Origin of the sequence: Hydrogenophaga sp. (assembly GCF_030373225.1) — a bacterium.
Classification (GTDB): domain Bacteria; phylum Pseudomonadota; class Gammaproteobacteria; order Burkholderiales; family Burkholderiaceae_C; genus Hydrogenophaga.
Genome location: NZ_JAUCZG010000002.1, coordinates 111,793 through 168,817, shown reverse-complemented (window position 1 = coordinate 168,817; position 57,025 = coordinate 111,793). Strand labels below are relative to the sequence as shown.

Here is a 57,025-nt window from a genome sequence, read left to right as displayed (position 1 = left end):
AGGGGGCCATGGCCGCCGGGGAAAAACACCGCGTCGAAGCCCTCGCCGGACACCTCGGCCAGCCGGGTGGTGTGGGCCAGTGTTTCGATGGCCGCCGGGTCGTTTCTGAACCGGCGGGTGTCATCGGTCTGCGCGTCTTCGGCGTCGCTGGTGGGGTCCAGGGGTGGCTGCCCGCCCTTGGGAGAGGCGAGCACGATCTCGGCGCCAGCGTCCTTGAAAACGTACCAGGGCGCAGCGAACTCCTCCAGCCAGAAACCCGTCTTCTTGCCGGTGTTGCCGAGTTGGTCGTGCGAGGTCAGGATCATCAAGATTTTCATGGGGTTTCCCGGGTTGGATGTGCACCGTTGAACGGCCATGCGTTCGGTGTGGGGCGGTGCAGCGTCTGAGTGGAGTGCCTGGAGCTGTCCAGACAAGGCTGTGGGCTTCGGCACCAGCGACGAGTCTGCTGCAAGCCAGCCCCGCCGTCTGTTCGAAAGCGCACCCGGGTTTGAAAATCCAGGTGGCGTGTGGCGCTCTGTTTCTGTCCGGAATTGACGCGTGAGCTGCCGCGAAAAAATAGTGCTGGAACAGTAGTGAACTGAAAATACCCCGGCACTAGACTGCCCCCCGCTTTGGGCATTTCACCCAAACGAAAGGGGAAACGGGTGCATCCAGTCATTCAGAAAACATTGGGCGGTCTGACCAGAAAATACTATTTTCGGCAGCTCTTTTTTGGCGTTCTTTTCGCCGCATTCGCCTGGCTCGTCGTGGCCAGGGCAGCGCAGCGGCTTCCCCTGGATGCGCTGCCTTTTTTTGCCATCCATTCCCTGCTGTATCCCTACGCCCGTTTTGCATACGAGAGCGCGGTCCGCTTTGTCATGGGTGAGAACCTGTTGGTCGTGAATGCCATCGTCATGATGCTCATGAAATGTCTCACCATCGCCCTGTGTTGGGGTTCGGCGATGGTTCTTGCGCCCATTGGACTGGCCTGCCTCTATCTTCGCCATTCAAAGTCAGAAGCCGGTTGAAGGCGAATGGCCGGGCTCGTTGGGCTGGCCGCCCGGCCGCCATGCCCGGAAACGTTTGGCCCGGCAGGGCACGACGCCCGTCAACGGCAGCCAGGCGTTGGCACCACGGCTTCGCCGTTGTTTGAAAAACGACCGGAGGCGGTCGCGCCCGCCGTGTTCACCCGCACGACGGCCCCTTCGATTTCCGAACCGGACACCGTGATGCCGCGTGGGCCGAGCGTGTCGTCGACGTCGATGGTGAAGGCGATGCGTGCCGCCGGCGCCAGGCGGCGGATCGACAGCACGACCTGTCTGTCGCCGTCCACCACGCTGGACACCGAGGCCAGTGCGTCGGCGCCGGCGACGATCTCCAGTGGCTGAAACACCTCGACGCCGGCCCCCAGGGCGGTGACATCGAAGACAAGGCCCGCGGCCGAGGGCCTGAGGTCGATGACGACTTCGGTATCGCGCAGGGCGCACGCAGCGCGGTTGGTGATCTCGAACCGGTCCTTGGGCGCGCCCTCGACAAAGCGCACGCCGACGGCCGCTGCCGCCGGGAGCGCAGCGAGTCCCATGGCGGCGATGTAAAGGGGTGCGGATCGTTTGAACGTGTTCACGGGCTTGCCGGCCTGGGTTGAATGCTGGAAGAGCCTTGCGAAAAGACCAGCATTCCGAACCATGACGGCCGCACGGGAGGCCGGGGGCAGTGTGCATCCGGTTCCGACTGCCGGATGCTCAACGCACTGCGTCGAGCGCTCGCCGCGCGAGCAGGAAGGTGGCGGCGTTCCAGCTTTGTCCGGCCATGCCCATGGGCTTGAGCGTGCGGCCGTGAAACCATTCGGTGAAGCGCCAGCCGTCCTGCTCGTTCGCCCGGGCCAGCCGCGCCAGCGCCGACCACGCCTGCTCGCGCAGGCCGAGTTGCGCCAGCGCCATCACCCAGTAGCCGCCCACGAAGGGCCAGATGCCGCCGTTGTGGTACTGGTGCACGCTGTTCTGCTGGTGCCGCGCCATGTACGGCCGCCAGAGTTCGTGCTGGCGTGACAGCGGATGCAGCACGACCCGCACCGGCCAGGGGTCGTCCGCATGCGCCTGCTGGATGGTCTGCACGATGCGCTGGCACTTGGCGGTGTCGGCCAGTCCGTTGAGCACGGCCATGAGGTTGCCGAACACATCGCCTTCGTGCCCGGACACGGCCAGGTTGACAAAGCTCAGGTACAGGCCCGGGTCGCTCCGGCCGCGCCGCGCGTAGTGGCGCAGCAGGCGCGCCCGGTGGTATTCGGGCAGGTCGCGCTGAAAGGGGTCGAAGAGGTGGTTGAAGTGGTGGTGCGTGGCTTGGGCATCGGCCAGTCCGAAGCGCCGCTTGACGTCGTACCACAGCGCGTTGGTGTAGAGCACGTAGCCCGAGCGCGGCATGATGTCGGCCCAGTCGCTGGCCTCGTTCTGCTGCAGCAGCCGAAAGCGCTGGTGCTCCTGTGCCAGCAGCCAGGCGATGGCGCGGTCCACGCCCGCCTGCCAGCGCGTCGGGCTGACCCGCCCGGCAGCGCGCACATGGTCCACCGCGATCAGCCACCACAGGGTCGCGTCGATGCAGCCGAGGTACCAGAAGTCGGCGTCCTGGCCCTGCGGGTCCACGTATTTCGGGATCTGGCCGTTCGCTGCCTGCTGTGCGGCCAGTGCATCGAGGCTGGCCACCGCGCCCGTCTCCAGCGCGTCGATGCCGCTGCCACACATCGCCATGACGCAGATCGCCGCGTCGCGCCCGAAGGTGCGGGTGTAGCGGCGCGCCTCGGCCGCCTCGGTGCGGCTGGCCGCCAGAATGCCGTGCGGCGTCAGGTTGGCCTGCAGCAGCGCCAGGGCGGCCCCGGTGCAGGCATCGATCAGGGGGAGGGCGCTGTCGTCAGTCTCGTGGCTCATGGGTTCCTGCGTCGGTGCTGAAGAGCGCCGCCACCGGAAATTCTCGCAGCACATCGGCCAGCAGCAGCCTGGTGCCCGGTGGGCCGTGGCGCCGGCCGCTCACCCCATCGGTGAGCCCGCGCGCGGCGGCGCCCCAGGCTGCACCTGGCGGCCACACGATGGCGGTGTCGCCCCAGCAGTCGCCCACGGGCGCGGTGCCCGGGGGCAGGCCGAAGGCGGCACTCAGGCGGGTGCCGACCACCACCACGCAGGCGCCGGCGTGGCGTCTGGCAAAGGCGATCACGTTGGCGCTGCGCTCGCCCTGCACCTGGAGCGGCAGGTAGTCCCCATGGCGCAGCAGCTGGGCCCGGGCCTGCCGCAGCTGCAGTGCCTGCCAGGTCACCCAGAACTTGGCACGACCGTCGACCGCCCGGGCCAGCAGCGCGCGCAAGGCCGCACCCCGGTCGGGCAGGGCTTTGATGTTGCGTGCTTCGTCCAGCAGCTGACGGCGGTGGGCAAAGTCCACCGGGCGGCGGTTGTCCGGGTCGACCAGCGACAGCTCGATCGCTTCGTGCCCCTGGTAAAAATCGGGCACGCCGGGAGACAGGGTCTTGACCAGTGCCATCGTCAGCCCGTTGAGCGCGCCGTGCCACGCGACCACAGCGACCGTGCCCTGCAGGTCCTCGAGAAACAGGTTGCGCTCGCGGCGTCCCAGCAAGGCGCGCACGAACGCGGTCAGCGCCGCTTCGTAGGCTTCGTTGGGGTTCATCCAGCTGGTCACCGCCTTCGACTCGCGCGCCGACTTGAGCATCACCTGCTCGATCCGCAGCGCAAACCCGGCCAGTCCGGCGTCGTCGATTTCGCCCACGGGCAGGCTGCCCAGCAGCAGCTGGTAGAGCAGGTACTCGTCGTTGCGCGTGGGTGCGCGCGCGCCGTCCACGGTGCGCTTGTGGCTGCGGTTCAGGCGGCTCCAGCGGCGCACGGTGAGCCGCCAGGCCGCGGGCATTTCGCTGATCACGTCGATGCGCAAGCGAACATCTTCCGAGCGTTTGGCGTCGTGGGTGGAGGTCGCCAGCATCGTGTCCGGCCAGCGCAGCGAGCGGTCAAGACTCGCCCCGTGGAAGGCATCGACCGACATGCCGAACGCATCGGGGTCGCCTCCCACGTCGTTCACCGACACCAGCCGGTGGTGGCGGTACAGCGCCGTGTCCTCGATGCCTTTGGCCGCCACCGGCGCGGTGTACTGCTGCAGCCGGCGCGCAAATTCCCGGTAGCGCACACCCAGGCCGACCGGTGCGCCGCTCAGCGGGCGACCGATCAGCACCCGGCGCAGGAAGTCGAACACACCCGGGGCCCCCGCCAGGCTGCGCCGGCGGGCGCGGCCAATGGCCCAGTCGATGAACTTGCGGTCCTGCGCGCTCGGCTTGTGCAGCATGTAGGTGCGGTAGACCGGGAACGACGCAACCACCTCGGCGAGGGCCTGCCGCAGCGAATTCAGCGTGAAGTCGCGCGTGCGGCGGTCTTCTCGGGCCAGGCGCAGCAGCGACGCGCCGAGCACCGAGAGCTCGCCGGCCAGTGTTCCCTCCATCACCACATGCCGGCAATGCCAGGCCAGCGTGTCGAAGTCCACCGCCTCGTCGCCCACGAAGGAGCGCCACACGCGGTCGAGCCGGGTCTTGGCGGCGCCGTCGATCATCAGGCCGTTGATCACGTTGGCGAAGCGGTAGCCGGTGGTGCCGTGAACCGCCCAGTCGTCCGGCACCGCCTCGTGCGGCGCCACGATCTTCTCGACCACCACATACAGCGGCAGGTCGGGCGCTGCGTCGCCACGCCGCCCGGTGGGCACCGGCAGTCCCGCCAGCTCGGCATAGCGCCGCTGCAGGCGTTCGAAATAACCCGCCGGGTCGGCCATGCCGTCGGGATGGTCGATGCGCAGGCCGTCGATGGCACCACCGGTGGCCAGTTCGAGCAGCAGGCGGTGCGTGGCCTCGAACACCTCGGGGCGCTCCATGCGCAGCGCAGCGAGTTCGTTGATGTCGAAGAAGCGGCGGTAGTTGATCTCGTCGGAAGCGATGCGCCAGTGGGCGAGCCGGTAGGCCTGTGTGTCGATGAGCGCGTCCAGCGCGTCGAAACTGCTGCGCTCGCCCGGCCGCCCGTTCATCGCGGTGACCACCTGCCCGATCGCCGCCGCCAGCGCAGGGAAACCCTGCACCTGCCGCGCCAGCGACGTCTTCAGCCGACGCTGGTCGTGCTGGCGGCGCTCGCGCGCCGAGGCATCGGTTTCACCGCGCGCCGGCAGGCGGTCGAACAGCGTGGCCAGGCCCGAGAGCCCGTTGCCCCGCACGCTGGCCCTGTCGCCCGGCACCAGGCAGCGCTGGGCCAGTCTCAGCAAGGACCCGTAGCCGCTCGGGTCGATCGGCAATCGGTGTTCGTGGTAGGCCAGCGTGAAGCAGCCACCAGCGGCATCGAAGGCCAGGCGGATGTCACCCTTTTCGAGCTCTGCGCCGTACTGGTCGCCCAGCACCGGCAACAGCACCTTGTCACGCAGCACCGGATCGGCGTTTCGCCATTCGATGTCGAAATGCTCGGCAAAGACCGATGCCGCGCCGTTTTCCAGCACGTCGAGCCACCAGGCGTTGTCTCCGCCGAGCACCCCCATGTGGTTGGGCACGATGTCGACCAGCAGCCCCATGGCGCGCTCGTGCAGGGCGGCCACCAGCTGGTCGAAATCGGCCCGCGTGCCCAGCTCGGGGTTGAGCATGCCGTGGTCGACCACGTCGTAGCCGTGCTGGCTTCCGGTTCGCGCCCGCAGCGGCGGGGAGATGTAGAGGTGGCTGATGCCCAGGTCGGCCAGGTAGGGCACGAGTGCGCCCGCGTCGCTGAAGCGAAAGCCTGCGTTCAACTGCACGCGGTAGGTGGCGCGCGGCACGATCGCCTGCCGCGCCGGGGAGTGGTCGCTCATGGCGTCTCGATCGAAAACTGCACCGACCAGGGGGCCAGCCGCGCACCCGCGGCATGGCTGCGGTACACCACCGCACCCGGCGGCTCGCTCGCCACGCCGGCCGGGCTTTCGTGCGGGGCCAGTTGCGCCAGCAGATGCCAGCGTCGTGCGCCGCCCAGCGGCCAGCAGATGGCCAGCGTGCCGGGCGCTGCCTGCGTCATGACACCGCTGCGCACGTCCCGCAGCCAGGGCATGAGCTGCGCTTGCCGCAGGCGCAGCAGCTCGCTGGTCAGCACCAGCCATTCGGCGTGCGGCGACTGTTCGCGCTCCGACCAGTCGAGCTGGCTCATGGCGAAGGTGGTTGCGGCGTTCGGATCGGGAATGGCGTCTCGGGCGTCGGGGTCGCTGAAGCGGGCAAACCGGCCGAACTCGGCGCGCCGTCCCTGGGTCACGGCCCGGGCCAGCTCGCCCTGGTAGTCGCAGAAGTAGAGAAACGGCGTGCTCGCCGCCCATTCCTCGCCCATGAACAGCATCGGCGGTGACGGCGCCAGCAGCACACACGCCAGCAGTGCGCGCAGCGCTTCGCTGCGCTCGGCCGCCGCCGCCAGCGTGGCGATGCGCTCGCCGAATGCCCGGTTGCCGACCTGGTCGTGGGTCTGCAGCGAATTGACAAAGGCCAGCGGCGACAGGTGCGCCGAGGGCGTGCCGCGCCGTTCGCCGCCACGGTAGGGTGACGGATCGCCCTGGAATCCAAAACCCTCGGCCAGGGCGCGGCCGAACAGCCGCACCGGCTCGGCGGCGTAGTCGACGTAGTAACCGTCCGTCTCGCCGGTGGCCAGGACGTGCACGGCGTGATGCACATCGTCGTTCCACTGCGCATCGGCCAGCAGCGGTGCTCCGGTGTCGTCGCGACGCAGGCGGGCGGCGTCGTTGAGGTCGTTCTCCAGCACCAGATGCACCTGCCGGTCGCGCCCCGGCCCGGCGCGCACGGCGGCCACGAGTTCGTCGATGAAATGCGGCGAGCTGCTGTCGTGCATGGCATGCACCGCGTCGATGCGCAGGCCGTCGAGATGGAACTCCTCGATCCAGTAGAGCGCGTTGTGGATGAAGAAGTCGCGCACCCACCGGCTCCCCGGGCCGTCCAGGTTGATCGCGGCGCCCCAGGGCGTGGCCAGGTCCGGGTTGAAGAAGCCCGGCGCATAGGCGTGCAGGTAATTGCCGTCGGGGCCGAAGTGGTTGTAGACCACGTCCATGAACACCATCAGCCCGCGCTGGTGGGCCGCGCAGACCAGGCGTTTGAGGTCGTCGGGCGTGCCATAGGCGGCCTTGGGCGCGAACGGCAGCACGCCGTCATAGCCCCAGCCATGCCGGCCTTCGAATTCGGCCACCGGCATCAGCTCGATGGCCGTGACGCCCAGCGCCACCAGGGCGTCCAGCCGGGAGATCGCCGAGGCAAACGTGCCCTCGGTGGTGAGACAGCCCACGTGCAGTTCGTAGATCACCGCCTCGTGCCAGGGCCGGCCGCGCCAGGCAGCGTCGTTCCAGTCGAAGCGCCACGGGTCGATGAAACTGCTCGGGCCATGCACGCCGCTGCGCTGGCAGCGCGAGGCCGGGTCCGGCACGACCGGGCCACCGTCGATGCAGAACGCGTAGTCGGTGCGGGCATGGGCGCGCGGCAGTTCCAGCTCGTGCCAGCCGTCGTCCAGCGCCTTCATGGGGAAGCTGCCCTGGTCCGGTCCGTCGCCGCTGCGCACCAGCACCACCCCGGTGGCGGCCGGCGCCCACAGGCGAACCCTCGCGCCGCCGCTGTCGGTCGGCGCCGCCCCGAAGGGCATTTCGTGCAGGCGTTTCATGGCGCAGGGGTCCTCTTGAAGCGCACGAGTGCGAGCGAACGCGCAGCCAGCACATAGGGCTGTGTGGGGTCGAAGGGGGTGTCGGCCGGTTGTGCATCGGTCGAGGTGTCGATCAGCAGCTCGCCGGCCAGCGGGACCAGGCCCGCGGGCACGACAAACCGGACCTCGTTGGCGTCGGCGTTGAACATCACCAGGAAGCTGTCGTCGCGCACGGCGCGGCCGCGCCCGTCCACCTCGTTGAGGGCGTCGCCCGACAGAAACACCGCGAGCGCCCGCGCGTGGTCCTGCCCCCACTCCTGCTCGCCCATCTCGGTGCCGTGGGGCTGCAACCAGACGATGTCGCGCACGGTGCTGCCGTGCAGCGGGCGGCCCTGGAAAAAGTCGCGCCGGCGAAACACCGGGTGGGCGGCGCGCAGCGCCATCACGCGCTGCGTGAAGGCCAGCAGGGATCGCCGGTCGTCGCTGGCGGTCCAGTCGAGCCAGCTGATGTCGTTGTCCTGGCAGTAGGCATTGTTGTTGCCACGCTGGGTGCGACCCATCTCGTCGCCGGCGAGCAACATGGGCACCCCTTGCGAGAGCAGCAGCGTGGTGATGAAGTTGCGCTGCTGGCGTGCGCGCAGGGCGAGCACGCCGGGGTCGTCGGTCGGGCCCTCGACGCCGCAGTTCCACGACAGGTTGTGGCTGTGGCCGTCGCGGTTTTCCTCGCCGTTGGCCTCGTTGTGCTTGTCGTTGTACGACACCACGTCGGCGAGCGGGAAACCGTCGTGCGCGGCGATGAAGTTGATGCTCGCGTAGGGCTTGCGGCTGCTGCGGTTGTAAAGGTCGCTCGAGCCGGTGAGGCGCTGTGCGAATTCACCGATGACGCCGCCTTCGCCCTTCCAGTAGGCGCGCATGGTGTCGCGGTACTTGTCGTTCCACTCGGCCCAGCCGACAGGAAAGTTGCCCACCTGGTAACCGCCTGAGCCCAGGTCCCAGGGCTCGGCGATCAGCTTCACGCGGGACAGCACCGGGTCCTGGCGCAGAATGTCGAAGAATGCGCTGAGCCGGTCGACCGCGTGGAGCTCGCGGGCCAGTGCCGAGGCGAGGTCGAAACGGAAGCCGTCCACGTGCATCTCCGTGACCCAGTAGCGCAGCGAGTCCATCAGCAGTTGCAGCACACGCGGATGCTGCATGTTCAGCGTGTTGCCGCAGCCGGTGAAGTCCTGGTAGTGGCGCGGGCTGTCCTGTGCAAGGCGGTAGTAGGACGCGTTGTCGATGCCGCGAAAGGCCAGCGTCGGCCCGAGCTCGTTGCCTTCGGCCGTGTGGTTGTAGACCACGTCGAGGATGACTTCGATGCCCGCCTCGTGCAGGGTTCGCACCATGGTCTTGAACTCGCCGATCTTGCCGCTGGCGCTGTAGCGGTGCTCGGGCGCGAAGTAGCCGATGGTGTTGTAGCCCCAGTGGTTGCGCAGACCCCGTTCAACCAGGTGGCGGTCGTCGAGAAACGAGTGCACCGGCATCAGCTCCACCGTGGTCACGCCCAGGCGTTTGAAGTGGTCGATCACCGGGGCACAGGCCAGTCCGGCATAGGTGCCTCGAAGCGCGGGCGGCACGTCGGGGTGCAGCCGCGTGAAGCCGCCAACGTGCAGTTCGTAGATCACCGTCTCGTGCCAGGGCACGTTGGGCGGACGGTCGTCACCCCAGGTGAACGCCGTCTCGATGACCTTGCAGCGCGGCAGGTAGGGAGCGCTGTCGCGCCGGTCGAACGACAGGTCGGCCTGGGCGCTGCCGACCCGGTAGCCGAACAGCGCGTCGTGCCAGCGGATGGCACCGACGATGTTGCGGGCGTACGGATCGAGCAGCAGCTTGTTGCCGTTGAAGCGGTGACCGTCTTGCGGACGGTAGGGCCCGTACACCCGGTAGCCATAAAGCAGGCCCGGGCGGGCCTGGGGCAGGTAGCCGTGGAACACCTGGTCGGTCTGCTCGCGCAGGGCCAGGCGGGCGATCTCGTTGCGCCCGCTCGCGTCGAACAGGCACAGCTCGACCCGCTCGGCCGATTCCGAGAACAGCGCGAAGTTGACGCCCATGCCGTCCCAGGTGGCTCCCCTCGGATACGGTTTGCCGGGCCACAGCGCATCGATGACGGTGGCGGCCATCAGGTCCGGTCCGCCGGGTCGCGTGGAAACCACCGTTCGATCAGCTGGGCAGCGCGCTCACGCGCGCCCAGCCCGAACGCCAGCGCCAGCGCGAACACCACACCCGCCAGCAGGATCAGGAAGGTGTGCTGGATCAGGCCGCCACCGATGTCCAGGTGGTCGATGGCCAGCAGGAGCACGAAGGCCATGACCGCGTAGCGCACCCCGCTGGCCAGCAGCTCGGCATCGCTGATGCCCGCTGCCCGGAAGTAGCGCTGCACCGCGTTCGCCACGAAGCGCGAGAAATAGCTGCCGAACACGACCACCAGCAGCGCGACCAGCAGCCGGGGCACGAACAGCAGCACCTTGCCCAGCAGATCGGTCACCTGGGTCAGGCCCAGCGTGTTGAAGGCCACGATCAATGAGGCGATCAGCACCAGCGCGTAGGCAATGATGCCGAACCACTCGGCGGTGTCCTTCTCGCTGCCGCCCTGCTTCAGGAAGCCGTCGATGCCGGCCCGCTCGGTCAGGATGTGGAAGTTGAGCGCCCGCAGGGCCTTCACCACGCCCATGCGCAAACCCTTGGCCAGCAGCCAGCCCACCACGATCACCGCCAGCGCCACCCCCAGGCGCGGCAGGAAGTTGCCGATCTCCAGCAGCAGCCCGCGCAGCGGGACCAGCATCACATCGATGTTTTCCATGTCGACTCCAGGTGTCTAGTTGTCAATGCCGGCCAGCGCGGCGATGCCGGCCAGCGGCACGCCGACCCATTCGGGACGGTTGTCCAGTTCGTAGCGCAGCTCGTACAGCGCCTTCTCGAGCTCGAACAGGTCGAGCCACGCACCGGCCTGTTCGAACGCGGCGGCATCTGCATACAGCCCGCCGGCCACCGCGACCTCGCGGTAGGCACCGAGGAACGCCTGCCGGATGTGCCTCTCCCAGAGCCGGGCGCCCGGCGCCAGCCGCTCCAGCTCGACGCTGCCTTGTGCGGTCTGGTGCAGCGCCGTGTGTCGTGCGTAGTCGAACGAGCGCAACATGCCGGCCACGTCGCGCAGTGCGCTGTGCCTGGCACGCCGCTGCTCGAGCGGGCGCTGCGGCTCGCCCTCGAAATCGATGATCAGGAAGTCGTCCTGCGCGATCAGCACCTGTTGCAGGTGCAGGTCGCCGTGCAGGCGGGTCTTCACGCCGCTCGGGGCGGTGGCCGCGGCCAGGGCGATGCGGGCGTCGAGCGCGGCGCGCGCGGCGACCACGCGCGATGCCAGCGCCGCCAGCGGTTCGCTCAGGCTGGCGCGGCGCTGCATCAGCAGCTCGAGCGTCTGCTCGAGTTCGGCACGCACGGCCGACGACCAGTGCACCAGGTCGGCGACACGGATCGGCTCCGGGTCGAAGGCCGGCAAACCATGGGGTTGGGCGAGTGCGACGTGCAGCGCTGCCACCCGCCGTGCCAGCACCTCCGCCCGCTGTGCCATGGCGTCCATGCCGTCCTGCAGATCGGTGTCGACGTTGCGCACCGATTCGAGCAGCCGGGCCAGCTGGTCGACCGTGAAGGTCCATGCATCGCCCTGGTTTTTCACCTGCGCCTGCAACAGCGCCAGCACCCAGACCGTGCCGTCCCGGGCGTGGTACTCGACGCTGCCGGCCACGGCAACGCAGTGCGGGTAGCGCGCCACATCGGTGAGAAAGCAGCCCATTTCCAGCTCGGGGCTGATCCCCGCATGCAGGCGCCGGTAGGCCTTGAGGAAGATCTGCTCGCCGAGCAGGCTGATCGAGTTGCTGCTCGTGGTCAGCCGCTGCAAGGGCGTGGCCGACTGCAGCGCGTCGCCAATGACAGCCCGGTAGGCGTCGGTGGGCACGAAGCGCACCACGCCGCCGTCGGCCACCGTCTCGCGCCGTGCGCCGATGGCGCTCACCATGGCGCGGCAGAAAGCCTCGTCGCCCATCGCGTCGGCCAGCACGCCCATGGTGGCCTGCTGGCGCACCTTGGTCACGGCCACCGGCATCAGTGCGCGGGTGCGCTCTTCGTCGTCGTCTTCAAAGGCGATCACCAGGGGCGCGAAATAGCGGGCGGGCTCTGCCGGTCCCTGGGTGTCGATCAGCGCCAGCAGCCACTGCGAGTTCCCTTCTTCCAGCATGCTGTGCACCGCCAGGGTGGCGCGTTCCAGGGGCTCGCCCTTGGCGGCGTACCAGCGCTGGCGTTGCATGAAGCGGGGCATCAGCTCGCGCTCGAACTGGGTGCGCGTCTTCTCGGCCATGCCGATGCGCCAGGGCACGACGTTGCCACGGAAGAAGCTGTTCCAGTTGTCGAACAGCACGAGAACCGGCAGGTCCTCCAGCGCCAGACGTTCCGCATGCCAGGGCGGGGGCGCGGCGTCCAGCGAGAGGCGAAACCAGAAGAAGCCGTAGGCCGGCAGGGTCAGCAGGTAGGGCAGGTCGCCGATCGGCGGGAACGGGCTGCGCCCCATCATTTCCACCGGCACGCGGCCCTTGTGGGCCTCCAGTGCCAGCTCGACCGGTTGCGCCACGCGGCTGACGTTGAAGACGCACAGGATCACGTCTTCGCCATGCTCGCGCACGTAGGCCAGCACCTTGCGGTTGCCCGGATGCAGCATCGTGAAGCGCCCGCGCCCGAATGCCTGGGTGGCGTTGCGCATGGCCAGCATGCGCTTGGTCCAGTTCATCAACGACGACGGTTCGCGTGCCTGTGCCTCGACGTTCAGCGCCTCGAAGCCGTAGATCGGGTCCTGGATCGGCGGCAGGTACAGGCGCTGCGGATCGGCGCGCGAGAAGCCGCCATTGCGGTCGCTGGTCCACTGCATCGGGGTGCGCACGCCATCGCGGTCGCCGAGAAAGATGTTGTCTCCCATGCCGATCTCGTCACCGTAGTACAGGACCGGCGTGCCCGGCATCGACAGCAGCAGGCCATTCATCAGCTCGATGCGCGCACGGTCGTTCTCCAGCAGCGGCGCGAGCCGGCGGCGGATGCCCAGGTTGATCCGCGCCCGCGCGTCCGACGCGTACATGCGGTACATGTAGTCGCGCTCCTTGCTGGTGACCATCTCCAGCGTGAGCTCGTCGTGGTTGCGCAGGAACACCGCCCACTGGCAACCGTCGGGGATCTCGGGCGTCTGCGCCAGGATCTCCACGATCGGGTGCCGGTCTTCCTGGGCGATGGCCATGTACATGCGCGGCATCAGCGGGAAGTGGTAGGCCATCTGGCATTCGTCGGCATCACCGAAATACTCACGCACGTCCTCGGGCCACATGTTGGCCTCGGCCAGCAGCAGGCGGCCGGGGAAGCGCGCCTCGATGCGCGCGCGGATCGCCTTGATCACCGTGTGGGTCTCGCGCAGGTTCTCGTTGCTCGTGCCGTCGCGCTCGATCAGGTAGGGAATCGCGTCGAGCCGGAAGCCGTCCACGCCCATCTCGAGCCAGAACTCCATGGTCTTGAGCACGGCCTCAAGCACCAGCGGGTTGTCGAAGTTCAGGTCGGGCTGGTGGCTGAAGAAGCGGTGCCAGAAGTACTGCTGGGCGACCTCGTCCCAGGTCCAGTTCGACTTCTCGGTGTCGGTGAAGATGATGCGCGTGCCCGAGTACAGCGTGTTGTCGTCGCTCCAGACATAGAAGTTGCGCTCGGGCGAGCCCTTGGGCGCGCGCCGCGCCGCCTGAAACCAGGGATGCTGGTCGGAGGTGTGGTTGACGACCAGTTCGGTGATCACGCGCAGGCCGCGCCGATGCGCCTCGATCACGAAGGCCTTGAAGTCGTCCAGCGTGCCGTAGCTCGGGTGCACGTCCTCGTAGTCGGCCACGTCGTAGCCGTCGTCGCGTTGCGGTGACGGATAGAACGGCAGCAGCCAGATGGTGTTGACCCCGAGCGACTGCACATGGTCGAGCCGTTCGGTCAGGCCCCGGAAGTCACCAATGCCGTCGCCGTTGGCATCGGCGTAGGCCTTGATGTGCAGTTCGTAAATGACCGCGTCGCGGTACCACAGCGGATCGCTGGCCGGTTCGCCCGCCGTCGTGACCGGGGCGTTGTCCCCGATCGCTGTGCGCCTGGTTTCATCGATCATCGGCATCTCTCAAAGGAAGTAGTCGAAATCGTTCTCGCGCTTCAGGCGTGAACGCAGCTCCATCACATGGACGGGCGTGGTGTGTGGATCGAGGCTCACGAAGTTGCGCGCGCCGTGCCACAGGAAGTGCGAGCCGGTCACCAGGTCGTGCAGCTGGTAGACCTGTCCCGGCTGGATGCCGAGCGCGTCCTGTTCCAGTTCGACCCAGCCGCTCTGTGTGTGGTGCGGATCGAGGTTGACCACGCACACCACGGTGTTGGCTCCGTCGGCCGAGGTCTTGGCGTAGGCGAGCATCTGCTCGTTGTCGATGGACAGGAACCGCAGGCCGGCATCGCTCTGCAACGCCGGGTTGGTGCGCCGGGCGTGGTTGAGAACGGCGATGAAGCCGGCCAGCGAGTCGGCCCGCGTGCGGTCCCACACGCGGCGCTCGAACTTCTCGGAATCGAGGTATTCCTCGCCTCCGGCGCGCAAGGCCTGCGACTCGAGCAGCTCGTAGGCCGGCCCGTAAATGCCGTAGCTGGCGGCCAGTGTCGCGGCCATCGCCACCCGGGCCATGAAGACCGGCCGCCCGCCGTACTGCAGCGCAGCGGGCAGGATGTCGGGCGTGTTGGGCCAGACATTCGGGCGAAAGTACTCGCGGCCCGGGCCCTGCGTCAGCTCGGTGAAGTACGCGGTGATTTCCTGCTTGGTGTTGCGCCAGGTGTAGTAGGTGTACGACTGGCTGAATCCCACCTTGGCCAGGCGGTGCATCACCCGCGGCCGGGTGAACGCTTCCGACAGGAACACCACCTCGGGCTGCAGCGCCCGCACACGGGCGATCACCCACTCCCAGAACGCATAGGCCTTGGTGTGGGGGTTGTCGACACGGAACACGCGCACGCCTTCACCCACCCAGTGCTCGAAGACACCCGCGAGCGCCAGCCACATCGCGCGCCAGTCGGCGCTCTCGAAGTCGAAGGGATAGATGTCCTGGTACTTCTTGGGCGGGTTCTCGGCGTACTGGATGCTGCCGTCGGCGCGCTTCTTGAACCAGTCGGGATGCTCCAGCACCCAGGGGTGGTCGGGTGCGCACTGGAAGGCGATGTCCAGCGCGATGTCGATGTCGAGCTCGTTGGCACGCTTCACCAGGCGGCGGAAGTCGGCGGCGGTGCCGAGTTCGGCCAGGATCGCGGTGTGCCCGCCCTCGGCTGCACCGATCGCCCATGGGCTGCCGGCGTCATCGGCCTTGGCCTCCAGGCTGTTGTTGCGGCCTTTGCGGCGAGAGCGTCCCACCGGGTGGATCGGCGGGAAGTAGAGAACATCGAACCCCATCTGCTTGACGTAGGGCAACCAGGCTTCGCAGTCGGCAAAGTTGCCGTGCCGCCCGGCATCGTCGGAGGCCGAGCGGGGGAAAAACTCGTACCAGGCCGAGAAGCGCGCCCGCTCGCGCTCCACCGTGACGGGGAAGGTCTGTGGGTGGGTGAAGGCGTGGCGCAGGTCCGGATGGCGGCAGGCAACGGCGGCACGCGCTGCGTCATTGCCGACGCGCTTCAACGCATCCACGCCGGTCGCCGCGTCTTGCGCGAGTTGCGCCAGTTCGCGTGCCCATGCCCGCAGCAGGTCGGCATCCAGCGCGCTGTCGGCGCGGTCGGCGCAGGCAGCGATCAGGCTGGCCCCGGAGGCCGCGGCCACCCTCACGTCGTCGGCATCGATGCGGCGCGCGAAATCATGGCGCCACGACTGGAACGGATCGACCCAGGCACAGACCGTGTACTCCCAGCTGCCCAGCGCGTCCACCACAAAGCCGGCCCGCCAGCGGTCGTTGACGAGCGGCTCCATCGGCACGCTCTTCCAGTCAGATCCGGCGAAGCGCCACTTCAGACTGCAGGCCACGACATCGTGGCCGTCGGCAAAACAGTCGGCCTCCACCACGACCTCGTCACCGGTCACACGCTTGATCGGAAAGCGTCCGCCGTCGACGGCCGGCTGCAGGTTTTCGATCACCACGCGGATGCGGCCATCGCTCAGGGCGATCGGGTGGACTTCGTTGCGGACACTCACGCTGTGGCTCCTTCGAGTTTGAGGACCAGCACGCCCAGCGGCGGCAGTCGCAGGTTCAGGGCCTGAAAGCGGCCGTGCGCGGCGACCGGCACGCTGTCCACGCCGCCCTGATTGCCCACGCCGCTGCCGCCGTAGATGGCCGCGTCGCTGTTGAGCAACTCGCGCCATCGGCCCGGGGCGGGCACGCCCACGAGGTGGTTCTCGCGCGGCATGGGCGTGAAGTTGGCCACCACCAGCAGCGCTTCACCGCTGCCCGACTTGCGCAGGTAGCTCACCACGCTGCTCTCGGCGTCGGCCCCGTCGACCCATTCGAAACCGGCGGCATCGAAGTCCAGCTCATGCAGGGCGGGCTCGCTGCGGTAGAGGCGGTTCAGGTCCGAGACCCAGCGCTGCAGGCCACCGTGGAACACACTGCCGTCGATCAGTCCCCAGTCGAGTTCGCTGTCGTGGTTCCACTCGCGCCGCTGGCCGAATTCACAACCCATGAACAGGAGCTTCTTGCCCGGGTGGGCCCACATGTGGCCGTAGAGCAGTCGCAGGTTGGCGAACTTCTGCCAGTCGTCGCCGGGCATCTTCTCGATCAGCGATCCCTTGCCGTGGACCACCTCGTCGTGCGAGAGCGGCAGCATGAAGTTTTCGTTGAAGGCATAGGCCAGGGAAAACGTCAGCTCCCCGTGGTGCCAGCGCCGGTGGATCGGGTCTTCGTGCATGTAGCTCAGCGTGTCGTGCATCCAGCCCATGTTCCATTTCATGCCGAAGCCCAGACCACCCACCCAGGTGGGCCGGGACACCATCGGCCAGGCCGTGGACTCCTCGGCGATCACCTGCACGCCGGGGTGGTCGCGGTAGGCCGATTCGTTGAGTTGCCGCAGGAAGGCGATCGCCTCCAGGTTCTCGCGTCCGCCATGCACGTTCGGTATCCATTCGCCTTCCTTGCGCGAGTAGTCGAGGTAGAGCATGGAGGCCACGGCGTCCACGCGCAGCGCATCGATGTGGTACTCGCCCAGCCAGAACATCGCGCTGGACAACAGGAACGAACGAACCTCATTGCGCCCGTAGTTGAAGATCGAGGAATTCCATTCCGGGTGAAAACCCTGGCGCGGATCGGCGTGCTCATACAGATGCGTGCCGTCGAACTGCGCCAGCCCGTGGGCGTCGGCAGGAAAGTGCGAGGGCACCCAGTCCAGGATCACACCGATGCCGGCCTGGTGCAGCGTATCGACCAGGCACTTGAAGTCCTGCGGCGTTCCGTAGCGCGATGTGGCGGCGAAATAGCCGGTGGTCTGGTAGCCCCAGGAGCCATAGAACGGATGCTCCGTGATCGGCATCAGCTCGACGTGGGTGAAGCCCATCTCCTTCACATGCTGCGTCAGCAGCGGCGCCATGCTGCGGTAGTCGAGCATCTCGCCGGTCTTGTCGCGCCGCCACGACCCGAGGTGCACTTCGTAGACGGACATCGGGGCGTTCAACGCGTGGTTCGTGGCACGTCCCGCCATCCATGCTGCGTCGGCCCAGTCGTGGCCGTCCAGGCTCCAGGCGATGGAGGCGGTGGCCGGCGCCGCTTCGCTGCGAAAGGCAAACGGGTCTGCCTTCTCGAGCCGCGCACCGGCCTGCGTGTGCACCAGGAACTTGTAGCGATGCCCGGCCTGGACACCGCGAACCTCGCGCTCCCAGATGCCCGAGCCGTCGTCCCGCAGCCGGGCCTGATCGGCCTCGGCGTTCCAGTCGTTGAAATCCCCGATCACCGACACGGCGCGGGCGTTGGGCGCCCACAGCGCAAAACGGGCGCCGGTGGCTTCGAGGTGGCAACCCAGTTTTTCGTGCAGCCGCGAGTGCGTGCCTTCGCGGAACAGGTGGATGTCCTGTTCCCCGAGCGCGCTGTCCGGTCGGGCGGCGGGTTTCAGCAGGATGGGTGTTTTCATGTCAGTTGCTTCCGGTTGTGCGGCGGCTCGCATCGAGCTGCAGTTCATCAAGGATCGACACCATCGCGCGTTCATTGTCGGAAGCGTTGCGCATCGGCCGATCGAGGTACCGGGTCAGCAGGGCGAGCCCTTGCCGATCGGCGTACATGTAGAGCTGACCCATCTTCTGCGCGATCTCCCGGTAGCCCGCCTCGATGTCGAGCACGCGCCGCTTCAGTTCCAGCACGACCTGCTCCGGGACCTGGCCGGCCTCAAGATCGAGCAGGTTCTTCGGACCCGCCACCAAACGCTTGCGGCGCGATGCAGCGCCTGAACGACCCGTGTTCTCTGTCATGTCTTCACAGTAACTTATGATCCGTGCGAAATGGGAATCAAGTTTTGAAGTTGAAGTTTGCAAAAATGATCATTGGCAACACCTGCCCCGGGCGCGCAAACGTGCCCGGCTGAGCCATGCGAAGAGCCGGTGCCCACCCCGACGAACTCCGCCTGCGGCTGAACTGGTCCGACTTCCAGACCGTGCTGGCGGTGGCACGCCACGGCAGCGTGGCCAAGGCTTTCGGGCCGCTGGGCATGACCCATTCGACCTTGCTGCGCAAACTCGACCTCATCGAGTCGCGGCTCGACACCAAGGTGTTCAACCGCGGACGGCCCCGCTACACCCTCACGGCGGCGGGGCACGAGATCGAGCGCGCGGCGCGGGAGTTCGAGCCCCTGGCCAGCGGCGCCGAGATGCGCGCCAGCGGTGCCGACCTTCGGCCCAGTGGCGATGTGCGCGTGAGCGTGTCGTCCATCGTCATTGATCATTTGCTGCCTGCGGTGCTGGCGCAGTTCCGGTCGTCGTTCCCGGAAGTGCAGATCGAGCTGGTCAGCACCCGCGAACACGTCAATCTGCGTCGGCGCGAGGCCGACATCGCGATCCGCATCGCCGACACGGTGCCGGACTGGCTGGTGGGCCGGCGGCTGGCCGACCTGGCGTTCAAGGTGTACACGCGGCGCACGGGGCGGGGCAAGGTGGCGCTTCAGGACCTCGACGACCTGACCAGCCAGCGGCGCTGGATCGGTTTCGAGCGCGATGCCCACGACCTGAAGTTCGATCGCTGGCTGGCCGCGCGCGTGCCGGCCGAACAGGTGGTGCTGCGGGTGGACAACTTCAGCCACGCCGCCAACATGGCGCGCGCCGGCATCGGCATTGCCCTGCTGCCGGCCTTCATCGAGCCGAGCATTCCGGACCTGCAGCCGCTGACCGCCTCGATCGAGGAGCTGGTGACGCCGCTGTGGCTGGTCACGCATCCGGAGCTGAAGGACTCGGCCCGGATCCAGGTGCTGATGCGCGCCTTCGGACCGGCGCTGGCCAACGCCGCCGTGCCGTGAGTCTGGCGGGCGGATGCGCCAACTGAAGTTCAACCCGGTGGGGGTGGCGCCACCGTCTCCTGGCGCCTGACCTCCTTCAGCTTCATCGCGACATAGTCCGCGCGTTCCATCTCGTGCAGCTGTTCGGCATGGCGCTCGGTCGCGTTGAACCAGAGCGCCAGGCTCTGCCGCCACTCGCCCGCGCCCGGTGCCCCGCGTGACTGCAGGTGCGACTGCAGTGCCAGGTAGTAGCGCAAGGTGTTGCGTTCGACCACGCCGCGCACACCTTCCACCCGGATCGGCTGGCCGTTGGCGGTTCGGCCCACCACGCTGAAGCCCGACTTGCCGCTGCCCAGGGTGGCCAGGTAGGTCTTCATGGCCCAGCGCGCGGCCGTGCCGAAACCGTAGGAATACGTCATGCGCACCAGCGACTGGCCTTCGGGCTGCGGCACCGCCTCGACCACGATGCGGTAGTCGCGCGTGGACAGCGGGCCGCTGGGGGCACGCAGCTCGACCAGCAGGTGGTCGCTGCGATCGGCCGCCACCTTGAAGCCGAAGCGCACCCAGTGCACCTCCGACAGGGGCTGGTCGAACTTGCGGCCCACGCCCGAGACCAGCTCCTCGCCGCCAGCGGTTCGAACGGCGCGGCAGTACTTCATGTTGATGTGCAGGATCAGCACATCGCACCAGCTGTCGGCCTTGCCCAGTTCCTCGCGCACCCGCTCGAAGGGCTGGTTGATCAGCGCATGCACCTCGCCCTGCATGCGGTCGGCCGATTCGGTGGAGCGCAGGTAGACCGAACGCTCGGCCAGCGGGTCTGCGCCCTGGTCGCGCAACGCGGCGAACCGGGCGCGCAAGGCATCGGGTGAGGGGGTCTGTGCCCCGGCCGGGAGGCTGGACAGCGTGGCCAGCAGCAGCAGCCCCGGCGCCCAGCGGCGGGGATCCAGTGCGTCAAGTCGGCGGTGGGTTCTTCGGGCGGCATGCATCGGCCATTGTGGGGGTGGCCGCCGTGGCCAGGTGTCATTGAGTGTGCTCAATGAACCGGTGGTGTGTGGCAGCGGTGTTGCAGAACGGCCCGGTGCGCCGGGGCTTGAGCGCGCTCAATGACCGCGCACCGGCCGGCTTTGAAACTGGTGGGGCGGTTTCATTTGCTTTCAGTCGCCTGCACGAATCACTTCACCTCAGAGGACTTTCACATGACCTTCAGACTCCTTCAGCCCCTGGTGCGCCGTCCGCTGTGGGCCGCCGGCCTGAGCGCGGTGTGCACCGCCGCCCTGGTGGCCAGCGGTTGCGGCGGCAGTGGCAGCGACACCCTCGCCCTCACGCCCACCACCATCATCGAAGCCAACATCGACACGCTGGCCGCCCAGATCGGGGGCGGCACGCAGGACGTGGAGCTCTACAACGACGGCACCGCCGACTGGACCCTGTTCACCATGGCCAACCGCTTCGCGGCCACGCCCATCGGCATGAGCAAGGGCGCGGTGAGCGAAGTCCGTGCGCCGGGATACATCGAGCACATCACCGTGGTCAAGTCCTATGGCGGCAGGAGCTTTGCGTTGTTGTCCATGGGTGAGCAAGGCATTGGTGTGGTGGACATCACCAACCCGGCGGCCATGACCTACCTGCGCACCATGCAGGTGGGTTACACCGCGCCGGGGTTCACCACCGTGGACGGTGGTGGCAACCTGCTCACCGAAGTGGAGACGGTGCACGAGAGTGGCCCGGTGAACGACCTGCTGGTGGACACCAAGGGCACAGACGGCGACACCACCGACGACGAGATCTTCATCGCCAACGGTGCCTACGGCATCCAGAAGACGCGGCTGAGCAACCTGATGGATGCCACCTCCGACGGTGCGGTCACCATCGACGCACCGGCGGTGCAGGCCTACACGCTCACCTATGCCGGTGAAAACCCGTGGGGCGGTCCGCAAAGCCTGAAGCTGCAGGACGGCAAGCTGTACGCCGCGCTGGGCTATCTGGGCATGGGCATCTACAACCCCGCCACGCTGGCACGCGAAGGCATCTACAACCTCTACACCGACTGCGCCAACACCGCGCAGGAAGACTGGTTCGGCTATCCGGACCGCAAACCCGCCTGCAACACAGCCTTGCTGGCCGACCCGTCTTTCCTGGACGCCGACGGCATGCCCACCTACGAACAGGCCGCCGTTGAACTGAAAAACAAGAACGATCTGCCGGCTTACCCCTGGGCCGAGTTCGACCGCTACGGCCGTGAGTACTACAACGTGCGCACCATGGATGTGCAGCTCATCGGTGGCAAGACCATGGCCTTCATTGCCTACTCGCTGGGTGGTCTGGTGGCGGTGGACGTGAGCAACCCGCTCGTCCCGGTGTACGAAGGGTATGTGCCGGCCGCGCCTGCCCACGGCCCCGATGAGCCACCGATCAACGTGGACAAGAAAGGCATCCTGTCTCACTTCGGCTCGGGCATGCTCAAGGAAGCCGGCGTGATGGACGTTCGTGTGGTGCCGGACCCGGACGACAACACGAAGTACCACGCCTACTTCACCGACCACTTCGCCGGTGTGGTGGTGGTCAGCGGCGCCGAAGAACCGGCCGCCCACTGGAACAACCCTGGTGCGCCGTTCGACAACAACACGATCGGGGGTGTGACCGAACCCCGCGTCTACTGGCCCGACTACGAGTTCGTCACCTCCTTCGACATGACACCGGTGCCGGTGGGTGACGAGTCGCTGCCCAGATTCCTGACCGCAGACGCCAACGGCAACTACGCCGCACCGGTGATGCTGGTCACCGGTGAGATCAACGGCCACGGAGGTGCCTTGTTCATGCTGGCCAACCGGGACACCCGTGCCGAAGGCCAGGTGGACCTGGTGCAGTCGTCGGGTGCTGGCGGTGTGAGCTATGTCGACGTCAAGAACCTGACCGGCGCAGGCGTCGCGGTGGTCAACCGGTTTGCGGTGCCCGTGAATCTGGTGAGCACCAATGAAGTGGGTGCCCGCGAAGACGGTTCTGCCGGACAGCCCATCGCCATCGGACACAGCGAGGGCGTGACGGTGGCGGGCAACCACCTCTACCTGGCCGACGGCCCGCACGGCATGAGCGTCTGGCACATCGCCAACGGCTTCACGCCCATCGACGACCTCCACCTGGTGGCCAACACGCTCGCTGACGAATACGCCACCTCCCCCGATGGTGTGCAGCCCACACCCCACGCCTTCAAGGTGGCCTTCGGCGACAACCCCAACCACGCCTACGTGATGAGCCAGAGCCTGGGCGTGCGCCGGGTCGATGTGTCGGCCGTGACCAGCGGCGCTGCACAGGTGGGCAGCCCTGCCATCCTCGACGCCAAAGGCAGCATCTTCGAGCACAACACCGAAGCGGGTGGCGTGGGCCTGATCAGTGTGACGGGCCAGGACCACGCTTATGGTGCGACCTTGCGGGGCAAGTACGCCATCGTGGCCGACGGTGACAACGGCCTGACGGTCTACGACACCACGGCCGACCCCGCCACCGGCGCCCATGTGGTGGCCAACATCGGTGATTCCGAGGGCACCACTGGGCGCCCCCCGCTGGGACGCGCGGCCACGGTCAAGTTGTGGAGGAACGACGCCACCCAGCGCACCTACGCGGTGGTGGCCGCGGGGGCTTACGGCATCTCGGTGGTCGACATGACGGACTTCCTGGCCACCGGCCTGGCGCAGGACCTCAACGTGGCCGAGCATCTGATCAAGACCTTCGAGCCGCTCAAGTCCGACGACGACAACGCCTTCGGTTCGGCCGACGGCAAGAGCGTGGACGTGCATGTGGTGGGCGACATCGCCTACTTCAGCTACGACAGCTTCGGCCTGGTGGCCTACCGCATGGCCGACCTGATCCGCCCGGCCACCCTGGAGCGCCCGGCGGTGGTGCCCATGGGTCAGGCGCCCGACGCGTGTCTGGCGGTGACCGACGTCACCAAGCTCAGTTCGAAGCAGGGCGGCGTGGCCGAATGCCGACCCACGGCCGCTGGTTATTTCAAGCTGCAGAAGCTCGCCGGCTTTGAGGACACCGAAGGCGGTGCGCTCTACATGACGCCGCAGGTCTTCCCGGCCAACCAGCTGCTGAGCAACGGTGCCGGCTCGGTCTACACCCTGAGCACGCCACGGCTGCTGTTCTATGTGGGCTACGGCGACGCCGGCGTGGTCAAGCTCGACTGGAGCAACCTGGCCGCACCGAACCTGATGGCGATCAAGGGTGTGGTCGGCGGGGCCGCCGCCACCGCCATCCACAACGGCCGCGTGTATGTGGCAGCGGGAGCGGGTGGCCTCAGCGTCCTCAAGTGAGGCTCTCGCCGGCCTGTCGGGATCGGGATGCTCCTTCATCGGTGGGGCATCTCCTTGGTGGACACCGCCCGGGGACGGGCGGTGTCCTTTTTTTCGTCCGGGCGGGCGACGCTTCGCCGTCGGTCTTCAGTCGAGTTCGAGCGGGATGTACAGGCGCGTGCCGTCGCGGTCGACCAGCAGGGCCGCGCTCAACGGACGCTGGCGCAGCAGCCGGCGCACATCGTCGGTGGACTGCACCGGCGTGAGGTTGATCGCCAGCAGGACGTCGCCGGCGAGCAGCCCGGCCTGCGCCGTCAGTGCACTCACTTCGTCGACAAACAGGCCACCCGGCACACCCAGCAGGCTGCGCTCCTGAGCGTTCAGGGGACGCAGGCCCCAGCCCGGTTCCTGCTGTCCCCGCGCATCGGCCGGCGCCTCGGGCACGCTGGTGCCGGTGAGGTCCTCGGCCCGGTCCAGCCGCACCACCAGCTCGTGGGCCTTGCCGTCCCGCCACAGCGCCAGCCGCACCCGCTCGCCGGCCGTGGCCACGCCCAGGTGACTGGTGAGCTCCCCGGCGTGGCCCAGCGTCTCGCCATTGAAGGCGGTGATGACATCGCCTGTGCGCAGGCCGCCCTTGTCGGCGGCGCTGCCGGTCTCCACGTCGCTGACCAGCGCACCGCGGGGCTGGTCCAGGCCGAAGGCGCGCGCCAGCGTGAGGTCGAGGTTCTGGACCGCGACACCGAGGTAGCCGTGCACCATGCGGCCGTGGGCCAGCAGCTGGTCTTTCACCCGCAGCGCCACATCGATCGGCACCGCGAACGACAGGCCCTGGTAACCCCCGGAGAAGGTGAAGATCTGCGAATTGATGCCGACCACCGAGCCGCCGGCATCGAGCAGCGGCCCGCCGGAGTGGCCCGGGTTGACCGGCACGTCGGTCTGGATGTGCGGCACCGCGGCGTAGCCGGGCAGTGCGCGGCCCAGGGCGCTGACGATGCCGTGCGACACGCTTTGCTCCAGCCCGAACGGCGAGCCGATGGTCACCACCGGGTCGCCGACCTGCAGCAGCTCCACCTGCCCCAGGCGCAGCACCGGCAGGTCGGTCGCGTTCACGCGCAGCAGCGCCACGTCGGTGGTCGGGTCGATGCCGAGCAGTTGCGCGCGAAACTGGCGCCGGTCGCTCAGGCGCACCGTGATGCGCCGCACGTCCTGCACCACATGGGCACTCGTGAGCACCAGGCCGTCGCGGCTGATGATGAAGCCCGACCCCTGGCCTTGAAACGGCAACTTGCCCTTGAACGGCAGCACCGGTGTCTCGTCGTCGGGCGTCCACACGGTGGAGGCTGGCGAGCGCATGCCGACCACCTCGACGCCGACCACGGCCGGACCCGCCAGCTGGGCGATCGCCCGGTGGTTGGGCGTGAAGCCACCCGGCAGCGCCAGTGCCTCCCCCACCGGCTGGGCAGCCAGAGGCACCGCGATTGCGCTGCAAAGCAGTGCAACGGCGCCAGGCCGCCAGCAGAAAGCCTTCACTTCGCCTGGGAGCGGTGGATGTGTTCCAGCAAGCCCAGGATGAGCGCACGCACGTGCGCCTCGGCGACATCGATCGGGTCGTTGAGCCGGCTCATGCGCAACACGCCCACGCTTTTCTTCCCCGGCAGCGTGAGGTCGGTCGGGCTTCTGGTGAGAAACGGCGCCCGCGCGTTGCCCTCCAGTGCGTCCAGCCCGAGGCTGGCGTCAAGATCTTTCATGGACAGTCTCCTGTAAGTTGCTGCGCCGTCATGGTCGCACCACGGGCGGTGCGAGCGATTGATCTGCCTCAAGCGGGCTGAAGACCGGCCGCATGCGCCTTCGGCACCCGCGGTCAGCGCGCCGGGCGCTCCAGTTCGCGCAGCCGGGTCTCCAGGCTGGCCAGGTCAAGCCCGGTGAAGTCGGCGTCGTGCACCCACTGCAGCCGGGCGGCCACGCCCTGGCTCAGCGCGGCCTTGAGTTCGCCCAGCATGGGGCTGGAAGCGCTGATCCACAGGGCGTCGTAGGCCCCTGCGGCCAGGCCGTCCTGCAGGCGCTCGGCCAGTTCCCGCGCGAACTGGTGCAGCATCTTTTTTCGGGCGGTGGTGTGCGGCTCGAAGTGCGCGGCGGCGCTGCTGTTGTCGCTGCTCTCGTGGCCCTGGCGGTCGCGCTGCAGGTCGATGCCCTTGAGCCGGCCCTCGGGGAAATCGATGGTCTCCAGCGCCACCAGTGGATCGCCCACACCCGTGCGGCTGAACAGACGGGCAAGCGACCCGTTGGCGACCAGAATCCAGTGCTTTTTCATGATGACTTGTGCCTTTGTTGTCGGGAACGGGGCCACCAATCTAGAAGCGGCGGGAGCGTCCGGCGTTGAGTTCGATCAATGCCGCACCACGCCGGCGCGTCAGCATGGCGCCAGAGCCGGAGAACCCCGATGAACGATGTGATGCTGGACCCCCATTTGTGGCTGACGCTGGAAGCGGGCGACCAGGCGCGCCTGGAACGCTGGCTGGTGAGCGAGGGCGACGTGGTGCGCGCGGGCGAGTTGCTGGCCCAGGCCAGGCTGGTGCACCAGACGGTGGACATCGCCGCGCCGCACACCGGCGTGCTCGAAAGCATCCTGGTGCCCGAGGGCGATCTCATCGCGCGGGGTGCGGTGCTGGCGCGCGTCATTCCGTTGTGAGCTGGCGGGGGTCGCGCGCTTGCGGTGCGATTGAGCAGGCTCAAGCCGCCTGCCCGCGGCATTGCGCAGACTCGGGGGACCGCTGCACAAAGCGCCCCACAGGGACACTTTCACCATGAGCCGATTCTTCCAACGCACGCTTCCCGCACTCCTCACGGCCACCCTCGCACTGAGTGCCTGCCAGACCCCCATGACGCAGGAGCAGAGCGGCATGGTGATCGGCGGCCTGATCGGCGGGGTGGTGGGTTCCCAGTTCGGCCACGGCAGCGGGCGCACCGCGGCTGTCATCCTGGGCACGCTCACCGGTGTGGCCGTGGGTGGCACCGTGGGCCGCTCGATGGCCGAACGCGACCGCTACCTGACCGCCCAGACGCTCGAGACGGTGCGCACCGGCGTGCCCAGCCAGTGGGTCAACCCCGACACCGGCTACCGCTACACCGTGGTGCCCACACGCACCTGGGGCAGTGAGCAGGGCCCTTGCCGCGAATACCAGGTGAGCGCCGTGATCGGTGGCCGCGTGGAACAGATGTGGGGCACGGCCTGCCGCCAGCCCGACGGCAGCTGGCGCGCCGAACCCTGAGGCGCAGCCACTGCCGACCCCACAGGCTGTGGGGCACTCGTCTTTGGTGCAACAACCCAACGATTTTCAAAGCCAGGCCGGTCCGAACCACTTCACCGGCGCGTTGACCTCATGCGGGCAGGCCATGCAAGGCGATGGGTTTGCGGGCAGTGGTGCGCCGGCCGGGCTGTCGGCGTGTGCCCGGCACACCCACATCGTCCATCGAGCGGCGGGTGCTGCGCGAATAGGTCTTCAGACCGTCCATGTCGAGGATTTCCACATCGCGATCGCTCACGTGGATGAGGCGGTTCATCGACAGCGCGGTGAACGAGCGGCTCACGGTTTCGTGCGCCACGCCGAGCATGCTGGCGATGTCGCGCCGACCCATGCGCAGGTGGAAGCGCCGTGGCGACTGGCCGCTGGCGGCCATCTGGCGCGAGAGCTGCAACAGAAAACGCGCCAGTCGCACCTCGGCGGCCACGGCGGCCATCACGTCCACCAGATCGTTGGTCCGCGTCAGCGCGCGGCTGCCGGCGCGCTGCAGCTCGCGCTCGAACGCCGGTTCGGCGCGGCTCAAGGCCGGCAGTTCGGACTTGCGGATCACGTAGACGGTGGAGTCCTCCAGCGCGGTGACGGCGGTGGGGTGGGTCTCCATGCACAGCGCATCGAAGGCCAGCACCTCGCGGCGCCCGGCGAACGCGAGCACCTGTTCGTAGCCGTCCTCGTCGGTGCGAAAGATCTTGAAGGTGCCGGTGCTCACAAAGTACAAGGTGTCGCTCGGTGCACCCATGTGAACCAGGTGATCTCCCGCAGCCACGCGCCGCAGGCCCACCGGTATCTGGCTGGCCGCCTGGTGCGAGGTCGCCGTCGGGTCGTTGCCCAACAGTCGCAACAGGTCGGCCAGGGTGCTGCGGGCATTCTGCGAACCGTTGTCGGCTTCGGCCTGGTTCGTGCGGATCATCGTGGTGGAGCAAGGCATCAAGGGATCTCCTGGGTGGCTGGTTTGTTGTCCTGGTTCACAGCTTCAAGGATGCGCCGCCGGGCCACCGCGCACCATCGGAGTCCGGCGCGACCTGCGTTCGGAAAGCGGCTGCGCGTGATGTGACCCATTCCTACCCCTGGTTAGGAAAATTCCTACCCTTCCCGACGAGGCATTGACCTGCATCAAGGGGCCCGGGTATTGGGGTTTTGGCGCTGGCCGATATCGGGGAAGCTTTCTAAGATGTTTTGCAGTGACCCAATCGAGCCGAGACAACATGATTTCTGAAAGCATGGACCGTGTGCCCCCGGCCTCACAAGCTTTGGCGGAGCCTCGACTGGCCCATGCGGCACTGGAGGCGGTGATCACGGTCGATCGGCAGCAGCGCATCGTCGCGATCAATCCGGCGGGGCTGAGCATGTTCGGTCTCACCAGCGAGCAGGCGCTGGGCCTCGATCTCGGCAGCCTGATCCCGCCGCGTTTGCGCGCCGCGCACCATGACCATGTGCAAAGGTTCTGCGCATCCGGCGAAATCGAGCGCCCGATGGGCCGGCGTGGCCAGCTGCTCGGCCTGCGTGCCAACGGCGAAGAGTTTGCGCTGGAGGCCGCCATCTTCAAGAGCGACGGGGTACTGCCTGAGGGCGGGCACGCCCATTGCACGGCGGTGCTGCGCGACCTCAGCGAGGTCAACCGCATGACCTCCGTGATCGAGCAGCTCAACCAGCGCCTGCGCTCGGTGTTCGAGCGCGCGCCGGTGGCGATCTGGATCACCGAGCGGGACCGCGTGGTCTTCGCCAATCCGGCCTGTGCGCGGCTGGTGGGGCTCGATCAGCCCGAGCGGCTGGTGGGGCGGTCCATCTTCGAGCTGCTCTCGCCCGACTCGCACGCCCCGGTGCGCAGCAAGCTGCAGGACCTGGAGCAGGCGGACGGCGTGTCGGTGGTGGTGGGCGCCTTGCAGCGCGCCGACGGAGCGTTGCTCCAGGTCGAGATGGTGGTGGCGGTGTTGCCCGACCACGAACACAGTTTTGTGCAGATGGTGATCAACGACATCACCCAGCGTTCACGCGAGAAGCAGAACCTCCTTCGCTCGCGCCGCACCTTGCGCGAGTTGTCGGCCAACCTGGTGGCCGCGCGCGAAGAGGAGCGCCGGCGCATCGCGCGCGAGCTGCACGACGAGCTCGGCCAGCGGCTCACCGCGCTCAAGCTGGAAATGATTTCCTGCCAGCGCGACCACCCCGGCATGGGCGTGGGCGAGCGTGCACAGATCATGCTCGACATGCTGGACGAAACGGTGGCTTCGGCGCGCCGCATTTCCATGGACCTGCGCCCGCTGATGCTCGACGACCTGGGCCTGGCCGAGGCGATCGACTGGCTGGTCAAGGAGTTCAAGCGGCGCACCGGCATCGAGGTGCACACCCGGCTGGGCGATTGCGTGCGTCTGCTTTCCCCGGAGCTTTCGACCACGCTCTACCGCATCGTGCAGGAAGCCTTGACCAACATCACACGCCATGCCCACGCCACACGGGTGCAGCTCGATCTGTCGTGCACGGCCGATGTACTGCAGCTGGCCATCCAGGACAACGGCGTGGGCTTCCCCCTGGGCAAGCGGACGCGCAACCCGGGCTCGTTCGGCCTGCTGGGCATCCGCGAGCGGGTGCTGATGCTGGGTGGGCGACTCTCGGTGGCCAACGCGTCCGGGGGCGGTGCCCGGCTGTTGGTGCACGTGCCCCTGGTGCAGCCGCCGGCCACCCGGGATGACGACGATGTCGGCCACACGCAGGAGCCGTTGTTCGATGAATCCACCCGCGGCAGCCTTGAATGAGGGAGTCACCACCATGAGCGAGTCACCGGGCACCCCCGCCGCGAGCCTCGAAGCCCTGGAGCACGAGTTGCACGTGCACCAGGTCGAGCTGGTTCAGCAGAACGAGGAACTGCGGCGCGCGCAGTCCGACCTGGCCGCAGCGCACGATCGCTACCGCGACCTGTACGACTTTGCCCCCGTGGGCTATTGCACGCTGGACGCACAGGGTTGCATCAGCCAGATCAACCTGACCGGTGCCGGCCTGCTGGGGCAGCCGCGTTCGAGCCTGCTGGGCCTTCCGCTGGCGCGTTTTGTCGGCTCCAACGATGCCGATCGCTGGCACCTCTACCTGCGCTGGGCGCTGGGGCGCGAAACCCCGCAGCGCATCGACCTCACGATGAACTCCTCCGGCCGCACACGGCACTGGTTTGCCGCCATCAACAGCGTGCGGGTGTCGGGTGAGAACGCAGCGCCGTCCCTGCGGGTGTCCATCACCGATGTGACCGAGCGGGTGCGCTCCGAGGTCGAGCGCCGCATTGCCGCCATCGACGCCGACGCCCGCGAATCGGAGCGCCGTCGCATGGCGCTGGAGCTGCATGAAGACCTGGGCCAGCGCCTGAGCGCGATCAAGATCGGACTGGCCGGCCTGCCCGGCTGCGCGGCGCTGGCCGCCGACATCGACCAGGCGCTGGCGCTGGTGCGGCGCATCACGATCGACCTGCGCCCACCCATGCTCGACGACCTGGGGCTGCACCCGGCGATCGAGTGGCTGGCCAAGGACACGGCGCGCCGGCTCAACCTCAAGCTGGCCCTGCACATGGACCACGACCTGCCGCCGCTGGGCCGGGCGGTTTCGCTGGGGCTCTACCGGTTCTTCCAGGAATCGCTCTCGTACCTGCTGCACGAGACCCATGCCTCGGACCTCGACATCGCGGTGCAGCGACCGCTGGGGCAGTTCATCCTGAGCCTGCGCGCGCGCGCCAGCGAACCCGGCTCACCCTGGCGCCTGGACGCGCGCTCCGAACCTTCGCTGATCCTGGAGCACCGCGCCCGCCTGCTCGGGGGCCGGCTGGACCTCGACACCGCGCCCGATGGCTCCGGCTGGTTCGGCCTGCGCTTGACGCAGAACCTGGACCTCAAGGACACACCGGTGGACCGGGCGGGACGACCGGCATGAGCGGCGAGCGGATGCACGAACCCTTGCGCCTGCTGCTGGTGGACGACCACACCGTGGTGCGCGAGGGGCTCAAGCGCCTGCTCGATCCCCAGGGCAACCGGTGGTCCATCACCGAAGCCGGCACCGGCTTCCAGGCCCTGGAATGCCTGCGGCGCGAGTCCTTCGACCTGGTGATCGCCGACCTCTCCCTGCCCGGCATGAGCGGGCTCGACCTGATCCACCGCATCAAGGAAGGTTTTCCCGGCGTGGCGGTGCTGGTGCTCACCATGCACAGCGAAGAGCAGTACGCGCTGCGTGCCTTCCAGGCCGGCGCCAGCGGTTATGTGACCAAGGACAGCGCCAGCGAAGAGCTGGTGGCGGCGGTGCGCAAGGTCGCCTCGGGCGGTGTCTTCGTGACCGCGGTGCTGGCCGAGCGGGTGGTGCAGCAACTCACCGGCCGCCGCCCGGCCTCCGACCTGGGCATGCTGTCCAACCGCGAGCTGGAGATCATGCAGCGCATCGTCGCGGGCGAGCGCATGGTGGACATTGCCGAATCGCTGCACCTGTCGATCAAGACGGTGAGCACCCACAAGACCCGCATCCTGGAGAAGCTGCAGCTCGACAGCACCGCCGCGCTGATCCGCTTCGGGCTGGAACACCAGGTCGGCAAGGTCGACCTCGGTGCTGGCCCGGGTCCCGCCTGAGGCTCAGGCAGGTGCCTGGTCCCGCCGGAGTCCCCGGCGGGGTTGACCGGGCGACAATACCCGGCATCGAGGAGCGGACATGGTCACGAAAAAACAGCCCCCACCGTCCGGCACCCGCCCGGACGCCGATGCGCCGACAGGCGCTCCCCCCTGTCCGGTGGTGGCGCTCGGCGCTTCGGCCGGCGGGCTGGAGGCGTTCGAGCAGTTCCTGCGCGCCATGCCGCCGGACAGCGGCATGGGCTTCGTGCTGGTGCAACACCTCGACCCCACCCACCCGAGCATCCTGGCCGAGATCCTGCGCCGCAGCACCACCATGCCGGTGGTGGAGGCCACCGACGGCATGCCGGTGCAGGCGAACCGGGTGCATGTGATTCCGCCCAACCGCGACCTGGTGATTGCGGGCGGCGTGCTCGGCCTGAGCCTGCCGAGCGAGCCGCGCGGGCGCCACCTGCCGATCGACAGTTTCTTCCGCGCACTGGCGGCCGACCAGGGCGAAGCGGCGGTGGCCATCATTCTCTCGGGCACCGGCACCGACGGCACGCTGGGCATCCGTGCCGTGCACGGCGCGGGTGGCCTGGGCCTGGTGCAGGAGCCCTCCAGCGCACGTTTCGACGGCATGCCGGCCAGCGCGCTGAAGTCGGGCTTTGCCACCCAGGCGCTGGCGGTCGAGGCGATGCCGGCGCTGCTGCTGGCGCATGCCCGCCGGCTCGGTGCCCGCCCTCGCAGCGCCGACGACAGCGCCGCCTCGCGCCAGCTGGCGGGCGTGCTCATGCAACTGCGCCTGGGCACCGGCCACGATTTCTCGCAGTACAAGAAGAGCACCCTGGGTCGGCGCATCGAGCGGCGCATGACGCAGCAGGGCATCGAGGACCTGGCCACCTACGAGCGCTACCTCAAGGAGCATCCGCCCGAGGTGCAGACGCTGTTTCGCGAGTTGCTGATCAACGTCACGAGCTTCTTTCGCGATGCGGCGGTGTTCGACACGCTCAAGCGCGAGGTGCTGCCGGCGTTGCTGGCGCACCGGGGCGAACACGAGACCCTGCGCGTCTGGGTGGCCGGTTGTGCCACCGGTGAAGAGGCCTATTCGGTGGCCATGTTGATGCGCGAGCTGGCCGATGAACAGCGGCGCGACTGGCCGGTGCTGATCTATGGCACCGACATCGACGCCGACGCGGTGGCCGTGGCCCGTGCGGGCCTGTACCCGCCCAACATCGCGCAGGACGTCACGCCCGAGCGCCTGCGCCGCTTTTTCATCAAGGAGGAGGGCGGTTACCGGGTGCGCAAGGAAATCCGCGAGATGGTGGTGTTTGCGGTGCAGAGCGTCATCAAGGACCCGCCCTTCACCCGGCTGGACCTGCTGACCTGCCGCAATGTGCTGATCTACCTCGAGCCCGAACTGCAGGACCGGCTGGTGCCGATCTTTCATTACGCGCTGCGCCCCGGCGGTGTGCTGTGCCTGTCGCCGTCGGAGAGCATCGGCAGCCACGGCGAGCTGTTCGAAACCCTGGACCGGCGGCTCAACATCTACCGCGCCCGGCCCACCCTGGCCTCGCGGCGCGCGGTGATCAGCAGCCGCCTGTCGTGGACCACCGACCCGGCGGGCACGGCCATGCCGCCGGCGGTGACCAAGCCGCGCGAGGCCGCCGCCGCCGACCTCGCGCGGCGCACCCTGCTGCAGGCCTTCGCGCCGGCCTCGGTGCTCACCGACCTGCAGGGCGACATCCTGTTCGTGCACGGCGAGACCGGCCGCTACCTGCGGCTGGCCCCGGGCCAGCCCACGCACAACGTGGTGGACATGTCCACCGAGAGCCTGCAGGTCGATGTGCGTGCGGCCTTGCAGAAGGCCGCAGCGGGCGACCTGAGCCCGACCCGCTGCGAGGTGCTGCACAAGGTCGATGACAGCGTGCAGACCGTGACGCTGAGCGTGCGCGCGATCGCCGGACCCGAGCCCAGCCGCAGCCTGCTGCTGTTCAGCTTCCAGGAGCTGGACCCGTCGCCGGCGCGCGGGCCGACGCGGCGGCGCAAGGCCGCTGCCAGCACCGAGGCACAGCGGCTGCAGGCGCTGGAACACGAGCTGATGCTGAGCAAGCAGACGCTGGGCGCGATGGTGGAGGAGCAGCAGATTTCCAACGAGGAACTGCAGTCGACCAACGAGGAGTTGCAGTCCACCAACGAAGAACTGCAGTCCACCAACGAGGAGCTGGAAACCTCGAAGGAGGAGCTGCAGTCGGTCAACGAGGAGCTGGTCACGGTGAACTCGGAACTGCAGACCAAGGTGGAACAGCTCACCGGCATGCAGGACGACATGAAGAACCTGCTCGACAACATCAACGTGGGTTCGGTCTTTCTCGACCGCCGCCTGCTGATCCGCCGCTTCACCCGCGACGCCACCTCGGTGTTCCGGCTGGTGCCCTCCGACGTGGGCCGCCCGCTGGCCGACATCCGCTGCGACCTGCAGGATGTGGACCTGCTGGGCGACGCGCAGGGCGTGCTGGACACGCTCACGCCGCTGGAGCGCGAGGTGCGCACCACCGGCAACACCTGGTACCTCGCGCGCATCAAGCCCTACCGCACGGTGGACAACGTGATCGACGGCGTGGTGCTGACCTTCAACGATGTGACCGAACGCGTGCTGGCGCTGGCGATGCGCCAGGCGCGCGACCTGGCCGAGGCGGTGGTGGACACGGTGTACGAACCGCTGGTGGTGCTCGACGACCAGCTGCAGGTGCTCACCGCCAACCGCGCCTTTCTCGACCTGTTCGGGGGTCAGCCGGAAGGCACCCTGGGCCGCGGCTTCTACGAGATCGCCAACCGGCAGTGGGACTTTGCCGCCATGCACGAGCTGCTCGACGCGGTGCGGACGGGCCAGCGTCCCGCCGAAGAGCGCTCGCTCAGCCACGCCTTCGACGGCATCGGTGTGCAACACCTGCGGGTGCGCACCCGCCGCGTGGCCGACAAGAGCCGCATCGCCGACCTGGTGCTGGTGAGTTTCGCCAGGGAGGCGCCTCCCCGGGCCTGAGCGGCTTCAACCGGGCTGGGCGGTACCCAGCGCCGCCCGCACCTCGTCGTCGGTCAGCTGGTGGAAGTCGAGGTAGTGCAGGCCGATGGCGCGAAACGGCCGGGGCTCCAGCAGGCAGACCACCTGGTCCACCTCGTCGCTCAAGCCGACCATGGTGGCACGAGGCCCCACCGGCACCGCGACGATCAGGCGGGCCGGGCGGCGCCGGCGCAGCGCGCGCAGCGCGGCCCGCAGGGTGGTGCCGGTGGCCACGCCGTCGTCGACCACGATGACGGTGGCCCCCTCGACCGGCTGCGGCGGTCGTCCCGCCAGGTACACGCCCCGGCGCCGCTCGATCTCGCGCAGCGCGGCCGGCAGCTGTTGCTGGATCCAGGCATCGTTGACGCCGGGCAGCCCGGCGGCGTCTTCGTTGACCACCAGCTCGGGTGGCGAGCCATCGACCACCGCGGCGACCGCCAGTTCGGGCTGGAACGGCGCGCCGATCTTGCGGACCAGCAACAGGTCCAGCGGTGCCCCCAGCGCGCTGGCGATTTCTGCGGCCACCGGCACGCCGCCGCGCGGCAATGCCAGCACCACCACACGACCTTGCAGGCCCAGTTGCAGCAACTCGCTGGCCAGTGCGCGGCCGGCCTGGGCGCGGTTCCGGAAGACCGTGGCCGGTGCCATCGCGCTGCCTGGGTGCGCTGTGGCCTGGGTGTCGATCCACACGGGTTTGCTCACGGGTGTCTCTCGATGCCCAGGTACTGCTCGAACCAGCAGGAGGCGAAGATCGCCACGCTGCCCAGCGCACCCGGTTCTTCGAACAGATGGTTCGCACCGGGCACCACTTCCAGTCGCCGGGGCGCTTTCAGCCGGCGCAGGGCCTGGCGGTTGAGCGCCAGCACCTCGGTGTCGAGCCCGCCCACGATCAGCAAGGTGGGCGCCTGCACCTGCGGCAGGGCGTCCATGGCCAGATCGGGTCGCCCGCCGCGCGAGACCACAGCCGCCACCCTGGCGGGCTGCCCGGCGGCAGCGACCAGGGCCGCCGCCGCACCCGTGCTGGCGCCGAACAGCCCGAGGTGCAGGTGGGCCAGTTCGGGGTGGTGGCTGGTCCAGTGGATGGCCTCGACCACGCGCCGGCCCAGCAATTCGATGTCGAACACCTTGCGCCGGTCCTGCGCCTCCTCTTCGGTCAGCAGGTCGAACAACAGCGTGCCCAGGTGGTGCCGATGAAAGACGTCGGCCACCCACCTGTTGCGCGGACTGTGGCGCCCGCTGCCGCTGCCGTGGACGAACATCACCAGGCCGAGTGGGCGGTGCGGCAGCACCAGATCGCCCGGCAGTGCCAAAGGTCCGAGTTGAACGGGCTCGGTCGTGAGCAGGGTCGTCATGGGGGTACCTTGTCCCGGAAAGCGCTGGAGATGCGTGAACGATGGTGTGATTGTTGGCCTCGGGCAGCGCCACGCATTGAGCGCGCGCAACGCGTGGGTGATTTCGTCCGGGGTGTCCTGGTGCTTGCGGCATGCATCCCACCAGGGTTCCCCGGACGCCTTGCAGACCGGCCATCGGATGCACCGCGCCGAGCCGGCGTGATGGTCCGGGTCCTGCGGCGGCGACAATCCGCCTGCTCCAACCACGGCGGCACGCACCAGAACCCCCTCGTCCAGGGCGCCGGTCCGGTGCCGGAAGTGAACAATGCTGAACGGCAAGGCATCGACGGCCGAGAACCCATGACAACCACGCCCAACACCCTGACCATTGAAGCCCTCACCGCAGAGGCCTTTCGTCCGTTCGGCGACGTGATCGAGGCCAGCGACGCGGCGCACCACTTCACCATCAACCAGGGTTTTGCCGAGCGTTACCACGATCTCGCGCAAGTCGACACCGCCGAGGGTGGTCACACCGTGGTGAGCCTTTTCAAGGCCTTGCCAAGGCGCTTCCCGCTGGCCATCACGGTGATGGAGCGCCATCTCCTGGGCAGCCAGGCGTTCGTCGCGCTGGCACCCGTGCCGTTTCTGGTGGTGGTCGCGCCGCCGGGCGATGCACCCGGGCCGCAGGGCATCCGCTGTTTTCTGGCCGGGCCGGGGCAGGGCGTCAACTACGCTCGCGGCACCTGGCACCACCCGCTGATCGCGCTCGATGCGCCTGGGGATTTCCTGGTGATCGACCGGGCCGGGCCGGCCTGCGAGGTCGATTGCGAAGAGGTGGCGCTGGCGCACGGCGCCCTGTGGCTGGTGCGCGGGCGCTGACCCGGCGAGCGAGCACCCCGCTGACGAGGGGCATACCGGTGCGATGACCCAGGTTTTTCGCCCGGGTCTCGCTGGCCCCTGGATGCATTACCCTGCGACATGAACTTTCCCTTCTGGTTTCCACCCGCGCTCGTGACCTGGCTGCCCATGCTGGGCAGCATGCTGGTGGGCGTTCTCGCTGCCAGTCTGGTGTTCCGGGTGGGCGAACGGGTGGTGCGGCGTGCCACGCGGGACGCGCCGGTGGCGGCCAGCGTGGCCACCAGCATCCGCTCCCCGTCCATTGGCTTGTTGCCGATGTTGTTCGTCAACCTGGTGCTGCAGGGCGCGCCCGACGATGCACCGGGGCTTGGCGGCGTTCAGCGTGCGATGGCCTTGCTGCTGATCGGCTGCGCGACATGGTTGGTGTCCAACGCCGTGCGGGGCCTGGGGCAAGGCGTGATAGCGGCCCATCCGACGGAAATGGCCAACAACCTCGAGGCGCGCCGCATCCAGACGCAAACGCGGGTGCTGGCGCGGTCCCTGCAGGGCCTGGTGGTGCTGGTCGGGCTGGCCTTGATGCTGATGACCTTTCCCGCGGCGCGCCAGATCGGGGCCAGTCTGCTGGCGTCGGCCGGGGTGGTCGGTATCGTGGCTGGCTTTGCGGCGCGCCCCGTGCTGGGCAACCTGATCGCCGGCCTGCAGATCGGGCTGAGCCAGCCCATCCGCCTCGGCGATGTGGTCATCGTCGAGAACGAATGGGGCGTGATCGAGGAAATCACCGGCACCTATGTGGTGGTTCGCATCTGGGACCAGCGCCGCCTGATCGTGCCCCTGCAGTACTGGATCGAGAAGCCGTTCCAGAACTGGACGAGGAGCAGTTCGGAGCTCATCGGAACGGTGTTTTTGTGGGTGGACTACCGCATGCCGCTGGCGCCGCTGCGCGCCGAACTGCAACGGCTGTGCGAAGCCTCGGCGCATTGGGACCGGCGCCTGGCGACGCTCCAGGTGACGGAAGCCGGTGCGCAGGCCATGCAGTTGCGTTGCCTGGTGACCTCGGTCTCGGCCTCGGCGAGTTGGAACCTGCGCTGCGAGGTGCGCGAAGGTCTGCTGGATTTCATGCAACGCGGGTACGCAGACTGTCTCCCGCGGCAGCGCGCCGAGCTGTCGGGCGACCTGCCCGCCCAACCGCAGGTGGGCAGCCCGCTGCAGGTCGATCAAGCGGGCTGATCCGCACGCGCACGCCGGCGACCGCGTGCCGATGCCGGTCCAGCCATCAAGATCCTGCGGGCGCGACCGATACAGGAGGTATCTCAACCCACCAGGAACTCCCGTGGACGTATCTCCCGCAGCCATGCCTGGCGCGCATCTCGCCAACCGCCTGCCCGGCCATCGGCCACTGGCCTTCAGCGGCAGCGTGGGCACGCAGCTGCATCGGCTGGCTTGACGGCGACCCGCTGCACGAAACGCCATGAACAACGAGCCTGACGACCGGAGCAAGCGCCCGGGCACCTGCGCCGTGGTGCGGATCGACCCCGAGGCCGCCTGCCAGCCGGTGCCTCGTCTGCTGTTCGTGCAGGCGGCGCGGCGTGCGCTCAAGCTCATGGGCAACAAGCTGCAGACCGACCGCGCTGCACTGGCGCCGTACCCGGTGATCCCCGGCATCGAAGACCTGCCCACGCTGGAGCTGGGCATGCAGTACGTGCAGCACCAGTTCGTCTCGGACGGCCAGACGCAGGCGGTGGCGATGGCGGCGGCACTGCGTTTCGTGGCGGTCATGTTCACGCGCCGCTACCAGTACAACTTCCAGGACCTGCGGGTCGGCCATGACAGCGGCACGCTGTTCTGGGCGCCCAGCGGGCCCATGCTGGCGGCCGCCGCCAACATTCCGTTGCAACTCTGGGCGATCGACTGCCCGCGCTTTGTCGAGGCCGACCTCATCCGGGCGGCGCACGCCATCCACCGCAACTTCGACCATTTCGACGAAGGCGCGTTGATTCATATCGAGCGCTTCATCTGACGCGGCCCGGACCGCAGCCTGCGGTCGCCACGCAGGCCATGGCGTGACGCCCTGCACGCCGGGCCGTACCGCCTCGCTGGCGGTGTGTCTTTTGACTGGTGTTTCTGGACATCAACATGCCCGGCATGAACGGCTTCGCGGTGGCCCGCGCGCTGAGCGAGCGGCTCCACCCGAAGGCGGCGTTTGCGCTGAACATGCTGACCTCGTCGTCGTGGTCGGTCGATCAGGCCACGGCGAACACCATCGGCCTGATCCGCCACCATGCGGTCAAGCCCTTGACGCCGGACGCGGTGGCGGGCCTGCTCACCCCGCAAGAAAGCGCGTTCCAGAGCCTGTGACGGGCAGGCAAGGCCTCAGGCCCAGACCACCGCACGGGGCTGCTCGTACCACTGCGGCAGGTGCGGCTCCAGCGCGGCCTCGATGCGGCTGCGCTTGATTTTCATGGTGGGCGTGAGGCAGCCGTTCTCGATGCTCCAGGGCTCGCTGGCCACGACCAGGAACTGCAGTTTCTCGTAGCTCGCGAGTTGGTCGTTGACCTGCTGAAGCAGCGCCTCCAGCGCGGCCTGCGTTTCTGCCCGAACGGCGGGGTCGACCAGTCGCGGGCGCAGAGCTTCGTCGAGCACCAGCACCGCGTATGGCGTGGCCTGGCCCACGCCCGAGACCAGGGCCAGCTCCACCATCGGGTGGGCATTGAGCAGGTTCTCGATCGGCACCGGCGCCACGTACTTGCCCTTGGCGGTCTTGAAGAGTTCCTTCTTGCGCCCGGTGATGCGCAGCACGCCGTCGGCATTGAGCACGCCGAGGTCGCCGGTGTGGAAGAAGCCGTCGTCGGTGAAGGCCTCGGCGTTGAGTTCGGGCTGCTTGTAGTACCCGGCCATGCGCCCGGGCGACTTGACGAGGATCTCGCCGTCGTCGGCCAGTCGGGCCTGCACGCCGGGGTAGGGCCGGCCCACGTGACCCGGCAGCGAAGCGTCTCCGTCGCCGCCGTGCGAGTAGGCGAAGTCTTCGGTCATGCCGTAGCCCTCGAACAGGTTCAGGCCCAGGCGCCGGTACCACACCAGCAGCTCGGCGGGCAGGGGGGCAGAGCCGCTGCCGGCGTTCTTCACCTGGTCCAGCCCCAGGCTGGCGAGCACCTTCGCACCGACCGCCGCGGCGGTGGCCGGGTTGTCGAGCATCGCATCGAGCTGGGCCGCCGGCATCTTCGCCAGCACACCCTGCTGGAATTTGGTCCACAGGCGCGGCACCGAGATGAACAGCGTGGGCCGCGCGCGCTGAAGGTCCTGCATGAAGGTGGCCGCGGTGTCGGTGAAATACACCTGCATGTCGCCGCGCACAAAGGCCTGGCATTCCACCCAGGCGCGCTCGAAACAGTGCGCCAGCGGCAGATACGACAGCACGCGCAGCTCGGTGCCCTCGGGAAAGCGCTGGCTCATCTCCTGGGCGATGCACTCGGTGGCCGCGCTCACGCTGCCGAAGGTCTGCATCACGCCCTTGGGCTGGCCGGTAGAGCCCGAGGTGTAGAGCAGCAGGGCCAGTTCGTCGGTCGCGCGCTGAGGCTCGCCGGTCAGCGGCTCGGTGCGGGCGACGATGTCGTCCCAGCGCTCGAATCCGCACTCGGGCGCCAGCGGCAGCGCGATGCAGGGCAGGCTGGAGGGCACGCCGGCGGCCTGGCGTTCCCAGTCGTCGAGCTTGCCCACGAACAGCAGGCGCGCTTCGCTGTGCTCGAGCACGTATCGGATGTTGTGGGCCGACTCGGTGGGAAAGATCGCCACCGTGGTGCCGCCGGCCATCCAGACCGCCAGGTCGACCATGAAGAAGTGCGCGCTGTTCTTGGCCAGCATGGCGATGCGTGCGCCGGGCTCGAAGCCCTGGGCCCGCAGGTGGGCTGCCATGCGCCGTGCCTGGTCCATCGTCTGGCCCCAGGTGAAGGTGACGACCTCGCCCTGGCCGACGGGCTGCGTCAGGAAAGGCTGGTCAGCGCGCTCGCGTTCGTGCGTGTAGACATGGTCGAGGATCGGCTGGCTCATCGGGAAACTCCTTGGCGGCGCCGAACGCTCGGGCCACTGAGCATTGGGCACGAAGCCCGGTGGCGCGCGCATGGGGTTTGCCCTGTGGGGCTGTCCTGGTGGTGACGCAACGCGCCCTCGATCCGCCGGCGGCAAGCGCCCGCAGGCTCAGACGGTGCGGCGCAGGGCCTCGAAGAAGAGCTCGGACTGCAGGCGCTCGCTGTGCATCTGGCTGGCCACGCGTGCGGCGGTGGCCGCGTCGGCTGGCGCCAGCGGCCGCCCGGTGGACTGGGCCAGCACCTGCGCCATGCAGGCGCGCTCGAGGTAGTGGAGGTCGTCGAAGGCGTGGTCGATGCGAGGGCCGCACACCACCACGCCGTGGTTGGCCAGAAAGGCGATGTCGGCCGTGCCCATGGCGCGCGCGATGCGTTCACCCTCGCGCGCGTCCAGCGCCAGGCCGTTGTAGTGCGGGTCGATGGCCACCCGGCCATGGAAGCGCATGGCGTTCTGCGACAGGGTCGTGTCCAGCGCGCGGTCTTGCGTGAGCGTGAGCGCCGTGGCATAGGGCATGTGCGTGTGCAGCACCACGGCCTGCCGGGCCAGCCGGTGGATGCCGCTGTGGATGTGCATGGCGGTGGACTCCACCGGGTGGCGTCCGGCCAGGGCCTCGCCGTGCACGTCCACCATCACGATGTCGTCGGCCTGCACCTCGCTCCACAGCAGTCCGCGCGGGTTCAGCAGGAAGCGGCCCGAGCCGTCGGGCAGCTCCAGGCTGAAGTGGTTGCAGACGCCTTCGGACAGGCCGAAGCGCGCGGCGGCGCGCAGGGCCAGCGCCAGGTCGGTGCGGGCTTGCCGACAGGGCTCGGCGTGGTAGTCGGTTTCGTGGTTCATGAGCGGCGTGGGTGAGGGTGGGGTGGCCTGCTCCCGGTGGGCGGGCCCACCGCATCGTATGCGGTCCTCAGTCCACGCTGGCCGCCTCCCGCGGGGCAGGTTTCGCGTGGGCGTCGCCCAGGTAGGCCTGCGCCAGCGCGCCGTTGGCCGCGATCTCCGCCGAGCTGCCCTGCGCCACGATGCGGCCCTCTTCCATCACATACGCGCGGTCGGCCAGCGCCAGCGCGAGGCCCGCCATCTGGTCCACCAGCAGCAGCGTCATGCCTTCGCGGCGCAGCGCGTCGAGCGCGGCGAAGAGCTCGGCGATCACCTTGGGTGCGAGACCCAGCGAGGGTTCGTCGAGCAGCAGGATGCGCGGGCGCGACATCAGGGCGCGTGCGATGGCCAGCATCTGCTGTTCACCGCCCGAGAGCAGGCCGGCGCGCTGGTGCAGGCGCTCGCGCAGGCGCGGAAAGCGCTGCAACTGTTCCTCGACCCGCGCGTCGCGCTCCCCGGTCTGCAGGAAAGCGCCCAGGCGGATATTGTCGAGCACGCTGAGTTCGGGAAACACCTGGCGGCCTTCGGGCACCAGCACCACGCCCTGGGCCACCACCTGTTCGGCGCCCATGTTCATGAGTTCGCGACCTTCGAGGTGGATGCCGCCCTGGATGGGGCGGTGCAGGCCCGCCAGCGCCTTCATCAGCGTGGACTTGCCCGCGCCGTTGGCGCCCAGCAGCGCCACCACCTCGCCACGCCGCACCTGCAGGTCGATGCCGTGCAGCACGGGTGAGGCGCCGTAGCCCGCGACGAGTGAGCCCACGCCGAGCATCTCGGGCCGGTGCGTGGTGTTGTCGCGCGGTATTGAAGCTTCAGTCTCCAGGGCTTCGCCCAGGTAGGCCAGTTGCACGGCAGTGTCGGCCTGCACTTCCACCGGCGAGCCCACGGCCAGCCTCACACCTGCATCGAGCACCACCACCTGGTGGCTGATGTCCATCACCAGGGTCATGTCGTGTTCGACCAGCAGCACGGTCAGGCCCGCGTCGGCGATGCGTTGCAGCAGCGTGCCCAGGCGCAGCTTGTCCTCGCGCGAGAGGCCGGCGGCGGGCTCGTCGAGCAGCAGGGCGTCGGGGTCGGTGGCGAGCGATCGCGCAATCTCCACCAGCCGGCGGTCCACATGCGGCAGGTCGCCGGCCAGCGTGTCGGGGTGGCCGGTGTAGCCGCAGAAGGCGAGCAGTTGTCGCGCGCGCCCGGTGAGTGCGGGGGCGCTGCGCCGCGCGCTGCCGAGCAGCGGGCCGAGCGCACCGCGCTGCATGGCGATCACCACGTTGTCCTGCACGCTCAGGGACCCGAAGAGCTGGGACGTCTGGTAGGTGCGGGCCACGCCGCAGCGCGAGATCTGCATGGCGTTCTGGCCCTGCAAGGCCTGGCCGCCGAGCGCGAAGGCGCCCGCGGTGGGCAGATAAAAACCGCCCAGTATGTTGAGCGCGGTGGACTTGCCCGCGCCGTTGGGGCCGATCAGGCTGGTGACCTGGCCAGCCGGCGCGGTGAAGTGCAGGTCGGACACGGCGCGCACGCCGCCGAACTGCATGGTCAGGCCTTGCGCGGTGATGGGTTGGCGCACGCGCGCGGGCAGGGCCAGCGTGGCGCTGCCAGGCGCCGAAACTGCAGCAGCGCTGCGCGGCAGCAGGCGCTCGCGCAGGCGGCGCACCAGGCCGGCCACACCGTCGGGTGCGACCCACAGCACCAGCAGCAGCATGGCGCCGAAGAAGAGCAGGCGGTATTCCTCCAGGCCCGAGAGCAGCTCGGGCAGCAGGCCGACGATGATGGCGCCCACCAGCGGGCCGGCCACCGAGCCCGCGCCGCCGATCATGACCACCAGCACGAACAGGATGGACTGCACGAAGCCGAAGGTGTGCGGCGTGACGAAGCCCGAGAGCGGGGCGAACAAGGCGCCGGCTGCGGCGGCGCACAGGGCTGAGACGGCGAACGCCACGGTCTTGATGGTCAGCGGGTTCAGGCCCACCGATTCGGCCGCCGTCTCGGCGTCGCGCACCGCGCGCATGGCTGCGCCCCAGGTGCCTCGCGACAGCCAGGCATAGGCGGCCAGCGCCAGCCCGGCGGCTTCGATGGCCAGCAGCGCCATCGCGCGTTCGCCCTGGGCCAGGCTGCCCAGCGACGGGGCGCTCAGGCCCATGATGCCGTTCTGCCCGCCGGTGAGGCCGCTGGCCTCGACGATGCTGTGCTCCACGATCAGGCCAAACGCGATGGTGATCATGGCCAGGTACGGGCCTTTCACGCGCAGCGCCGGCAGGGCCACCAGCGCACCGAACAGCCCGCCGATGAGTGCCGCGATCGGCCACACCAGCCAGAAGCTCAGGCCGGTCTTGGTGGTGAGGATGGCCATGGTGTAGGCGCCGATGGCATAGAACCCCACGTGGCCGAACGAGACCTGGCCAGTGAGGCCGACCAGCACGTTCAGGCCCACACCCACGATGGCCAGCAGCGCCACGTTGGCCAGCACGAAGACCCAGTAGCCGTTGAGCGTGAGCGCGAGCACGGCACCCAGCGCGAGCACGGCGGCCACCGCGGCGATCTGCCAGCCGCTGCCCAGACCCAGGAGCGGTTTGGAGGAAGGGCGCGTGCTCATACCTTCTTCACCTCGGCACGGCCAAACAGCCCGTTGGGTCGCCAGGCCAGCGCCACGATCACCAGCGCGAAGGTGATGATCTGCGTGTAGCCCGAGCCGAGCGTGGAGGTGATCATGGCCTCGACCACACCGAACAGCAGGCCGGCGATCATCACGCCCCAGGCGCTGGTGATGCCGCCCAGGATGGCCACCGCAAAGGCCTTCAGCCCGAACAGCGTTCCCATGTCGGAATGCACGTTGAACAGCGGCGCGATCAGCACGCCCGCGACGCCGGCGAACAGCGTGGACAGCGCGAACGCCACCGCCACCGCGCGCCGGATCGGAATGCCCATCAGCCGCGCAGCCGGGCGGTTCTGCACCACGGCCAGCATGGCAACGCCCCAGCGCGTGCGGCGCGACAGCGTATGCAGCACGGCGGCCAGCGCCAGGCCCACCACCGGAATCAGCAGCTGCAGCGGGTAGACGCCGAGGTTGGTGCCGGCGATCTCCAGCGGCGCCTGCGCCAGCGGAGACGGCAGGCTGCGCGGCTCCTTGCCGTAGGTGAACATGACCACGTTGTCGAGCACCATGCCCATGGCCACCGTGGCCATGAGCCAGGCGTCGGAGCCGCGGTTGACGAAGGGCCGCACCGCGAGCACCTCGACCAGCAGGCCGTAGAGCGCACACAGCGCCAGCGCCAGGATCACCGCCGCCCAGCCGGGCCAGCCGAAGGTCTGTGCGAAGGTGAAGGTCAACACCGCGCCGAGCATCATGGAGCTGCCCTGCGCGAAGTTGACCGTGCCCGAGACGGCGTAGGTCACGTAGAACCCGAGCGCCATCAACCCATACATGCTGCCCAGGCCGAGGCCGCTGACCAGCGCTGACAACTCCAACATCCAGAGTCCTTGTGAAAAAGAAAAGGCAGGGCCACCCCCCCGTGGGCAGCGACCCGCGCAGCGGCGGAGCGTGGGGGCACCAGATCCGGCGCCGGGCAGCCCCAAGCCGGATCAGCCCCCCCGGGGGGCAGCGACCCGCGCAGCGGCGGAGCGTGGGGGCACCAGATCCGGCGCCGGGCCGCCCCAAGCCGGATCAGCCCCCCCGGGGGGCAGCGACCCGCGCAGCGGCGGAGCGTGGGGGCACCTCAGTTTGTTGAACCCACGGGAACGATGCGGTTGTCGATGAACTGCGCCCAGACATAGTCGTCAGACGTGACCGCGTCGTGCACTGTGGGAGTGAACGGCTTCACGTAGGTCTTGATCAGGCCTTCGTACTTGTCGATCTTGTAGAAGCCCTGGCGCACCGCCTCACCCTGGGTGGAGCCGGCCGCCTGGATCGCGAGCGCTGCCAGGTGGGTGGCGTCGTAGGCGTTGGCCACGCCCACGGCCGGCGAGATGTCGGCGGGCGTCTTCACGTTGGGGTATCTGGCCATCATGGCCTTGATCACGCGCTCGCCCACCGGGCCCTGCTTGCCGAAGAAGCTGTAGGTCTGCACGAAGTGCACCTCTTTGGCGTTCGGGCCGGCGAGTTCGGTGAAGCGGCCACCGGCGGGGCCCCAGTGCGAGACCACCGGCACCTTCCAGCCCATGCGGTCGAGCGACTTGACCACCTGCGCCGAGGGGCCGACGTTGCCGACCATGAACAAGGTGTCGGCGCCGGCGGCTTTCAGGCGCGTGAGCTGCGGCACCATGTCCACGTCGTTGGCCTCGAACTTTTCGACGCCGGCGGGCATGACGCCCTTGGCCGTCATGGCCGCCTTCAGGCCTCTTTCGTTGCTCTCGCCCCAGGGGTTGTTCACCAGGATCAGGCCGGGCTTCTTCGCATTGAAGGTTTTCTGGGCGTAGGCCAGCATGCCCACGTCCACGATCTCGTCCACCGCCGAGACGCGGAAGGCGTAGTTGGGCTCGGCGCCGTTCTTGGTGATGCCGGTGCCGGCGGCCCACGGGCCCATGAACGGCACTTTTTCCTGGTTGATCAGCGGCACGATGGCCATGGACACGGGCGTGTCCAGGCCACCGAAGACCACCGCCACCTTTTCGCGGTAGATCAGCTCGCGCGCCGCGATCACGCCCTTGGCCGGGTTGGCCTCGTCGTCGCGACGCACCAGTTCGAGCTTGCGCCCGCCCAGCAGGCCGCCTTTGGCGTTGATCTCGTCGATGGCGATCTGCATGCCGCGTGTGATGGATTCGCCGGCGAGTGCCGACTGGCCGGAGAGCGCCGTGACCAGGCCGAGCTTGATGGGCTCGCCCGACTGGGCCATGGCCTGGCCGGCGAGGGCGGTGCCGGCGAGGACGAAGCCGGCGGCCAACAGGGCGCGGCGGGTGGAGAAGACGGAAGAGGACATGGCAGGACTCCAGATGAGGTGAGGGGAGGGCGGAGGTGACGCGGGCGGCTTGCATGCCGTCTTTGCAGGCGTTCGTTTGCAAGTGCCGTGCCAACCTTGTCGCCAAGACTTGCTTCCTTATGTAGACACAGTGAAAATCAGATTGTTAACAATCTGGCACGTGTCTTGCACGCACTTCGAACGTGCACACAACCGCTGCAGACCAGCAACCAAGGCGGTGCACGATTCCTCAACACGGTGCGTTTTTGTGGAGAAACCGATGTCCGAAGCCTCCTTGCAGTCCCTCTCGCCGGCCCGGGTGGTTGACGAGTTCCTGCGCATCATCATGATTCCCGACCCCGCCGGCGCGCGCCGGTTTGTCGCCCCGGGCCTGCGCATCCGCTTCACCGGCGGACGCGCCATGAGCGACCCGGCCGAGTGCTCGGCCTTCAATGCCACGCGCTACCGCTGGGTGAAAAAACGCATCGAGTGCACCGAGACGGTGGCCGGCGGCAGCGCGGCCGCGACCGTGGTCTACAGCATCGGCACCTTGTACGGCGAGTGGCCCGACGGCACGCCGTTCGAAGGCAACCGCTACGTGGACCGCTACGTGGTGAGCCACGGCCTGATCACGCTGATGGAGGTGTGGAACGACAGCGCCGAATGGCTGCTGGTGCGCGCCGGCCTTGAAACCTTGTGAGCGCCTGGCCCATGTCTGCCCAGTACCTTGGACCCTTGCCCGACCACGGGCGCTTCGCCTACCGCCCGATCACGCGCCGGGCTGACTACCGTTGGCCCAACGGCGCGCGCCTGGCGGTCTACCTCGGTTTCAACATCGAGCACTTCGCGTTCGGCGAGGGGCTGGGCGCCGGCATCGGCCCTGGATCGCCGCAGCCCGATGTGCTCAATTTCAGCTGGCGCGAATACGGCAACCGCGTCGGCGCCTGGCGTTGTCTCGAGCTCTTCGACCAGCTCGGCCTGCCCACGGCCGCACTGATCAACACCGCGCTGTACGACCACTGCCCCGAGCTGGTGTCGGCGTTGGTGGCACGCGGTGACGAGCTGGTGGGCCATGGCCACAGCAACGCTGAGCGACAGGGCGTGCTCGACGAGGCCGCCGAGCGCGAGTTGCTCGTGCTGTGCCGCGAGCGCATGAACGCCGCGAGCGGTGCGGATGCGCGCGGCTGGCTCTCTCCCTGGATTTCCGAGAGTCGCAGCACCCCCGACCTGCTGAGCGAGACCGGCTACACCTACACGCTCAACTGGTGCCACGACGACCAGCCTGTGCGCATGCGCACGCGCGACGGCCAGGGCCTGTGGGCCGTGCCGTATCCGCAGGAGCTCAACGACATTCCCATGATCGTGGCGCGCCAGATGGACGCGAAGGACTTCGCGCAAATGATCATCGACAACACCGACGAGATGCTGGAGCAGGCGCGCGCGCAGCCGCTGGTGCAGGGCATTGCGCTGCACCCCTACCTGGTGGGCCAGCCCTACCGGCTGCGCCACCTGCGCCGCGCGCTGCAGCACCTGTGCGCGGCGCGCGACCGTGGCGAGGTCTGGTTCACCACGCCAGGTGCGATCTGCGACCACGTCGACGGCCTGGCGCTGAACGACCCCGCTTTTTTTGCATGAAAGCCGACATGAGCTTCCCCCTCGTCGACACCGTGGGCGCCTGGGTGCCACACGGCCGGTTTGTGATCCCGTCCGCTGCCAGCGGCCCGCTGGACGGCCTGACGTTCGCCGCCAAGGACGTGTTCGATGTCGCCGGCCATCCCACCGGCGCCGGCAACCCGACCTGGCTGGCCACGCACCCCGCGCCCACCGAACACAGTCCGGTGGTGGCGCAGCTGCTGGGCGCCGGTGCCACCCTCATGGGCAAGGTGCTCACCGACGAACTGGCCTACAGCCTGCACGGCGACAACGTGCACTACGGCACGCCCATCAACAGCGCCGCGCCCGACTGCGTGACCGGTGGCTCGTCCAGCGGCTCGTGCGCGGCGGTGGCCGCGCACCTGGTCGACTTTGCGCTGGGCACCGACACCGGCGGCTCCACCCGCGTGCCGGCCAGCTACGCCGGCCTGTGGGGCCTGCGCACCACGCACGGCCTGGTGTCGGCCGAGGGCCTGGTGCCCTTGCATCCCGCGTTCGACACCGTGACCTGGCTGGCGCATGAAGCCACCACCTTCGAGCGCGTGGGCGCCGTGCTGTTGCCACCTGCCAGCTTCACAGCCACGCGCGTGCTCGTGCCACAAGACGCCTGGGAGCTGGCCGACCCGGTGTTTTCCGAACCGCTGCAGCGGGCCCGCGATGCCCTGGCCACGCTGCTGCACACCGATCCACAAACGCTGCGCGTGGCCGCAGACACGCCCCTGGGCGACTGGCGCCAGACCTACGCCACGGCCGGCGCCCACGAAGGCTGGGCCACACACGGCGCATGGATCACCGAGCACCAACCGGTGTTCGGCGCCGCCATCGGCGCGCGCTGGCGCGCGGCCAGCGCCGTGACCGATGACGCCGCCGCCCGCGCACGCACGCAGGCAGCGGAGATCCGCACACGGGTGCGCGCGCTGCTGGGCGCCGACGCTGTGGCGGTGCTGCCCTCGGCCGCCAGCCTGGCGCCGCGCCGCGACGCCGACCCCGCCGACGTGGACGCCGTGCGCCTGCGCACCATGGCCATCACCTGCATCGCCGGCCTGGCCGGTCTGCCGCAGGTGAGCCTGCCGCTGGCCCTGCCAGACGGCACCGTGCTGGGTATCTCGCTGCTCGGGCCGGCCGGCAGCGACCTGGCATTGATCAGAATGGCGCAGCAACTGCAAGGAATATTGAATGCCCAACACCGCTGAACCCCCGGCCCGCAAACGCCGGACGCCGCCGGCCCGGCCCGCGTCGCCGCCGGCGGCTGTCGAGACCGCCGAGGCCGATGTTGAAACGCGCATCTACCGCGCGGTGTTCGACAGCGTCATGAGCCAACGCCTGGCGCCCGGCACCAAGCTGCCGGAGGCGCCGCTGTGCGAACTGTTCGGCGTGAGCCGCGCGGTGGTGCGAAAGGTGCTGCAGAAGCTGGCGCACGACCACATCGTGCAGCTGCGGCCCAACCGGGGGGCCATCGTGGCCGTGCCCACGCGCGAGGAGACGCAGCAGATCTTCGAAGCGCGGCGCGCGCTGGAAGCCGCCATCGTGCGGCTGGTGGCCGAACGCGCCACACCGGCCGACCTGAAGGCGCTGCGTGCGCAGCTCAAGGAAGAACACCAGGTGATGCACCGCTTCGACCAGCCGTCGTGGGCGCGCCTGGCCAGCGCCTATCACCTGCGCCTGGCCGAGCTCTCGGGCAACCCCATCCTGCAGCGCTACCTGATCGAGATCGTCTCGCGCTGTTCGCTGATCGTGGCGGTGCACCAGCCACCGGGCAACGCGGCCTGCGAGCACGACGAGCACGAGCGCATCGTCGACTGCATCGCACGCGGCGACGCCAACGAGGCGGTGGCCCTGATGGACCAGCACCTGCGGGACCTGGAGCGCCACCTGATGCTGGAGCGGCCCGCCGAGCCGCATGGGCTGGCGCACCTGCTCGGGCTGGGCTGAGGGGCCCGGCGCAGGCGATCAGGCCGGGGTGTTCACCATCACCAGCTTGCCCTTGACCGAACGCGATCCCATGATGGCGTAGGCCTTGTGCAGCTCGCTCATGGGCAGGGTCTGGTCGATCACCGGCTTGACCTGGCCGCTGGCGTACATCTGCGCCAGCGCCTGCATCATCTGGGCGTTGGCCTTGGGTTCGCGGCGCGCGAAGTCGCCCCAGAACACGCCGACGATGCTCGCGCCCTTGAGCAGGGTGAGGTTGAGCGGCAGCGACGGGATGGGGCCGCTGGCAAAACCCACCACCAGGTAGCGGCCGCGCCACGCGATGGAGCGAAAGGCCGGCTCGGCGAAGTCGCCACCCACCGGGTCGTAGATCACGTCCGGGCCCTTGCCGTCGGTGAGTTGCTTGATGGCCTCGCGCAGGCCTTCCCTGGGCGTGTGCACGCTGTAGTTGATGGTGGCATCGGCGCCGAGCTGTTTGCACAGCTCGCACTTTTCGTCGCTGGAGGCCGCGGCGATCACACGCGCGCCGGCCGCCTTGGCGATCTGGATCGCTGCCGTGCCCACACCGCCGGCCGCGCCCAGGATCAGCACGGTTTCACCGGCCTTGAGTGCAGCGCGGTCCATCAGGGCGTGCCACGAGGTGGCGTAGATCATGATGAAGGCGGCCGCGTCCACCGCCGGGAAGCCGGCGGGCAGCGGCATGCACAGGGCCGCGGGCGCGATCGTGTGGGTGCCGAAACCCCCGGTGCCACTGAGGCAGGCCACGCGCTGGCCCACCGGCAGGTGCTTCACACCTTCGCCCACGGCGCGCACCACGCCGGCGTACTCGGATCCCGGCACGAAGGGCAGGGCCGGTTTCATCTGGTACTTGTTCTGCACGATCAGCAGGTCGGGAAAGTTCAGGCTCGCCGCCTCGATCTCGATCAGCACCTCGCCCGCCTTCGGCTCGGGCGTGGGCAGTTCTTTCCAGGTCAGGGCGTCAACGCCCACGGGGTTCTCACAAAGCCAGGCGTGCATGCCGTCTCCTCGGTTGCGTCAATGGTCGGCCCATGATAGGCAGCGCAAGACCGGGGTTGCAGCGGGTAAGCCCGCTGTCTGTCTCAAGCGTGACCGGGGGGAACCCACCTAAAATCGCGGCAATGAAAATACTCATCTCCAACGACGATGGATACCAGGCGCCCGGCCTGGTGGCGCTGTACGAGGCCCTCAAGGGGCTGGCCGATGTGGAGGTGGTGGCGCCCGAGCACAACAACAGCGCCAAGTCCAACGCGCTGACCCTGCATTCACCCCTGTATGTGCACACCGCGCACAACGGTTTCCGGTATGTCAACGGCACACCGGCCGACTGCGTGCACATCGCACTCACCGGCCTGCTCGGTTACCGGCCCGATCTGGTGGTCTCCGGCATCAACAACGGTGCCAACATGGGCGACGACACCATCTACTCGGGCACGGTGGGCGCCGCGATGGAGGGTTACCTGTTCGGCATTCCGGCCATTGCGTTCTCGCAGACCGAAAAAGGCTGGGGGCACCTGGAAGACGCGGGCCGCATCGCAGCGCGCCTGGTGGCACAGCTGCTGCCCTCGCTGGAAAACGGCGCGCCCGCAGACCCCTGGCTGCTCAACGTGAACATTCCCAACCGGCCCATCGCCGACATCAAGGGCTTCAAGGTGGCGCGACTGGGCCGGCGCCACGCAGCCGAGCAGGTGATCTCCCAGACCAACCCGCGCGGCGACACCATGTACTGGATCGGCAGCGCCGGTGCGGCCAAGGACGACGCCGAAGGCACCGACTTTCATGCCGCCGTGCAGGGTTACGCCACCATCACGCCCCTCAAGGTGGACCTGACCGACCACGATCACCTGGCCTACTGGGCACCCACCGCCGCGGGCCTGTCGGCAGCGCCCGAGGCCGTGAGCGCCGGGGGAGCCGCTTCTTGAAAGACGACGGCAAGGCCCGGCCGACCTTTCCGGCCCGGCTGCCGGTCGCTCCCCGGAGCGTTGCGGTGCGTGCGCCGCAGGCACGCGTTTCCCAACCCGCCAGGGCTCTCGTGCAGCCACTGGCCCGCCCGGCCGTCAAGCCCGCGGTCGTCCTGCGACCCACGGCTCCCGGGGGGCTGGGCATGGATTCGTCGGCCGTTCGGGCCGCCATGGTGCGCAAGATCCAGGCGCAAGGTGTGAGCCATGCCGGTGTGCTGGCGGCGCTGCAGGCGGTGGAGCGGCACCGCTTCGTGGACTCAGCGCTGGTGAACCAGGCCTACGAAGACACCAGCCTGCCGATCGGCCTGGGCCAGACCATCTCCAAACCGGGCGTGGTGGCCCGCATGATCGAACTGCTGTGCGCCGGCCACGGCGGAAAACTCGGCCGCGTGCTGGAGATCGGCACCGGTTGCGGCTACCAGGCGGCGGTGCTCGCCCAGGTGGCGCACGAGGTCTACAGCATCGAACGGCTGCGCGGCCTGCACGAAAAGGCGCGCGAGAACCTTCGGGCCTTCCGGGTCTCCAACCTGCACCTGCTGTTCGGCGACGGCATGCTCGGCTACCCCAGGGGCGCGCCCTACGCAGCCATCATTGCCGCTGCCGGTGGCAACGACATCCCCCAGGCCTGGATCGATCAGCTCGCCGTCGGCGGCCGGCTGGTCGCGCCTGCGGTCACCGCAGCGGGCAAACAGAACCTGGTGGTGGTCGACAAAACCGCCACCGGCACCGTTCGCACCGAGCTGGAGGCCGTGTTTTTTGTGCCTCTAAAATCGGGCATCGCTTGAGTCACCCACCGCCTTGGGCGGTAGGGGCGCTTTTTTCAATCGGGACCGCCCCTCGCGGCGCGTCCCGGATACAGGTTGGGAGTTTTCATGTCCATGCGTTTTCCCCTGGCACCGACCGTGCCCCGTGAGCCGCGCCGTCGCGCCTGGCAAATGGCGACCGTGGTCGCCGTTGCGGCCGTGGTGCTGGTGAGCGCCGGTTGTTCGACCCGCCGCGTCTCGGGGCCCGCCCCGGTGGAAGACCGCGGCCTGGCCCGCCCCGCCGACACCGTGCTGCTGCCCGGCGCCGAGAACGCCGGCAAGCCTGGCTACTACACCGTGAAGCCGGGTGACACGCTCTACCGCATCGCCCTGGACAGCGGCCAGAACTGGCGCGATCTCCAGGCCTGGAACAGCCTGGCCAATGCCAATGCGATCGAGGTCGGGCAGGTGCTGCGCGTCCAGCCGCCGATCAACCTCGTGCCTGCGCCTGCGCCGGCACCGGCCACCGGCGTGGCCAGCACCCCGGTCAACCCGGCCGGTGTGGTGGCGCGTCCGCTGACCGACACCAGCCCTGCGGCCCCGGTGGCCACGCCGCTGCCTGCGCCCGCGCCGGCACCGGTTGCGCCAGCGACGGCCGGCGCCGACGATCTCAACTTCGTCTGGCCCGCGCAGGGCACGGTGGTGTCGACCTTCGACGAAACCACCAACAAGGGGGTGTCGATCGCAGGCAAGATCGGCGACCCGGTGGTGGCTGCCGCCGACGGCCGTGTGGTGTACGCCGGGGCCGGCCTGCGCGGCTACGGCAACCTCATCATCCTCAAGCACAACAACACCTACCTCACGGCCTACGCCCACAACCAGGCGCTGCTGGTGCGCGAGGACCAGGCCGTGCGCCAGGGCCAGAAGATCGCCGAGATGGGCAGCAGCGACACCGACCGCGTGAAGCTGCACTTCGAGGTTCGTCGCCTGGGCAAGCCGGTCGATCCGCTCGGTTACCTGCCCAAACGCTGAGCCGGGGCCAACATGGCCTGGCCGGTGCTCGTCTTCGACATCGAGTCCATTCCCGACGTGGACGGCTTGCGCGCCCTGCGCGGCGTGCCGGCCGATCAAACCGACGAGCAGGTGTACGCCGGTTGGCTGGCCGAGCGCAAGGAAAAGGGCCAGAGCGACTTCATGCCGCTGCACCTGCAGCGGGTGCTGGTCATCAGCTGCGTGTTCCGCAACGCAGAGGGCCTGCGCATCCACTCGTTCGTGGACCGCGACGGGCAGAGCGAAGGCAAGGTGGTGCAGACCTTCTTTCACGCGGTGGAGAAGCACACGCCGCAGCTGGTGAGCTGGAACGGTGGGGGCTTCGACCTGCCGGTGCTGCACTACCGCGGTCTGCGCCACGGCGTGGAGGCCGGCAAGTACTGGGACCTCGGCGAAGACGACCGCGAGTTCAAGTGGAACAACTACATCAGCCGTTACCACATGCGTCACCTCGACCTGATGGACCTGCTGGCCATGTACTCGCCCAAGAACAACGCCCCGCTGGATGCCATGGCCAAACTCTGCGGCTTTCCCGGCAAGCTCGGCATGGACGGCTCGCAGGTCCATGCGCAGTACCTCGCCGGACAGACCGAGGACATTCGCCGCTACTGCGAGACCGACGTGATGAACACCTACCTGGTGTACTGCCGCTTTCAGAAGATGCGTGGCGGCCTGACCGCAGCCGAGTACGAGCAGGAAATTGCGATGGTGAAGGACACGCTGGGCGAGCTGGCGTCCACCGAGTCGCATTGGGACGAATACCTCAAAGCCTGGGTCTAGCGCCCCCACGCTCCGCCGCTGCGCGGGTCGCTGCCCCCCGAGGGGGCTGATTCGCCTTGGGGCGGCCCGGCGGCGAATCGTTGCCCCCACGCTGCGCCGCTGCGCGGGTCGCTGCCCCCCGAGGGGGCTGATTCGCCTTGGGGCGGCCCGGCGGCGAATCGTTGCCCCCACGCTGCGCCGCTGCGCGGGTCGCTGCCCCCCGGGGGGCTGTTTCGCCTTGGGGCGGCCCGGCGGCGAATCGTGGCCTGAGACAATCGGTGCATGACAACCGCCGCCACCCTTCACGAAAACAGCCTTCTCACCACCGCCAGCGCTGCGGCCCACGATGCACCGGAGCGTCCCTTGCCCGAGGGATGGCTTGCGGTGGAGTCCCTCGACATCGATGCCCAGGGCATTGCCCGCCGACCCGATGGCAAGGTGGTCTTCATCGAAGGCGCCCTGCCGTTCGAGCAGGTCAGCGTCAACGTTCACCGCAAGAAGAACAACTGGGAAGCCGGTGTGGTGACGGCGGTGCACCGCGAGTCCTCGCAGCGCGTGCGCCCCGGTTGCCCGAACTTCGGCCTGCACGCCGGCGCCTGCGGCGGCTGCAAGATGCAGCACCTGCACGAATCGGCCCAGGTGGCGGTGAAACAGCGCGTGCTCGAAGACAACCTGTGGCACCTGGGCAAGGTGCGGGCCGAGACCATGCTGCGCCCGATCGAAGGGCCGGCCTGGGGATACCGCTTTCGCGCGCGGCTCTCGGTGCGCCATGTGCACAAGAAGGGCGAGGTGCTGATCGGTTTCCACGAGCGCAAGAGCCGCTACGTGGCCGACATGAAGGTCTGCCCGGTGCTGCCGCCGCACGTCTCCGGGATGCTCATGCCGCTGCGTGAACTGATCTTCGGCATGGATGCGCGCGAGACCTGCCCGCAGATCGAACTCGCCTGTGGCGACGAGGTGACGGCCCTGGTGCTGCGCCATCTCGAGCCATTGGGCGAGGACGACATCAGCCGCCTGCGTGCGTTTGCGCAGCAGCACGGGGTGCAGTGGTGGCTGCAGTCCAAGGGGCCTGAGACGGTCCGCCTGCTGGATGCGGAAGGTCCGCTGCTGTCCTACGCCCTGCCCGAGTTCGGCATCACCATGCCGTTCAAGCCGACCGATTTCACCCAGGTCAATCCGGCCATCAACCGGGTGCTGGTCACGCGTGCGCTTCGTTTGCTCGATGCGAAGAAGAACGAACGTGTGATCGACTGGTTCTGCGGCCTGGGCAACTTCACCTTGCCGATCGCCACCACGGCGGGCGAGGTGCTCGGCATCGAGGGCAGCGAGGCGCTGGTGACCCGTTCGCGCGAGAACCTGGCGTTGAACCTGGCGGGTCGGGGTGCTGCGCTGGCGCCTACCGCGTTTGCCGCGCGCAACCTGTTCGAGATGACCCCCGGGCTGCTGGTGTCTGACGGCCCGGCGCAGAAATGGCTGGTGGACCCACCGCGCGAAGGCGCGTTTGCGCTGGCCAAGGCCCTGGCCGAGCTGCACCAGAACCCGGCCCAGCGCGGTGGCTGGACGCCTCCGCAGCGCATCGTGTATGTGAGTTGCAACCCGGCCACGCTGGCGCGCGACGCCGGCCTGCTGGTGCACCAGGCGGGTTACCGCTGTGTGGCGGCGGGCGTGGTCAACATGTTTGCGCACACGGCGCACGTGGAGAGCATGGCGGTGTTCGAACTCGATCCCGCGCGGTTGCCGGGCGAGGACGCCGTGCCCGGGCAGGCCTGAGCCTGCAGCCGTCAGGAGTTGCGCGAGGCGTTGGCCGGTTTGCCGCCGTCGGGTGCCGGCGGGCTGGCAGCGGGCGCGGTCTCGGTGGGGGCGGGCTCGGCCGGCATGCCCACGATGGCGTTTTCGCGCATGTACTCGTCCATCTCTTTCCAGCCGGCGAACACGGCGGCCTTGCCGGCGCGCGGGTAGCCTCCGAAGCAGTCCTCGATGCTGCGCACGGCATGGCGGCAGGCGCTGCCGATGGCCTTGCCCTCGGCTTCCTTCTTCGCTGCCACCGCGCTGGCGCTTTCGATGCCCAGTGCATCACAGCCGGCCAGCAGGCTGGCGGCACCAAGGAGGCAGGCGGTGAGGACGGTGTGTCGCATGGTGTTGGGCATCGGTTTCCCCTTGTTTCGGCGTTTGCCCCGCGAACTTGACCCCCGTTTGCCGCCAACCGGTGCGGACAAGAAAAAAGGACCCGAAGGTCCTTTTTTCGAGATGCAGGTCGCGCTCAGTCGCGGTCGCCGCCGAACATGCCCAGCAGCATCAGCAGGCTCTGGAAGATGTTGAACAGGCTCAGGTACAGACCGAGCGTGGCGGTGATGTAGTTGGTTTCGCCGCCGTCTACGATGCGCTTGAGGTCGTACAGCAGGTACATGCTGAACACCATGATGGCGATGGTCGCGATCGCGGCCATGGCGGCCGGGCTGCCCACGAAGACGTTGATGATCGCGCCGATCATGATGGCCAGC

General features: G+C 68.5%; 48 protein-coding genes (2 of these 48 running past the window's edge). 22 read left to right on the top strand and 26 right to left on the bottom strand.

What is annotated here, in order from left to right; genetic code table 11:
* A protein-coding gene (locus QUV35_RS02035; RefSeq protein ID WP_300870473.1) for a type 1 glutamine amidotransferase domain-containing protein crosses the window boundary here: on the bottom strand, window positions 1-317 show its beginning. 367 nt of this gene lie to the left of the window's left edge; only the first 317 of its 684 coding nucleotides appear in the window; it begins with the start codon at window positions 315-317; the stop codon falls past the left edge of the window.
* 294 nt (window positions 318-611) lie between these two features.
* Here QUV35_RS02035 and QUV35_RS02030 point away from each other — a divergent pair, with 294 nt between their 5' ends.
* The gene (locus QUV35_RS02030; RefSeq protein ID WP_300870472.1) at window positions 612-1,007 is read left to right on the top strand and encodes a hypothetical protein; all 396 of its coding nucleotides are present in this window, start codon (window positions 612-614) and stop codon (window positions 1,005-1,007) included.
* Between the two features lie 80 nt (window positions 1,008-1,087).
* Here the strand turns inward: QUV35_RS02030 and QUV35_RS02025 are convergent, their stop codons facing one another.
* From QUV35_RS02025 to QUV35_RS01980, 10 genes are all read right to left on the bottom strand, one after another.
* Window positions 1,088-1,603, bottom strand: coding sequence for a hypothetical protein (locus QUV35_RS02025; protein WP_300870471.1), 516 nt, complete (start codon window positions 1,601-1,603; stop codon window positions 1,088-1,090).
* Window positions 1,604-1,721: 118 nt separating this feature from the next.
* Entirely contained in the window at window positions 1,722-2,900 is a 1,179-nt protein-coding gene (locus QUV35_RS02020; protein ID WP_300870470.1) for a glycoside hydrolase 100 family protein, read from the bottom strand.
* Window positions 2,884-5,841, bottom strand: a complete 2,958-nt coding sequence (gene treY, locus QUV35_RS02015; RefSeq protein ID WP_300870469.1) for a malto-oligosyltrehalose synthase — start codon at window positions 5,839-5,841, stop codon at window positions 2,884-2,886. Before treY ends, QUV35_RS02020 begins: the two co-directional genes overlap by 17 nt.
* Complete coding sequence (gene treZ / locus QUV35_RS02010; RefSeq protein ID WP_300870468.1) at window positions 5,838-7,673, bottom strand: malto-oligosyltrehalose trehalohydrolase; 1,836 nt, start codon at window positions 7,671-7,673, stop codon at window positions 5,838-5,840. Before treZ ends, treY begins: the two co-directional genes overlap by 4 nt.
* Complete coding sequence (glgX, locus tag QUV35_RS02005; protein WP_300870467.1) at window positions 7,670-9,808, bottom strand: glycogen debranching protein GlgX; 2,139 nt, start codon at window positions 9,806-9,808, stop codon at window positions 7,670-7,672. The genes treZ and glgX overlap by 4 nt, the downstream gene beginning before the upstream one ends.
* Entirely contained in the window at window positions 9,808-10,488 is a 681-nt protein-coding gene (locus QUV35_RS02000) for a hypothetical protein (protein WP_300870466.1), read from the bottom strand. The genes glgX and QUV35_RS02000 overlap by 1 nt, the downstream gene beginning before the upstream one ends.
* Before the next feature lie 15 nt (window positions 10,489-10,503).
* Window positions 10,504-13,854, bottom strand: coding sequence for a maltose alpha-D-glucosyltransferase (gene treS / locus QUV35_RS01995; RefSeq protein WP_300870465.1), 3,351 nt, complete (start codon window positions 13,852-13,854; stop codon window positions 10,504-10,506).
* A 9-nt stretch (window positions 13,855-13,863) separates the two neighbouring features.
* Window positions 13,864-15,894: an alpha-1,4-glucan--maltose-1-phosphate maltosyltransferase gene (locus QUV35_RS01990; protein ID WP_300870464.1), complete on the bottom strand. Its 2,031-nt coding sequence runs from the start codon at window positions 15,892-15,894 to the stop codon at window positions 13,864-13,866.
* Window positions 15,891-17,816 (bottom strand): 1,4-alpha-glucan branching protein GlgB, encoded by a 1,926-nt coding sequence (gene glgB, locus QUV35_RS01985; protein WP_300870463.1) that lies wholly within the window; start codon window positions 17,814-17,816, stop codon window positions 15,891-15,893. The genes QUV35_RS01990 and glgB overlap by 4 nt, the downstream gene beginning before the upstream one ends.
* 1 nt (window position 17,817) lies before the next feature.
* Entirely contained in the window at window positions 17,818-18,150 is a 333-nt protein-coding gene (locus QUV35_RS01980; protein ID WP_300870462.1) for a hypothetical protein, read from the bottom strand.
* Window positions 18,151-18,266: 116 nt separating this feature from the next.
* On the opposite strand from QUV35_RS01980, the gene QUV35_RS01975 reads away from it, so the two are divergent.
* Window positions 18,267-19,187, top strand: a complete 921-nt coding sequence (locus tag QUV35_RS01975; RefSeq protein ID WP_300870461.1) for a LysR family transcriptional regulator — start codon at window positions 18,267-18,269, stop codon at window positions 19,185-19,187.
* A gap of 29 nt (window positions 19,188-19,216) precedes the next feature.
* Here the strand turns inward: QUV35_RS01975 and QUV35_RS01970 are convergent, their stop codons facing one another.
* A complete protein-coding gene (locus QUV35_RS01970) occupies window positions 19,217-20,152 on the bottom strand; it encodes a hypothetical protein (protein ID WP_300870459.1) in 936 nt (311 codons plus the stop codon).
* Between the two features lie 210 nt (window positions 20,153-20,362).
* Between QUV35_RS01970 and QUV35_RS01965 the strand changes: the two genes are divergently transcribed.
* Window positions 20,363-23,479 carry a hypothetical protein gene (locus tag QUV35_RS01965; protein WP_300870458.1) on the top strand — a complete coding sequence of 1,039 codons (3,117 nt, stop codon included), beginning with the start codon at window positions 20,363-20,365 and terminating at the stop codon, window positions 23,477-23,479.
* Between the two features lie 126 nt (window positions 23,480-23,605).
* Here the strand turns inward: QUV35_RS01965 and QUV35_RS01960 are convergent, their stop codons facing one another.
* The 3 genes from QUV35_RS01960 to QUV35_RS01950 all read right to left on the bottom strand — a co-directional run bounded on the left by QUV35_RS01960 (window position 23,606) and on the right by QUV35_RS01950 (window position 25,769).
* Window positions 23,606-24,931: a trypsin-like peptidase domain-containing protein gene (locus tag QUV35_RS01960; protein ID WP_300870457.1), complete on the bottom strand. Its 1,326-nt coding sequence runs from the start codon at window positions 24,929-24,931 to the stop codon at window positions 23,606-23,608.
* A 53-nt stretch (window positions 24,932-24,984) separates the two neighbouring features.
* Window positions 24,985-25,206, bottom strand: a complete 222-nt coding sequence (locus QUV35_RS01955) for a hypothetical protein (RefSeq protein ID WP_300870456.1) — start codon at window positions 25,204-25,206, stop codon at window positions 24,985-24,987.
* A gap of 113 nt (window positions 25,207-25,319) precedes the next feature.
* The gene (locus QUV35_RS01950; protein WP_300870455.1) at window positions 25,320-25,769 is read right to left on the bottom strand and encodes a host attachment protein; all 450 of its coding nucleotides are present in this window, start codon (window positions 25,767-25,769) and stop codon (window positions 25,320-25,322) included.
* Window positions 25,770-25,898: 129 nt separating this feature from the next.
* Between QUV35_RS01950 and QUV35_RS01945 the strand changes: the two genes are divergently transcribed.
* Together QUV35_RS01945 and QUV35_RS01940 are read left to right on the top strand one after the other, a co-directional pair.
* Window positions 25,899-26,147, top strand: coding sequence for a lipoyl domain-containing protein (locus tag QUV35_RS01945; RefSeq protein WP_300870454.1), 249 nt, complete (start codon window positions 25,899-25,901; stop codon window positions 26,145-26,147).
* 115 nt (window positions 26,148-26,262) lie between these two features.
* On the top strand, window positions 26,263-26,727 hold the full coding sequence (locus QUV35_RS01940) for an RT0821/Lpp0805 family surface protein (protein ID WP_300870453.1): 465 nt from the start codon (window positions 26,263-26,265) through the stop codon (window positions 26,725-26,727).
* A gap of 109 nt (window positions 26,728-26,836) precedes the next feature.
* On the opposite strand, the gene QUV35_RS01935 is transcribed toward QUV35_RS01940, so the two are convergent.
* On the bottom strand, window positions 26,837-27,685 hold the full coding sequence (locus QUV35_RS01935) for a Crp/Fnr family transcriptional regulator (protein WP_300870451.1): 849 nt from the start codon (window positions 27,683-27,685) through the stop codon (window positions 26,837-26,839).
* A 277-nt stretch (window positions 27,686-27,962) separates the two neighbouring features.
* Between QUV35_RS01935 and QUV35_RS01930 the strand changes: the two genes are divergently transcribed.
* From QUV35_RS01930 to QUV35_RS01915, 4 genes are all read left to right on the top strand, one after another.
* Window positions 27,963-29,507, top strand: coding sequence for a PAS domain S-box protein (locus QUV35_RS01930; RefSeq protein WP_300870450.1), 1,545 nt, complete (start codon window positions 27,963-27,965; stop codon window positions 29,505-29,507).
* A gap of 13 nt (window positions 29,508-29,520) precedes the next feature.
* Window positions 29,521-30,663, top strand: coding sequence for a PAS domain-containing protein (locus tag QUV35_RS01925; RefSeq protein WP_300870448.1), 1,143 nt, complete (start codon window positions 29,521-29,523; stop codon window positions 30,661-30,663).
* On the top strand, window positions 30,660-31,346 hold the full coding sequence (locus QUV35_RS01920) for a response regulator transcription factor (protein WP_300870447.1): 687 nt from the start codon (window positions 30,660-30,662) through the stop codon (window positions 31,344-31,346). The genes QUV35_RS01925 and QUV35_RS01920 overlap by 4 nt, the downstream gene beginning before the upstream one ends.
* 79 nt (window positions 31,347-31,425) lie before the next feature.
* The gene (locus QUV35_RS01915) at window positions 31,426-34,365 is read left to right on the top strand and encodes a chemotaxis protein CheB (RefSeq protein ID WP_300870446.1); all 2,940 of its coding nucleotides are present in this window, start codon (window positions 31,426-31,428) and stop codon (window positions 34,363-34,365) included.
* A 6-nt stretch (window positions 34,366-34,371) separates the two neighbouring features.
* Here QUV35_RS01915 and QUV35_RS01910 read toward each other — a convergent pair whose 3' ends face one another.
* Entirely contained in the window at window positions 34,372-35,085 is a 714-nt protein-coding gene (locus QUV35_RS01910) for a phosphoribosyltransferase family protein (protein WP_366945384.1), read from the bottom strand.
* Window positions 35,082-35,735 carry a dienelactone hydrolase family protein gene (locus QUV35_RS01905; protein ID WP_300870445.1) on the bottom strand — a complete coding sequence of 218 codons (654 nt, stop codon included), beginning with the start codon at window positions 35,733-35,735 and terminating at the stop codon, window positions 35,082-35,084. Before QUV35_RS01905 ends, QUV35_RS01910 begins: the two co-directional genes overlap by 4 nt.
* A gap of 339 nt (window positions 35,736-36,074) precedes the next feature.
* Between QUV35_RS01905 and QUV35_RS01900 the strand changes: the two genes are divergently transcribed.
* The 4 genes from QUV35_RS01900 (at window position 36,075) to QUV35_RS01885 (ending at window position 38,927) form a co-directional block, all read left to right on the top strand.
* Window positions 36,075-36,593: an ureidoglycolate lyase gene (locus tag QUV35_RS01900; protein WP_300870444.1), complete on the top strand. Its 519-nt coding sequence runs from the start codon at window positions 36,075-36,077 to the stop codon at window positions 36,591-36,593.
* Window positions 36,594-36,692: 99 nt separating this feature from the next.
* The gene (locus QUV35_RS01895; protein WP_300870443.1) at window positions 36,693-37,799 is read left to right on the top strand and encodes a mechanosensitive ion channel domain-containing protein; all 1,107 of its coding nucleotides are present in this window, start codon (window positions 36,693-36,695) and stop codon (window positions 37,797-37,799) included.
* Window positions 37,800-38,040: 241 nt separating this feature from the next.
* Window positions 38,041-38,589: a hypothetical protein gene (locus QUV35_RS01890; protein WP_300870442.1), complete on the top strand. Its 549-nt coding sequence runs from the start codon at window positions 38,041-38,043 to the stop codon at window positions 38,587-38,589.
* A gap of 116 nt (window positions 38,590-38,705) precedes the next feature.
* Complete coding sequence (locus QUV35_RS01885) at window positions 38,706-38,927, top strand: hypothetical protein (RefSeq protein ID WP_300870441.1); 222 nt, start codon at window positions 38,706-38,708, stop codon at window positions 38,925-38,927.
* 15 nt (window positions 38,928-38,942) lie between these two features.
* On the opposite strand, the gene QUV35_RS01880 is transcribed toward QUV35_RS01885, so the two are convergent.
* The 5 genes from QUV35_RS01880 to QUV35_RS01860 all read right to left on the bottom strand — a co-directional run bounded on the left by QUV35_RS01880 (window position 38,943) and on the right by QUV35_RS01860 (window position 46,432).
* Window positions 38,943-40,616 carry an AMP-binding protein gene (locus QUV35_RS01880; protein ID WP_300870440.1) on the bottom strand — a complete coding sequence of 558 codons (1,674 nt, stop codon included), beginning with the start codon at window positions 40,614-40,616 and terminating at the stop codon, window positions 38,943-38,945.
* Between the two features lie 147 nt (window positions 40,617-40,763).
* Window positions 40,764-41,486, bottom strand: a complete 723-nt coding sequence (locus tag QUV35_RS01875) for an aldolase (protein ID WP_300870438.1) — start codon at window positions 41,484-41,486, stop codon at window positions 40,764-40,766.
* A 67-nt stretch (window positions 41,487-41,553) separates the two neighbouring features.
* Entirely contained in the window at window positions 41,554-44,112 is a 2,559-nt protein-coding gene (locus QUV35_RS01870) for an ATP-binding cassette domain-containing protein (protein WP_300870437.1), read from the bottom strand.
* Entirely contained in the window at window positions 44,109-44,987 is an 879-nt protein-coding gene (locus tag QUV35_RS01865; RefSeq protein WP_300870436.1) for a branched-chain amino acid ABC transporter permease, read from the bottom strand. Before QUV35_RS01865 ends, QUV35_RS01870 begins: the two co-directional genes overlap by 4 nt.
* 245 nt (window positions 44,988-45,232) lie before the next feature.
* Window positions 45,233-46,432 carry an ABC transporter substrate-binding protein gene (locus QUV35_RS01860; RefSeq protein WP_300870435.1) on the bottom strand — a complete coding sequence of 400 codons (1,200 nt, stop codon included), beginning with the start codon at window positions 46,430-46,432 and terminating at the stop codon, window positions 45,233-45,235.
* A gap of 259 nt (window positions 46,433-46,691) precedes the next feature.
* On the opposite strand from QUV35_RS01860, the gene QUV35_RS01855 reads away from it, so the two are divergent.
* Genes QUV35_RS01855 through QUV35_RS01840 form a run of 4 tightly spaced genes read left to right on the top strand, consistent with a single transcriptional unit; the run spans window position 46,692 to window position 49,996 of the window.
* Window positions 46,692-47,111, top strand: coding sequence for a nuclear transport factor 2 family protein (locus tag QUV35_RS01855; protein ID WP_300870434.1), 420 nt, complete (start codon window positions 46,692-46,694; stop codon window positions 47,109-47,111).
* An 11-nt stretch (window positions 47,112-47,122) separates the two neighbouring features.
* Window positions 47,123-48,046 (top strand): polysaccharide deacetylase family protein, encoded by a 924-nt coding sequence (locus QUV35_RS01850; protein ID WP_300870526.1) that lies wholly within the window; start codon window positions 47,123-47,125, stop codon window positions 48,044-48,046.
* An 8-nt stretch (window positions 48,047-48,054) separates the two neighbouring features.
* The gene (locus QUV35_RS01845; protein ID WP_300870433.1) at window positions 48,055-49,257 is read left to right on the top strand and encodes an amidase; all 1,203 of its coding nucleotides are present in this window, start codon (window positions 48,055-48,057) and stop codon (window positions 49,255-49,257) included.
* Window positions 49,241-49,996, top strand: coding sequence for a GntR family transcriptional regulator (locus QUV35_RS01840; RefSeq protein WP_300870432.1), 756 nt, complete (start codon window positions 49,241-49,243; stop codon window positions 49,994-49,996). Before QUV35_RS01845 ends, QUV35_RS01840 begins: the two co-directional genes overlap by 17 nt.
* An 18-nt stretch (window positions 49,997-50,014) precedes the next feature.
* Here the strand turns inward: QUV35_RS01840 and QUV35_RS01835 are convergent, their stop codons facing one another.
* Window positions 50,015-51,010, bottom strand: coding sequence for an NADPH:quinone oxidoreductase family protein (locus tag QUV35_RS01835; RefSeq protein WP_300870431.1), 996 nt, complete (start codon window positions 51,008-51,010; stop codon window positions 50,015-50,017).
* Between the two features lie 122 nt (window positions 51,011-51,132).
* Here QUV35_RS01835 and surE point away from each other — a divergent pair, with 122 nt between their 5' ends.
* The 5 genes from surE to rlmD all read left to right on the top strand — a co-directional run bounded on the left by surE (window position 51,133) and on the right by rlmD (window position 56,294).
* The gene (gene surE, locus QUV35_RS01830; RefSeq protein WP_300870430.1) at window positions 51,133-51,933 is read left to right on the top strand and encodes a 5'/3'-nucleotidase SurE; all 801 of its coding nucleotides are present in this window, start codon (window positions 51,133-51,135) and stop codon (window positions 51,931-51,933) included.
* 182 nt (window positions 51,934-52,115) lie between these two features.
* A complete protein-coding gene (locus QUV35_RS01825) occupies window positions 52,116-52,757 on the top strand; it encodes a protein-L-isoaspartate(D-aspartate) O-methyltransferase (protein WP_300870525.1) in 642 nt (213 codons plus the stop codon).
* Between the two features lie 150 nt (window positions 52,758-52,907).
* Window positions 52,908-53,747: a peptidoglycan DD-metalloendopeptidase family protein gene (locus QUV35_RS01820; protein ID WP_300870524.1), complete on the top strand. Its 840-nt coding sequence runs from the start codon at window positions 52,908-52,910 to the stop codon at window positions 53,745-53,747.
* Window positions 53,748-53,759: 12 nt separating this feature from the next.
* Entirely contained in the window at window positions 53,760-54,545 is a 786-nt protein-coding gene (locus tag QUV35_RS01815) for a 3'-5' exonuclease (RefSeq protein WP_300870429.1), read from the top strand.
* A gap of 261 nt (window positions 54,546-54,806) precedes the next feature.
* On the top strand, window positions 54,807-56,294 hold the full coding sequence (gene rlmD / locus QUV35_RS01810; protein WP_300870428.1) for a 23S rRNA (uracil(1939)-C(5))-methyltransferase RlmD: 1,488 nt from the start codon (window positions 54,807-54,809) through the stop codon (window positions 56,292-56,294).
* Window positions 56,295-56,305: 11 nt separating this feature from the next.
* Here rlmD and QUV35_RS01805 read toward each other — a convergent pair whose 3' ends face one another.
* Together QUV35_RS01805 and QUV35_RS01800 are read right to left on the bottom strand one after the other, a co-directional pair.
* A complete protein-coding gene (locus QUV35_RS01805; protein ID WP_300870427.1) occupies window positions 56,306-56,659 on the bottom strand; it encodes a hypothetical protein in 354 nt (117 codons plus the stop codon).
* A 125-nt stretch (window positions 56,660-56,784) separates the two neighbouring features.
* Window positions 56,785-57,025 carry the 3' end of a Bax inhibitor-1 family protein gene (locus QUV35_RS01800; RefSeq protein WP_300870426.1) on the bottom strand. Its footprint extends 455 nt past the window's final position, so the window shows 241 of its 696 coding nt (coding positions 456-696); the start codon falls outside the window, past its right edge — the gene reads right to left on this strand; the stop codon is at window positions 56,785-56,787.

Bases quoted from the DNA above. Each gene is read 5' to 3' on its own strand.
- QUV35_RS01880 (WP_300870440.1), bottom strand. From the start codon at position 40,616: ATGAGCCAGCCGATCCTCGACCATGTCTACACGCACGAACGCGAGCGC.
- QUV35_RS01875 (WP_300870438.1), bottom strand. From the start codon at position 41,486: ATGAACCACGAAACCGACTACCACGCCGAGCCCTGTCGGCAAGCCCGC.
- QUV35_RS01935 (WP_300870451.1), bottom strand. From the start codon at position 27,685: ATGCCTTGCTCCACCACGATGATCCGCACGAACCAGGCCGAAGCCGAC.
- QUV35_RS01975 (WP_300870461.1), top strand. From the start codon at position 18,267: ATGCGAAGAGCCGGTGCCCACCCCGACGAACTCCGCCTGCGGCTGAAC.
- treS (WP_300870465.1), bottom strand. From the start codon at position 13,854: ATGATCGATGAAACCAGGCGCACAGCGATCGGGGACAACGCCCCGGTC.
- treZ (WP_300870468.1), bottom strand. From the start codon at position 7,673: ATGAAACGCCTGCACGAAATGCCCTTCGGGGCGGCGCCGACCGACAGC.
- QUV35_RS01825 (WP_300870525.1), top strand. From the start codon at position 52,116: ATGGATTCGTCGGCCGTTCGGGCCGCCATGGTGCGCAAGATCCAGGCG.
- QUV35_RS01850 (WP_300870526.1), top strand. From the start codon at position 47,123: ATGTCTGCCCAGTACCTTGGACCCTTGCCCGACCACGGGCGCTTCGCC.
- QUV35_RS01840 (WP_300870432.1), top strand. From the start codon at position 49,241: ATGCCCAACACCGCTGAACCCCCGGCCCGCAAACGCCGGACGCCGCCG.
- QUV35_RS01860 (WP_300870435.1), bottom strand. From the start codon at position 46,432: ATGTCCTCTTCCGTCTTCTCCACCCGCCGCGCCCTGTTGGCCGCCGGC.
- QUV35_RS01965 (WP_300870458.1), top strand. From the start codon at position 20,363: ATGACCTTCAGACTCCTTCAGCCCCTGGTGCGCCGTCCGCTGTGGGCC.
- QUV35_RS01895 (WP_300870443.1), top strand. From the start codon at position 36,693: ATGAACTTTCCCTTCTGGTTTCCACCCGCGCTCGTGACCTGGCTGCCC.
- surE (WP_300870430.1), top strand. From the start codon at position 51,133: ATGAAAATACTCATCTCCAACGACGATGGATACCAGGCGCCCGGCCTG.
- QUV35_RS01900 (WP_300870444.1), top strand. From the start codon at position 36,075: ATGACAACCACGCCCAACACCCTGACCATTGAAGCCCTCACCGCAGAG.
- QUV35_RS01845 (WP_300870433.1), top strand. From the start codon at position 48,055: ATGAGCTTCCCCCTCGTCGACACCGTGGGCGCCTGGGTGCCACACGGC.
- QUV35_RS01870 (WP_300870437.1), bottom strand. From the start codon at position 44,112: ATGAGCACGCGCCCTTCCTCCAAACCGCTCCTGGGTCTGGGCAGCGGC.
- QUV35_RS01915 (WP_300870446.1), top strand. From the start codon at position 31,426: ATGGTCACGAAAAAACAGCCCCCACCGTCCGGCACCCGCCCGGACGCC.
- QUV35_RS02020 (WP_300870470.1), bottom strand. From the start codon at position 2,900: ATGAGCCACGAGACTGACGACAGCGCCCTCCCCCTGATCGATGCCTGC.
- QUV35_RS02000 (WP_300870466.1), bottom strand. From the start codon at position 10,488: ATGGAAAACATCGATGTGATGCTGGTCCCGCTGCGCGGGCTGCTGCTG.
- treY (WP_300870469.1), bottom strand. From the start codon at position 5,841: ATGAGCGACCACTCCCCGGCGCGGCAGGCGATCGTGCCGCGCGCCACC.
- QUV35_RS01855 (WP_300870434.1), top strand. From the start codon at position 46,692: ATGTCCGAAGCCTCCTTGCAGTCCCTCTCGCCGGCCCGGGTGGTTGAC.
- QUV35_RS01835 (WP_300870431.1), bottom strand. From the start codon at position 51,010: ATGCACGCCTGGCTTTGTGAGAACCCCGTGGGCGTTGACGCCCTGACC.
- QUV35_RS01905 (WP_300870445.1), bottom strand. From the start codon at position 35,735: ATGACGACCCTGCTCACGACCGAGCCCGTTCAACTCGGACCTTTGGCA.
- QUV35_RS01820 (WP_300870524.1), top strand. From the start codon at position 52,908: ATGGCGACCGTGGTCGCCGTTGCGGCCGTGGTGCTGGTGAGCGCCGGT.
- glgB (WP_300870463.1), bottom strand. From the start codon at position 17,816: ATGAAAACACCCATCCTGCTGAAACCCGCCGCCCGACCGGACAGCGCG.
- QUV35_RS01955 (WP_300870456.1), bottom strand. From the start codon at position 25,206: ATGAAAGATCTTGACGCCAGCCTCGGGCTGGACGCACTGGAGGGCAAC.
- QUV35_RS01890 (WP_300870442.1), top strand. From the start codon at position 38,041: ATGAACAACGAGCCTGACGACCGGAGCAAGCGCCCGGGCACCTGCGCC.
- QUV35_RS01970 (WP_300870459.1), bottom strand. From the start codon at position 20,152: ATGCATGCCGCCCGAAGAACCCACCGCCGACTTGACGCACTGGATCCC.
- QUV35_RS01930 (WP_300870450.1), top strand. From the start codon at position 27,963: ATGATTTCTGAAAGCATGGACCGTGTGCCCCCGGCCTCACAAGCTTTG.
- QUV35_RS01940 (WP_300870453.1), top strand. From the start codon at position 26,263: ATGAGCCGATTCTTCCAACGCACGCTTCCCGCACTCCTCACGGCCACC.
- QUV35_RS01950 (WP_300870455.1), bottom strand. From the start codon at position 25,769: ATGAAAAAGCACTGGATTCTGGTCGCCAACGGGTCGCTTGCCCGTCTG.
- rlmD (WP_300870428.1), top strand. From the start codon at position 54,807: ATGACAACCGCCGCCACCCTTCACGAAAACAGCCTTCTCACCACCGCC.
- QUV35_RS01945 (WP_300870454.1), top strand. From the start codon at position 25,899: ATGAACGATGTGATGCTGGACCCCCATTTGTGGCTGACGCTGGAAGCG.
- QUV35_RS01980 (WP_300870462.1), bottom strand. From the start codon at position 18,150: ATGACAGAGAACACGGGTCGTTCAGGCGCTGCATCGCGCCGCAAGCGT.
- QUV35_RS01865 (WP_300870436.1), bottom strand. From the start codon at position 44,987: ATGTTGGAGTTGTCAGCGCTGGTCAGCGGCCTCGGCCTGGGCAGCATG.
- glgX (WP_300870467.1), bottom strand. From the start codon at position 9,808: ATGGCCGCCACCGTCATCGATGCGCTGTGGCCCGGCAAACCGTATCCG.
- QUV35_RS01925 (WP_300870448.1), top strand. From the start codon at position 29,521: ATGAGCGAGTCACCGGGCACCCCCGCCGCGAGCCTCGAAGCCCTGGAG.
- QUV35_RS01805 (WP_300870427.1), bottom strand. From the start codon at position 56,659: ATGCGACACACCGTCCTCACCGCCTGCCTCCTTGGTGCCGCCAGCCTG.
- QUV35_RS01815 (WP_300870429.1), top strand. From the start codon at position 53,760: ATGGCCTGGCCGGTGCTCGTCTTCGACATCGAGTCCATTCCCGACGTG.
- QUV35_RS01920 (WP_300870447.1), top strand. From the start codon at position 30,660: ATGAGCGGCGAGCGGATGCACGAACCCTTGCGCCTGCTGCTGGTGGAC.
- QUV35_RS01885 (WP_300870441.1), top strand. From the start codon at position 38,706: ATGCCCGGCATGAACGGCTTCGCGGTGGCCCGCGCGCTGAGCGAGCGG.